Source organism: Rahnella sp. CFA14(1/10) (genome assembly GCF_004195095.1).
Classification (GTDB): Bacteria; Pseudomonadota; Gammaproteobacteria; order Enterobacterales; family Enterobacteriaceae; genus Rahnella; species Rahnella perminowiae.
Map to the genome: position 1 here is coordinate 57,672 of NZ_SEWS01000011.1, position 57,671 is coordinate 115,342.

Consider the following 57,671-nt stretch of genomic DNA (forward strand, 5'->3'; position numbering starts at 1 on the left):
TTTGTTCGAAAAATGGAACAGAAAATTGGCCTGTCAGATAAATCTTCAGGCAACAATTTTAGTGATGGAAACTGAGACGCAGGTCACTGTGTTTTATTGCGGATGCCAGCACCAGTGCCACGGCTCGTAAATAAATCCCCACGGATTACCCTGCGGAAATGACATCACGAACCCGAAGCGGGCAGCGTTATTTTGCAGCCACGTAAAAGCCGCGGTTTCGCCGAAAACACCTGTCACTTCATCGCAGCCGGGGGTATTGATGTCCACTGCGCAGCCGGTGTGATGTTCACTGCATCCTGGCGGGGCCAGTGAGGTGAAGAAAACTTCCGGTGCAATGCCTGCCTGTTGTTTGGTGCGGATTAAATCAGCCTGATAACTCAGGCTTCGGTAGGCGGAAACCAGATAAATGGCCACGCCGTCTGCGGCAGCATGTTGTTTCATGGTGTGCCAGGCGGCAGAAGCGGGGGCGGTCAGACGGTATATTCTACCAGTGTCGGCATCGGTTTCCGTCTCCACCAGTAAGTGTTCACTTACGTCTTCGAAATACGGCAGTGTGCGGTGTGCAATAACCGCCGGATCGATATGCAGACCCCGCAGTATCTGCTCCGTTTGCGCCTTAAGTTGCGCCTGTCTCATGCCGGTTCGTCCCCCGAACGACCCATCACCTCGTTCATGGCCTCCGTCATCGCTTTACCTGCTGAGCGCATCGACTGCTGATAACGTGAGGCGGCGGCCACGAATGCATTAAGAAGCTGTGTGTCCTGCTTATTTTGCTGATATTCAGGATGCCATTGCACGCCGAGGCAAAAATCATAGTCCTCGCATTCAATGCCTTCGATCACCCCGTCGGGTGCATATGCATTCACGATGCAACCGGGCCCCACGGTTTTCACCGCCTGATGGTGCGAACTGTTAACATCGTAATTATCGCGATCCACGCAGCGGCTGAGCAGCGAACCTTCAACGATTTCTACCGGATGGTGCGCACGTTTTTTTCCGCCTGCGTTTTCGGTGTCAATGGTGGTGCTGTGTTCAAGGGCATCGGGTAACGCATCGGGAATATGCTGATACAGCGTGCCGCCGGTTAACACGGCGAGCAACTGCTGACCGCCGCAAATCCCGAGCAGCGGCATGTTGCGCTGCATGGCACCTTTGACGATGGCTTTTTCAAATTCGGTACGGGCGGGTTTCAGGCGAACCTGATCACTGGTTTGTGGTTCATTAAACAGTTCAGGCGGCACGTCAAATGCCCCGCCGGTCACGACAATGGCATCGCACAGCGCCAGGTATTCATCGGCCAGCGTCGCGTGATGCGGCAAAGCCAGCGGTACCGCGCCCAGTTCCGCCAGGCTGGTCATATAGTTCTGACGCAAGGCATACCACGGATAATCGGCATAGCCACCGGCCTCCTCACTGTCGAGTGTTACCCCAATGACCGGCCTGGATTGAAATTTTGTCTGCATTCGCCTGAGTCCCTGCATGGAGATGAAAAACAATCAGAAATTTCACCATATCAAGCCGCGGCTGGCGCAAACAATATAAATTATCAATAGGTCATATTTTCAGGATTTAGCTCTGGTTTTATAACCCTATAAGGTGTGTGGGCAGAGGGAGTTTCGCGCTATTTCCGGGTTTTCCTGACAAAATTCTAAAGCAGCCTGACACTTCCTGATGCTTTTCTGTCGCCATCTTCAATATTCATTCTCATTTAGTTCTTAACATTAGCAGGCGTGAAAGGATAAATTAGCGGGTATCATTCATCCTGCTGAATGAAATAAAAATTCTTAATTGTTAGCAAAATCTTTACGTTGTCCTAAAAACAGCCATTGACGCTTTTAGAGATAATGTGTTTTTGACTGATATTGAAAATCTCTGGTTGAAGGTCATTTTTCAGCTGTTTTCTTCTCATTATTACTGCGAAACCAAGAAATTTATGCTGCCGACTGCCTCGTCTCGTCCCAAAAAACACACATTCCTGTGGATTGTTGTCGCCATTATCGTTGCCGCGATCCTGGTCTGGTTCTTTGCTTTTCACCACAGTGCGTCTGATCCTTCTGCCCAGAAAAAGCCGGGCCGTAGCGGCATGCGCGCGATGCGCGGCCAGATGATGGCGGGGATGGCAACACCGGTACAGGCCGGAAAGGCCACACAGGCGGACGTGCCGGTGTATTTGCGCGCGCTGGGTACGGTTGTGGCGAATGCCACGGTGACGGTGACCAGCCGGGTTGATGGCCAGCTAATGAAGGTGTACTTCACCGAAGGGCAGAAAGTGGCGCAGGGGCAGTTACTGGCGCAGATTGACCCGCGCAGCTATCAGGCGACGCTGGATCAATATCAGGGCTCACTGGCCCAAAATCAGGCGCTGTTGAAAAGTGCTGAACTGACGCTGGCGCGCTACCGCAAATTGTATGCGCAGGATTCCCTGGCACGTCAGGATCTGGAAAGCCAGATCGCGACCGCGGGTCAGTATGCCGGTGCCGTCAAAGCCGATCAGGCACAAATCGCCGCCGCAAAACTGAATATTGAATTTGCGAAAATTACCGCGCCGGTCAGCGGGCATGTCGGTTTACGACTGGTCGATCCGGGCAATATGGTCTCCAGTTCCTCCACTACCGGCATTGTCACCATTACCCAGACTCAGCCTATCGCCGTCACTTTCAGTGTGCCGCAAAGTAATCTGCAAACCCTGCTGAAAGCGTTGCGTGGGGGAAATCTGTTGCCAACCACGGCTTTTGATCAGAACGGCAGTGAAGTGCTCGGACAAGGGAAACTGCAATTTATCAGTAACGAAATTGATACCAGTACCGGCAGCATCAAGCTGAAAGCATTATTCGATAACGCCGATGAAAAACTTTATCCGAACCAGTTTGTGAACGCCCGCTTACAGGTGGCGACGCTGAAAGACACCACCGTGATCCCGGCGGCGGCATTGCAACTGAGCAGTGACGGGGACTTTGTTTATATTGTGAAAGCCGACAGCACCATTGAGCGTCGCAGCGTGAAATCCGGCCCGGATTTTGGTGATGACCAGGTAGCGATTTTGTCCGGCGTAGCGCCGGGAGAGCAGGTGGTGACTACCGGTATTGACCGGCTGAACAACGGCACTAAAGTCGAGATTGTGACACCAGGCTCAGACGATGCTGTCGCCGCTGGTAGTTCGTCGAAAGAACGTGAGCAACGCGGTGGTGTAGATAAGGCCACGACGGGTGCGGATAAAACGGCTGTCGCTCCGCAGGTAAACCAAAACACTGCCGGTAAAGACAGCGGGTCTAAATGAATCCTTCACGCCTCTTTATTCTCCGGCCGGTCGCGACCATCCTGCTGATGGTCGCCGTGCTGTTGTCGGGAATTTTTGCCTACAATATGCTCTCGACTTCGGCGTTGCCGCAGGTTGATTACCCGACCATTCAGGTTACCACGCTGTATCCGGGCGCCAGTCCGGATGTGATGGCTTCCGGTATTACCGCACCGCTCGAGCGTCAGCTCGGACAGATGGCGGGGCTGAGTCAGATGTATTCCACCAGCGCCAGCGGTTCATCGATTATTACGCTGAAATTCTCGCTGGACTTGTCCCTTGATGTGGCCGAGCAGGAAGTGCAGGCGGCGATTAATGCCGCTGACAGTCTGCTGCCCAGCGATTTACCGAATCCGCCGACCTATAAAAAAGTCAACCCGGCGGATGCGGCAGTGCTGACACTGGCCGCAACGTCTGAATCGCTGCCGCTGACCAAAGTGCAGGATCTGGTGAATACCCGCGTGGCGCTGAAACTGTCGCAAATTTCCGGCGTCGGTATGGTGACGCTGGCAGGAGGAAATCAGCCTGCGATCCGCGTACAGGTAGATCCGCGTAAGCTGGCGGCGCATAACCTCAGCATGGAAACTATCAACACGCTGATCGGCAACAGTAACGTCAACGGTTCCAAAGGCGGCTTTGACGGCCCGCATCATTCCATCACTATTGATGCCAACGATCAGCTGCGCACCGCAGATGAATACGGCAATCTGATCATCAATTATGAAAACGGGGCAGCGTTGCGTTTGCACGATGTTGCGACGCTCTCCGAAGCACCGGAAAATCAGTACCTTTCTGCATGGGCCAATAAGCAACCGGCGATCATTATCAGCGTTCAGCGTCAGCCGGGCGCGAACGTGATTCAGGTCGTGGATGCTATCAAAGCACAGTTGCCGAAATTGCAGGAGTCCCTGCCGGAGTCCGTCAAAATCAGCGTAATTTCGGACCGGACACAAACCATCCGTGCCTCGATCAGCGATGTTCAGTTTGAGTTATTGCTGTCTATTGCGCTGGTGGTCATGGTCACCTTCCTGTTCCTGCGCAATGTCGCGGCGACGCTTATCCCAAGCGTGGCCGTGCCGCTCTCACTGGTCGGCACCTTTGGCGTGATGTATCTGTGCGGTTTCAGCCTCAATAACCTTTCGCTGATGGCGCTGACCATCGCCACCGGTTTTGTTATTGATGACGCTATCGTGGTGGTAGAAAACATTTCACGACGACTCGAGGAGGGTGAAACACCGATGCAGGCGGCGCTGAAAGGCTCGCAGCAGATCGGCTTCACCATTATTTCCCTGACTTTCTCGCTGATTGCCGTGTTGATCCCGTTGTTATTTATGGGGGATGTGGTCGGGCGCCTGTTCCGTGAATTCGCCATTACGCTGGCGGTGTCGATTCTGGTGTCGATGATCGTGTCGCTCACCCTGACACCGATGTTATGCGCCTATTTGCTGCGTCACACGCCGGAAGAAAAACAGAGCAAGTTTTATCGTAAAGGCGGTGAGTTTTTCGACAAGCTGATCGCCGGTTACGACCGCATGCTGATCGTGGTGCTGAACCATCAGAAGATCACGCTGCTGGTGGCCGCCGCGACGTTAGTGTTCACCGCGTTACTGTATGTGATTGTGCCAAAAGGGTTCTTCCCGTCGCAGGATACCGGCATGATCCAGGGGATCACCGTGGCGTCACAGGATGTCTCCTTCAGCGAAATGGGGCGTCGTCAGCAATTACTGACCGCTGCCATCCTCAGTGATCCGGATGTGGAAAGCGTTTCCTCTACCATCGGCGTGGACGGCAATAATACCAGCCTGAACAGCGGGCGTTTGCAGATCAGCCTGAAATCCTTTGATGAACGCAGCGAACGTGCACCGGCAATCATTGAGCGCCTGAAACAGGAAACCGCAGGCGTACCGGGCATTACACTTTATATGCAGGCTTCGCAGGATCTGACCGTCGACGATCAGGTGACGCCAAGCCAGTACCAGTTCACGCTTGATGATTCCGACAGCGAAAATCTGGTGGAGTGGACACCGAAGCTGATTGAGAAACTCAGTGCATTGCCTGAGTTCAGCGAAGTCGTCAGTAACCTGCAAAATCAGGGGCAGATTGCTTACGTAGAACTGGATCGCGATGCTGCTGCACGCTACGGGATCACGGCATCTGACGTCGATACTGCACTGTACAACGCTTTCGGTCAGCGGCTGGTTTCCACCATCTTTACCCAGGCGAATCAGTACCGCGTCGTGCTGGAAGTGGCGCCGCAATTCCAGCAGTCACCGGCCTCTTTTGACGATGTCTACCTGGCGACTAACAACAGTACTTCGACGTCCGGCACGGTGGCGACCACCACCAGCAGTACATCTTCTACGTCTGACAGCGGCACCTCGACCACAACCACTAATGCCGGTGCCACCAATGGCATGGTCAAACTGACGTCGGTTGCCAAAATCCACATGCGCACCGGTGCGCTGTTGCAGGCGCGTCTCAACCAGTTACCGGCAGTAACGGTGTCGTTTAACCTCAAAGACGGTTATTCACTGGAGCAGGCGCAACAGGCGATTAAAACGACTGTGGCCGATATCGCGATGCCGGACAGTATCACCCTGCGTTATCAGGGGGCGGCGGCGTCGTTTGAAAGTGCCACCGGCAACACGCTGTGGTTGATCCTTGCCGCGCTGCTGACCATGTATGTCGTGCTCGGTATTCTGTATGAAAGTTTTATCCATCCGGTGACCATTCTGTCCACATTACCATCAGCGGCGGTGGGCGCCTTGCTGTCGCTGATCTTTGCCGGTACGGAATTCAGCCTGATCGCGCTGATCGGGGTGATCCTGCTGATCGGTATCGTGAAAAAGAATGCCATTATGATGATCGATTTTGCGCTGGATGCGGAAAATAAACAGGGGCTTTCGCCGCGTGAGGCGATTCATCAGGCGTGTTTACTGCGTTTTCGTCCGATCATGATGACGACGATGGCTGCTTTGCTCGGCGCACTGCCGCTGATGCTGGCGAGCGGATCCGGCGCGGAACTGCGTCAGCCGCTGGGGCTGGTGATCGTCGGCGGCCTGATCTTCAGTCAGATCCTGACGCTATTCTCCACGCCGGTGATCTACCTGATGTTTGACCGGCTTTCTCACCGCCTCAATCCACGTCACCGGCGTGCAGCGAAGCAGGCGGAATAAATGAACATTTCGCGTTTCTTCATCTTTCGTCCGGTCGCAACATTACTGCTGACGATGGCGATACTTCTGCTCGGTTTGCTTGGGTATCGCCTGCTGCCGGTCGCGCCGCTGCCCCAGGTGGATTTCCCGACCATTCTGGTCAGTGCCAGTCTGCCGGGTGCCAGCCCTGAAACCATGGCGGCAACGGTGGCTACGCCGCTGGAAAGGGCGCTCGGGCAAATCGCCGGTGTCACGGAAATGACCTCGCGCAGTTCGCAGAGTTCGACCAGCATTATCCTGCAATTCGATCTTGATCGCGATATCAATGGGGCGGCGCGTGACGTGCAGGCGGCGATTAATGCCTCCCGTGCGTTATTGCCGAGCAGCATGCCGTCGCTGCCAACTTACCGCAAAGCCAACCCGTCGGATGCGCCGATTATCATGCTGGCCCTGACCTCGGCTACGCGCAGTAAAGGTGAACTGTATGATATTGCCTCGAGCCAGTTGCAACAGAAAATCGCACAGGTCAACGGCGTCGGTCAGGTTTCACTGGTGGGTTCTGCACTGCCGGGCGTGCGCATTGATTTGCGTCCTGAGGCGGTCACGTCTTATGGCATCTCTCTCGATACCATTCGCACTGCGATTGCCAACAGTACCAGCAACTTGCCGAAAGGCTTGCTGCAAGGTTCGGATCAGTCATGGATGATTGAAGGTAATGGTCAGCAAAGTACTGCCGCGCAGTACAAACCGCTGATTGTCACCTACATCAATGGCTCGGCAATCCGGCTTAGTGATATCGCCTATGTTTACGATTCTGTCGAAGACAAATATAACGTCGGGTATTACAACAGTACGCCGTCGGTGATGATTGGCGTGACGCGGCAGGCTGGCGCGAACATGCTTGAAACCATTGAGGCGATTAAAGCCGCGCTGCCGCTGATGAAAGAAAGTCTGCCAGGAGATGTGCAGCTTAATCTGGCCCTTGACCGTTCGCCGAACGTTTCCGCTTCTTTGCGTGATACTGAAATGACCCTGCTGGAAGCCACGCTGCTGGTGATCGCGGTGGTGTTTGTGTTCCTGCGTAACTGGAATGCGGTGTTGATCCCCGCCGTGGCGCTGCCCGTGTCACTGATCGGCACCTGCGCGGTAATGTATCTGCTCGGCTATAGCCTGGATAACCTCTCGCTGATGGCGCTGATTATCTCCACCGGTTTCGTGGTCGATGATGCCATTGTGGTGCTGGAGAATATTACCCGGCATATCGAAGAGGGAATGGGGCCCGTGCGTGCGGCGCTGAAAGGTGCACAGGAAGTCAGTTTCACCGTACTGTCGATGACGCTGTCGCTGATCGCCGTATTCATCCCAATCCTGATGATGGGCAGCATTGTCGGGCGCTTGTTCCGTGAGTTTGCGGTGACGCTGAGTGTCTCACTGATCATCTCGATGCTGGTATCGCTGAGCCTGACGCCGATGCTGTGTGCGCGTTTCCTTAAACGCAAACCACCGGTGGAAAAACGTCAGCCGCGCATTTACCGCATGATCGAACGCGGCCTTAACAAACTGCTGGCGGCCTATTCTGCGGCGCTCGGCTGGGTGATGCGTCATCAGCTAATGACGCTGGTGGGGTTGTTTCTCACCGTGATCCTCAATTTCTATCTTTATACCGTAGTAGAAAAAGGTTTCTTCCCGGACCAGGACACCGGGATGCTGATGGGCATGTTGCGTGCGGATCAGAATACCTCCTTCCAGTCGATCCAGCCGCAGGTGCTGAAATACAGCAAGATCATTCAGGATGATCCGGCGGTCGAAGCGGTGATGAGTTCGGCGGGCAGCGGCGGTTTTGGTTCACGCAACACCGCGACCTTCTTTGTACGACTGAAAGATTTCGACAAACGTACTGCCACCGCCAACCAGGTGGCAAACCGTCTGATGATGGCGACGGGCAAAGAGCCTGGCGCGCAGTTGTTCCTGATGGCGGCGCAGGATCTGCACATCGGCGGACGCAGCGCTAACGCGCAGTATCAGTACAGTCTGCAATCCGATGATCTTTCCGTGCTGCGTGAATGGGCACCGAAGGTGCAGAAAGCCCTGGCGAAATTGCCACAACTGACCGGGGTGGATTCCGATGCACAGACCGGCGGTCAGGAGGTCATGCTCAATATTGACCGGGATCGCGCCACGCAACTGGGCGTGAACGTGAAGATGATCGACACGTTGCTCAACAACGCCTTCAGCCAGCGGCAGGTCGCGACGATCTATAAGACGCTGAACCAGTATCATGTAGTGATGAACCTGACATCGGATTACACCAGCAACCCGGATGTCCTGCATCAGTTATACGTGGTGACCGAAGCCGGTGATCAGGTGCCGCTGTCCGCGTTTGCCACCTTCAGTGGCGCCAACGCACCGCTGTCGGTTTCCCATCAGGGGCAGACAGCCACTACCACCATTGCATTCAATCTCGCTGACGGCTATGCGCTGGAGGATGCCCAGGCTGCGCTGAAAACCGCTATGGCGCAAATCGGCTTGCCGGATACCGTTCATGGCAGTTATGCGGGGACAGCGCAGGCATTTGAAGCGCTGGCCAGTTCCATGCCGTGGTTGATCCTGGCCGCGCTGGCAGCGGTATATATCGTGCTCGGCATGTTGTATGAAAGTTATATTCACCCGCTGACCATTCTTTCCACGCTGCCTTCCGCCGGACTTGGTGCGCTGCTGCTGATGCTGGTGACGGGTACGCAACTGACAGTGATCGCACTGATTGGCATCCTGCTGCTGATCGGCATCGTGAAAAAGAATGCGATCATGATGATCGACTTCGCCCTCGATGCCGAACGACGGCTCGGTCTGACGCCGCAACAGGCGATCACTCAGGCATGTCTGATGCGTTTTCGTCCGATCCTGATGACCACGCTGGCGGCATTCTTCGGCGCACTGCCTCTGGCGATGGGCAGCGGTGGTGACGCGGATCTGCGCAGCCCGCTGGGGATGGCGATTGCCGGCGGCCTGGCGTTGAGCCAGATCCTGACGTTATTCACCACGCCGGTGGTTTACCTGTATATGGATCGTACCAGCCGCGCGACGCATCGTCTGTGGCAACGTCTGCGTCCTCACACGCCAACGCCGGAGGCCCGCACACATGACTGATCACACTGAAACTCATTACCCTGAAGCGAATCTGATGACTCTGCAAAAAACACGTTCTATGGTGTTCCGTCTTGCCCCGCTGGTGCTGGCCATGCTTGTCAGCGCCTGTGCCGTCGGCCCTGATTACCAGCGGCCTGACGTGGCGATGCCGACGGCATTTAAAGAAGCCAAAGGCTGGACCGCCGCCATCCCGAAAGATAACCAGGCCAAAGGCGACTGGTGGGCGGTGTATCAGGATCCTGAATTGTCATCGCTGCTGACGCAGGTGCAGATTTCCAACCAGAACGTCGCGCAGTATGCCGCGCAATACCGTCAGGCACAGGCGCTGGTGACACAGGCGCGTTCCGATTTGTATCCTTCCGTCGATGCGACCGTCGGCAGCACGCGCAGCGGCACATCAACCTCCACCACCAACAGCCAGTCCGCACAACTGAGTGCCAGCTGGGAGCTGGATTTGTGGGGCAAACTGCGCCGCACGGCAGAAGAACAGGACGCCAGCGCGCAGGCCAGTAAGGCCGATCTGGCCGATGCCACGCTCAGTGCGCAGTCGGAACTGGCGCAGGATTATTTCCAGTTGCGGGTGATGGATCAGCAAATCGCGTTGTATAAGCAAAGCATCGATGCCTATCAGCGTTATCTGACGGTGATTGAGAACCAGTATGCCGGTGGCAGCACCTCGCGTGCCACACTGGCGCAGGCGCAAACTCAGCTGGAAAGCACCAAAGCGTCGGCGCTGGATCTACAATGGCAGCGCGCCCAGCTTGAGCACGCTATCGCCGTACTGATCGGCAAACCCCCCGCACAGTTCAGCCTCGCGGCACGTGACGTCAAACTCAACCTGCCTGCGATGCCGGATGCGATTCCGTCGCAACTGTTGCAGCGCCGTCCTGATATCGCCGCCGCCGAACGTACGATGGCCTCTTCCAACGCCGCCGTCGGTGTGGCGACTGCCGCGTACTATCCTGATCTGACCTTAAGCGCCAGCGGCGGTTTCGCCAGCTCGGCCTTCCACAATCTGTTCTCGCTGCCAAACCGTGTCTGGTCTTTAGGCCCGGAACTCAGCCAGACGGTACTGGATTTCGGTTCCACCCGTGGCAAAGTGGCACAGGCCGAAGCCGCGTATGACGCCGACGTCGCCAGTTATCGCCAGAGCGTGTTAACCGCGATGCAGGAAGTAGAAGATTATCTGGTTGAACTGCACACGCTGGACAGCGAGCTGGTCGCCCGGCAGAACGCTGCCGATGCCGCCAAAGAGTCCGCCCGCGTGACCTACAACCAGTATCAGGCTGGGATGATCGACTATCTTGACGTCGCCACCACTGAGAACACCAGCCTGACTCAGCAGCAAAGCGTCCTGTCACTGCTCAGCACCCAGATGGTCACCAGCGTTAAGCTGATCGCAGCCCTGGGCGGGGGATGGAACGGGGATGTAGGGAAATAAGAGAGTGTGAATTATCTCTGCACGAAGGACACATAAAAGTGTCTTTGGTGTAGAGATCATTATTGATTTCAGTTTCAGCGCGAATGTTGCCGTTCATCTTTAAAAATAATATTACGTGCACAATACTTCCAGGTACTCGCTTCATAACGAAGTAAGATAGTTTTCATATGCGTTTTAACTCATTTTTTTATTTGTATTTATCAAATTTTGATGTAAGTTTCGCAAAAATGAGAATCCAGATGATTACCGATGCCGCGCCTATCAACACGCCATACGAGGGAAAGATATAGATACAAAGCAGCCATGATGAAATAATAACAATAGGAAATAAAATGTCTGATAATAATAAAGATATTAAGCTTTTAAACATTATATTTGTCCCTTAACTCTTCATAAGCCTCATCTAAATTACGCAGCATTTTAGCCCTTACTTTCTTTATTACATCCTCTAATGCAGGTTCAATAAAATAATAAAAAATTTCTAATTCAGCGGTGTATAAGATTCCAGGCGTTTGGTAAGATTTAAATAGCACCACAGCCATCAGGATTATACAAGGGTAATTTCTGATTATGTGAGGCTAGTAACGGCTATAAATTTTCCTTAGTGAGTGACGGTTGATATCGACTACTTACGAGCGTAAATACTGGAGTGGCGCGCTAAATTTGGCCGTCTGAATAGAGGTGATTTAATCGCCTAATTAGTAATAAATTTCTGAAAATTCCATTTTTAAAGGTTCTCCAATAGATTGTGAAAACATATGGGCATAACGTAATGGCTCTTTTTTAAATGGACTCAGCGGGTTTCATGCGCTACATAAGCCGAACTGTTGCCCGTCAGCCACTGGATTGATTTTCCGGTAAATGAGTATCGAACCGCTTTTCTACCACGCCAGGCATCACATCCTGTACCGTGCTGCTGTCGTAACTAAAATTAGCGTTAGTGTTAGACATATACCCAAACCTATCTCTTAAGTTAAGAGACTTCTACTGTCTGGCTTTTCGTGGGGCCCACTCAATGGTAAATCGATCAGCATGGACTTAGTACCTTACGCAAGGAACGATTATGTACGGTAACGATGAAATTATTAGTCATTTACAGGCGAATAAAATTCTTGCACTAAAGCTAGATCACGCTGTAACTGCTGTCGGTCAGCAGGTCGCAAATCAAGTTGAAACATTAGGGAAGGGTGCTACCAGGCTGTTGTATTATACGTCCTGTTTTACCGATGAATATAACGATGTTTGCCAAAAACAAAAGACGGAAGATCTGCGCTTCAGGAACGGTGTCATTCGAATTATCCAGAATGGTGATGTTGTCTATAATATGCTTCATATCTACTTTGAAGAAATATTTAAATACAAAACCAATGACCAATTAGAGTATATCAAAAAACAGCTCATGGCTGTGAATGTTCATATCGCCGCCAGCTCACTTACAGGGGCAGGATATGCTTTAGCGGCCGCTACCAGCGTCCGCATTGGATTGAGTCTAAGTGTGCAACTCAGCTCTCTTACGGGGCGTGCAGCTGGTACGGTTGCCGGTGTAGTGACTACGTATGGCTTGGTTCAGAAAGCGGCGGATAGTGCCCATCGTCTATCCGTTCGATATCCCGCCTATTACGCAGCCCTTTATGCGCAAGAGCTGGAAATGATGTATTTCCTTATTGAGCCAGTGTTCGAACGCGCGGGTGCACTTGAAGTGCAATGGTCTGATTCCAACATCGCAAGTATCATTACTCGAATGATTCGATAACCATGATTAAATATCTAAAGAAATTTCTACTGTGGCAACTAGCGTTTTTATCATCACTGTACGGGCCTGTGGTTCTCACGATTATTTTCGCACTATTTCAGGGTTATTTTTTTCCTGATAGTCCCGTCTGGCCGATAGGCGTATTCGCCATAGTTATGATTGTTATTTTTATACGTTACTGTAAATGGTGACGGTCGAAAAATTAACCGCTGTTAAATTATCACTGATAAGGAAATTGAATGTCCACACCCGCTCACTTATGGCTTGAAGATGAAAATGGTTCTCCGGTTGTCGGTAGCTGCATGATGCCACTGCGTTTAGGTTCCATTGAGCTGAAATCATTCTCCCACGGTGTCACTATCCCCGTTGATTCTCAATGCGGAAAACTCACGGGTACGCGCGTTCATCGGCCTATCACGATAGTGAAAGAATTCGATCAGACTACGCCTCTCCTGTATCGAGCAGTGTGTGAAGGCCGAACCATGAAGAAGGCAATAATCAAGATGTACCGCATCTTGGAATCTGGCATCGAGGCCGAGTATTTCAATATCATCCTGGATAACGTCAAAATCACGACAATTTCACCCTACCTGGCTCCAGGCGGCATGAGCAGCACGCATCTGGAAACGCTAGAGTTACGTTATGAGGCGATCACATGGAAGTACACTGACGGAAACATTATCTACCGAGATTCATGGAATGACCGTTGTTGTGCATGACCACCGTTTTTATTTGCGGCACATTTCCCACAGGTAAAGAATAGCTAATGCCACCCGAGGTGGGTGCACCGGAAAACGGGGAGCAGAGCGACCAGCGTCGGCGAGTAGACGGCTGATAAATTACGCTGAACTTCGGACTACCTTCCCTCAGCGCTGTGTTTCACGACTCCTGTGGATGATATAGTTACCCACAGGAGTCGTGACGATTTTTGCCCGTCGTTATGTGGCTTTCTGGTGCGCTTACAGATACTCTACTTGGTCACTCCGGCCCCAGTTCAGACTCATTTTTGCATCCTTTTCAAATCGAAAATTTTCACCAAAATAATTTTTTACCAACGTTAGCTCAGCTATCTCATCAATATTACATTTCATCTTATCTATCAATAACCTGATTAGCTTCCTTCAACTTTTATCCCGTTTTGGGATAATGTTTCTGCCGGTTTACTCTTCCTGCGTAGACGTTTTATTTACTTATCACTCAGGAAAGGATCCTCCATGAACAAAGCACAGAATCATACCGACTGGCATCAGGCAGACATTATTGCGGCATTGCGTAAAAGAGGTACGACATTGGCGGCGGTATCGCGCAGCGTGGGGTTGAGTTCATCCACGTTGTCGAATGCGCTGTCACGATCATGGCCGAAAGGAGAGAAGGTGATTGCGCAGGCACTGAATGTGCATCCGAGCGTGATCTGGCCGAGCCGTTATTTTGATGCGCGGGGTGAGTTGGTGAAAAAGATTCTGCGATGAATATGTTGCGGGATAAGGTGTCTCCGGCTTAAAAACAAAAACGCCGACTCCCGTCGGCGTTTCCATTGACTCAAATACTCACTCCTTCCAGCCGCCCCCCAGAGCTTTATACAAACTGATGTCCTGATTCAGTTGGGCAAGTTGTGTGGTGATCAGCGTTTGCTGAGCAGAATAGAGGGAGCGTTGTGCGACCAGTACGCTGAGGTAATTGTCGACACCGCCTTTGAAGCGCATCTGCGACAGATCGTAGTTACGCTGGTTGGCGTCGGCGTCCTGCTGGCGGGCCAGCAGTTCGTCTTTGTAAGTCGCCTGACCGGCTAAGCCGTCGGACACTTCCTTGAACGCCGTCTGAATCGCTTTCTCATAGTTAGCGATATCAATTTTTTTGGTGTCCTTCGCGATGTCGAGATTGGCCTGATTCACGCCGCCGTCGAAGATCGGGATGTTAACCGAAGGCATAAATGACCACGCGCCGGTACCGCCATCGAACAGTTTACTCAGGCTGCCGCTTTCTGTGCCTGCCGTGCCGGTCAGCGTGATGCTCGGGAAGAACGCCGCCCGCGCCGCGCCGATATTGGCGTTAGCGGCTTTCAGCGTATGTTCAGCGGAAATAATATCCGGACGGCGGGTCAGCAGATCAGAGGGCAAACCGGCCGGTGTCTGCGGGAATTTCCAGTCCTGTTGCAGGGTGGCGTTCGCCAGCAAACTTTGGGGGATGGTGGTGCCGACCAGCAGGGTCAGCGCGTTGACGTCCTGACGCACCTGACGTGTGTACTGGGCGATATCAGCCTGTGCCGCACGCACCGTGGTTTCGGCCTGCACCAGATCCTGTGAGGTGTCGATGCCGGCATCATAACTGTGTTTGGTGAGTTCGTAAGATTTTTCCTGACTGCCGGCGGTGCTGATTGCCAGTTTCAGCAAATCGTTATCCGCCGCCAGACTCAGGTAGCCGGAAGCCACTTCAGACACCAGCGAGATTTGCGTCGCGCGCTGCGTGGCTTCTGTCGCCAGGTAAGTCTCCAGCCCCTGATCGCGCAGGCTGCGTAAGCGGCCAAACAGGTCAACCTCATAAGACGTCACGCCCAGATTGGCACTGTATTGCTGATACGTCACCGGTCCGGTGCTTTGTGTCGAATACAATCCGCCCGGCAGATGCTGGTTGGTTTCACTGGCACCGGCGTTGAGCGTCGGCAGCAGGGCGGCGCGGTCAATCCGGAAGGTAGCGCGCGCGGTATCCACGTTTAACGCCGCAACCCGCAGGTCGCGGTTGTTAGCCAGTGACATGCCAATCAGCTGATTCATCGCCGGTTGATTGAAGAACGCTTTCCAGCCGATATCCTGTGCCGCGCCAGGGGAAGCACTGTCCCAGTTGCTGGCGACCGGCAGTGCAGGGCGCTGATAATCAGGTTCCAGGGTACAGCCCGCCAGCAGGGTGAGTGAAAACGCGCTGACAAGCGAGAGCGCGAAATGCGGTTTATTCATGGTGTGTGGCCTCGGGTGCAGGAAGCGCCTTATCGTGTTTTTTCGATTTGCGGGTGAACAGATTCACCACCGTGACGTAGAACATTGGCACGAAGAAAATGGCCAGGAAGGTGGCGGTGAGCATACCGCCGACCACCGCCGTCCCGATGGAATGCTGGCTGCCCGCACCCGCACCGCTGGAAATGGTCAGCGGGAATACGCCGAGAATAAACGCCATTGAGGTCATGATGATCGGCCGGATACGCAGCTTGGCCGCTTCGATGGCCGCCTGAGTCACCGACATCCCTTCGTTCTCATGTAACTCTTTGGCGAACTCAACAATCAATATGGCATTCTTCGCCGCCAGCCCGACGGTTGTCAGCAGGCCGACCTGGAAGAAAACGTCGTTCGACAGCCCGCGCAGCAGCACGGCGCCGATGGTGCCTAAAATCCCCAGCGGTACCACCAGCATGACGGAGAACGGAATTGACCAGCTCTCGTACAGCGCCGCCAGACACAGGAACACCACGATCATTGACAGACTGTAAAGCGCCGGTGTTTGTGAGCCGGAAAGCTTCTCTTCATAGCTCAGACCGTGCCAGGCCACTTTATAACCCGGCGGCAGTTTGGCCGCGATTTCCATCACTGCCTCGTTGGCATCACCTGAGCTGTAGCCCGGTGCCGGCGAACCCATCAGTTCAACGGAAGACACGCCGTTAAAACGCTCATAACGCGGGGATCCGTACACCCATTTGCCACTGCCGAAGGCGCTCCATGGCACCATATCGCCGCTGGAATTACGGAAATACCAGTTATTCAAATCTTCAGGCGTGACGCGGGAAGCCGCCTTACCCTGGATATAAACACGCTTCACGCGGTTGTTATACATGAACTGATTCACATACGCTGAACCCCAGGCCGCAGACAGCGTGTTGTTGATGTCGTCGAGGCTCAGACCCAGCGCCTGCGCGCGCTCATCGTCAATTTCCAGCTGATATTGCGGTTCATCTTCCATCCCGTTCGGACGCACCGCCATCAGACGTTTGTCCTGCGAGGCCAGTTGCAGGAACTGGTTACGCGCGGCCATCAGCGCTTCATGCCCCTTGCCGTCAGTGTCTTGCAGGAAGAAGTCGAACCCGGTGGCATTACCCAGTTCCATAACCGCTGGCGGAACGAAAGCAAACACACGGGCATCTTTGATAGTGGCGAAATGCGCCATTGCACGACCGGCCAGCGCCTGGACTTTTTGCGCGGCACCTGGACGGTCTGCCCAGGTTTTCAACTGCACGAACGCAATGCCGACGTTCTGACCCCGCCCGGCGAAGCTGAAACCGTTGGCGGTAAACACCGAGGAGACAATACCGCTTTCCTGTTTCAACAGATATTCGCGGACATTATCCAGCACCTGCTGGGTCCGTTCTGCTGAGGCATTGGCGGGCAATGTCGCCTGAACAAACATCACAGCCTGATCTTCATCCGGCAGAAAGGTGGTCGGCACGCGTGTGAACATAAAACCGGTGGCGATGACAATCAGCAGGTAGAGACCCAAAAACAGACGACGGCGGGAGATCACCGTGCCGACGGCTGCGGTGTAGCGCATCGCACCTTTATCGAAGTTACGGTTAAACCAGCCCGCAAAACCGCTTTTGGCTTTCTCTTCGTCATTGTGCCGGATGATAGTGGCACACAGTGCCGGGGTGAAAATCAGCGCCATCAGCACCGAAAGCGCCATGGCAGACACAATGGTGATGGAGAACTGACGGTAGATGATCCCGGTCGAGCCACCGAAGAAGGCCATTGGCACCAGGACGGCAGACAGCACGAGTGCGATACCAAACAGCGCGCCCTGAATTTGTTTCATCGACTTAATCGTGGCGTCTTTTGGCGAGAGCTTTTCTTCCGTCATCACACGTTCGACGTTTTCCACCACCACGATGGCGTCATCCACCAGCAGGCCGATCGCCAGTACCATCCCGAACATGGTCAGGGTGTTAATGGAATACCCCGCAGCTGCCAGAATACCGAATGTCCCGAGCAGAACCACCGGCACCACCAGCGTGGTCACCAGTGTCGCACGCAGGTTTTGCAGGAACAGCAACATGACACAAAACACCAGCACGATGGCTTCGAGCAACGTTTTTACCACTTCCTCGATTGAGGCGCTGACTACCGGCGCGGTCTGGTACGGGAACTCGACTTTTACGTTGGCTGGCAGAGAGTCTTTCAGCCCGGCGATGGTTTGTCTTACTGCTCTGTCGGTGTCCAGCACGTTCGCGCCGCTTGCCAGACGCAGGGCGATAGCGGTTGACGGTTTGCCGTTAAAGGTGGAGGAAATCGAATAACTTTCCGGTCCCAAATCCACATTCCCGACATCGCTGAGGCGTACCTGAGAGCCGTCGGCATTCACCTTCAGCAGCACATTTTTAAACTGATTAATGCTGTCAAAACGGGTTTTACCGATGATAGTGGCACTGAGTTTGCTGTCTTTTACCGTCGGCAGGCCGCCGAGGGAGCCGGACGACACCTGCACGTTTTGCGCTTCAATCGCTGCGCTGACATCACTTGGGATCAGCTTATATTTATACAGTTTTGCCGGATCGAGCCAGATACGCATCGCGTATTCTGAACCGAGCATCAGGAAGTCACCGACGCCTTTGGTACGCACAATCGGGTCTTCGAGTTTGGTCACCAACAGGTTACTCAGATCCGAGTTACTCATTTTACCGTCAGTCGCAATCAGGCTGACCAGCAGCATGAAGTTGGCCTGGTATTTGGCAATACGGATCCCCTGATTAACCACTTCGGTTGGCAGTTGTGATTCGGCCAGAGACACTTTGTTTTGTACCTGAACCTGCGCAATATCCGGGTTAGTGCCCTGATCAAAGGTGGCAATAATGGTAGCACTGCCATCGCTGTTACTTTGCGATTCGATATAGCGCAGGTTATCCAGCCCGTTCAGTTGCTGTTCAATAACCTGAACCACCGTGTTCTGAGCCGTTTCCGCTGACGCACCCGGGTAGGTGACACTGACGGAAATCGCCGGAGGCGCGATATTCGGGTACTGGTTGATCGGCAGTTTCATGATTGACAGCGCACCGGCGATCATAATGACGATGGCGACAACCCAGGCGAATATGGGGCGGTTAATAAAGAAAGTAGACATTCAGCTCACCTATTGCGCGGAAGGATCGGTCATCGCGAGATTAGCCTGTTCGGCAGGGGCACTGGCTTTACGCTCGGTGGCGTTGACTTTGGCGCCTGGTCTGACGTTCTGTAACCCATCGGTAATGACTTTGTCGCCATCGTTGAGTCCCTGATTCACTAACCAGTTACCGTTCATCATCTGACCGGTGGTAATGGCGCGCTGCTCAACGCTGTTATCCGCTTTCACCACGTACACATACGGCGAGCCTTTTACGTCATGCATGATGGCTTCCTGTGGCACCAGAAGGCCTTTTTCATCAATACCTTGTTGCAGCTGGGCGTGTACAAACATGCCCGGCAGCAGTTCATCGTGCGGGTTCGGGAAGGAGGCACGCAAAATAACGGAACCGGTGCTTTGCGACACGGTGACTTCAGAGAATTCCAGTTTGCCCTGCAGGGGATATTTGCTGCCGTCCTCCAGCGTCAGGGTGGCCCGTGCCGCATTTTCACCGGCGCTTTGCAACTTACCGGAAGCCAGCGCGCGGCGCAGTTTCAGTAAGTCCTGCGAGGATTCGTTCACATCGACATAAATAGGATTGAGCTGATCGATGGTGGTCAGAGACGCCGTCTGGCCGCTGGTAACCAGTGCACCTTCGGTATACACCGAGCGGCCAATGTGGCCGGAGATCGGCGCGTATACTTTGGTGTATTGCAGATTGACGCGGGCGGTTTCGACATCCGCTGCGGCTTCGCGTTCAGCAGCCACGGCATCGTCATATTGCTGACGGCTGACGGCCTGCGCATCAACCAGCGGCTTGTAACGGCGGGCTGTCGCATCGGCGCTTTTCCAGGTCGCCATGGCGCGGTCAAACGCCGCCTGATAGGTTGACGGATCAATCTGATAAAGTTGCTGACCGGCTTTGACTTCACTGCCTTCCACAAACAGGCGTTTTTGGATCACACCATTCACCTGCGGCCGGACTTCTGCGCTGCGTACGGCAGTGGTGCGGCCGGGCAGGCTGGTCGTGAGGGTAACGGGCTGGCTGTGCAAAGTAATGACATTTACCGCAGGAACCTGCCCTGCCGGAGAAGCAGAGCTGGCGGTCCCGTCACATGCACAAAGCAGTAGCACTGTACTGACAGAAAGTAACTTCAGGCGCATAGAATTCACTCTTTTGGGGAAATTGAGAACAACCATTCTCAACAAGTCCTCTACTATACGAGAGCGCCTGATTTCTCTGTGTAAGCATATTGTCATCACCTATGTTTCTATATTTCAAAACATGAGGATGATGTTGCTATATAACCCCTTATTGTTATGGGGTTTTAATCTTTTCGTGCAGTGTGAAATAGCAATAAACTTGTTGCTTAGTAAACTAACTAATGGGTTGTAAGAATAATTTCCAGTTGAATATTCTAAAAGTGAATGAATTGTTAGGTGTTAAAAAAGTGTGATGCAAATCAAACAAATTTATACATTTTAACCTGCCACTTACAAGAAAAGACGCCGGGATCCGGGCAACTGCCATTATCTTAAAGGCCGAGAGCGAGCAGTTCTCACATTTGCTTGTTGCCAGCCGTTCTGAACAGCGGCCAGTTGCAACCCCTGCGCCCACAGTCCGATGTGGGCTTTTTTTTGTTTTACCTCCACACCTGCTTTCCTCCCGCAAAACTGTGATCCCTTTCATACTCCTGACTACTATGTCTATACAACTATACATTCTGTGACTTAACTCAATTAACGGTTTATTTTTAGCCAGCGAGTTGAGGGAAGACAGATGATAAAACTTGGCAGCAAGATACATGATCTGGGGAAAGCCCTGATGACGCCTATCTCGGTAATTGCCGCCGCCGGAATTTTTTTAGGTCTTGCAGCTGCATTGCAGAACCCGGCGGTCACCGGTGAAACCTTCACTCAGATGAAAACATTGCAACTGGTGATCGGCTTTATCCGCCAGGTGTCGGGGGCGCTGTTTGCCAACCTGCCGCTATTTTTTGCGGTTGCAACGGCCATGGGGCTGGCCAATGCAGAGAAGGCCACGGCGGCCTTTTCCGCAGTGATCGGCTTTGTCGGCCTGCATGTCGGGGTTAATTACAGCCTGCTTGCCCAGAATATTACCCCGGAAACCATTACCGTCGCCAAACTGACAGCGAAGGGTATGACCGAAAGCGACGCGATGATTTACGCCGCGGAATTCACCAACACACTGGGGATCTTTACCTACAACATGAGTGTGCTGGGCGGGGTGCTGGTCGGGCTGATCACGATGTGGCTGCACAACCGCTTCTATACCATCGTGCTGCCGACGGCGATCGCGTTTTTTGGCGGGCGGCGTTTTGTACCGATTGTGACCGTGCTGGTGCTGCCGGTCGTCGGCGTGCTGATGTCGCTGATCTGGCCGACGATTGCGCAGGGGATCCAGTGGATCGGCGAACTGATCGGGCGTACCGGGGAGATCGGTACCTTTATTTATGCCACGTCAGAACGTTTGCTGATCCCAACCGGCTTGCATCACATTATCAATGAAACCGTGCGCTTTACGCCAATTGGCGGCGTGACTACGGTGGATAACCAGAGCATTGTCGGGGCGCTGAATATCTTTAATGCCGCACTGGCAAATCCGGGCCTGATCCCTGATGCCGTCACGCAGCAGGCAACGCGCTTCCTGGCGCAGGGGAAAATCCCGGTAATGATGTTCGGCCTGCCGGCGGCAGCGCTGGCGATGTATCACTGCGCGCGTCCGGAACATAAAGGCCGCGTGAAAGCTCTGATGCTGGCAGGTGGGCTGGCGTCGTTTACCACCGGGATTACTGAACCCCTCGAGTTTTGCTTTATTTTCGTCTCGCCGGTTCTGTATATCCTGCACGCGGTGCTGACCGGTTTGTCGTTCGTATTAATGCAAATGCTGCATGTGATGATCGGTAACGTGCAGGGCGGGGCGATCGACTTCCTGATCTTCGGTGTGCTCGGTGGCAGCCGCACGCACTGGTGGTATCCGCTGATCCTCGGCATCATCTACGCGCCACTGTATTACTTCTCTTTCCGCTGGGTGATTCTGCGAATGCAGATAAAAACGCCGGGGCGTGAGGATGAAAATGATGCCGAAGAACGTGCAAAACCGGCGCAGGGCACGGGCGAAAAAACCAAAAATATTATCATCGGACTGGGCGGCGAGGGCAATATTACGGCGGTCGACTGCTGTTTCACCCGTCTGCGCGTGAAGGTGAAAGATATGGCTCAGATACAGGATGGAACATTAATGAAAACCGGCGCGATGGGGGTGAAACGCATCACCGACACGGACGTGCATGTGATTTATGGCCCGCAGGTTGAACAGGTGGCGAATCTGGTGAAAGCAGAGTTGTCGGGCATTGCCTGACGGCTCTTAAGCTTTAACTTTGGCATGGACGCTGAAGCCATAGTTTTTCTGGTTGTAGTAGACATCTGATACTTCAAACAGCGTGCCGTCGGTGAACGACACAATTGCGTGGGAATGCAGTACCGGCTGGTCGCGTGACAGGTTCAGTGCGAGACGTATCTCGTTAGATGGCAGTTCTGCTGAAATCAGTTTGGTGCTGCCCGCAGGCTGGAAACCTTTCGAGCGGATATAAGCATATTTTGACGAGGTCATGGCAGCGCGGGTGATATCCGGGAACCGGTCGCACAGCATCCAGCATTGTTCATACACAAACGGCTCATCACCGAGCAGACGCAGGCGGATCATAAAGTAAACTTCAGTACCTGCCGGAACATTCAGCTCGCGGGCGATGTCTTCACTGGCCGGCATACGGCGAAATTCCTGCACCTGATTTTCAATCCGCTGGTTATTTTCCCGGGCGACTTCGCTGGCAGTGAGATGCCGGTCGAGCGGCAAAATAATTTTCTGTTGTTGCGGTGGGGCAACCACAAAGGTGCCCCGACCGCGAAAACGGGCTACACGCCCCTGACGCACCAGATAATCCACCGCTTTTCGCGCGGTCATACGCGATACGCCATAGATTTCACACATAGCCGCTTCGGTCGGGATCGGATCACCGGGGCGGATTTCGCCGGTGCTTATTTTTTCGGTAAGTTGCTGCTCAATTTGCAGATAAAGTGGTGTGAACGAATTTTTATCTATCTTCATTAATTCTTACCTCCGATCATTGTAAATTTAACTTAAGAATAATTGTATGGTCAGCTATACAAATCAGCCAGCCACTCTGTTGGTTTTCTGTCCGAAATGGGTTTCAGCACACACAAAAAAGAAAGGTTGCTGACATCAGCAACCTTTGTGCATTTTGAAACCTTTTCGCCGGAATCAGGCGTTATTCAGGCAACAGCGCAGTGGAAGTGAATCCGCACGGGCCATTTTCCTGATTTTTGAAACGCCAGCAGTGTTGATGGTATTTCGCGACCGAATTCCGGTGCGCCACACTGATAACCGAAGTGTCCGGCAATTCGCTCAGCAGCAGAGCGTATACCTGTTGTTCGGTTTCGTCATCCAGTGCACTGGTGGCTTCGTCGAGGAACAGCGTATCGGGTTTAATCAACAGCGCACGGGCAAAGGAGAGCCGCTGTTGTTCCCCTGGCGAGAGGCGCTGGCTCCAGTTGGCGTAATCATCCAGAATTTCTACCGCCGCCAGATGCGACAGGCGACATTGTGTCAGTACCTGTTGCAACTGTTCATCCGTATATTCACGGCTGGCGTCAGGATAACTGAGCGCATCGCGCAATGTGCCAATTGGAATATAACTGCGCTGTGGCAGGAACAGATAACGTTTACCTTCCGCCAGTGTAATATTGCCCGAACCGTAAGGCCAGATACCGGCAATCGCGCGCAACAGCGTTGATTTACCACAGCCGGACGGCCCGGCAATCAGCACACGTTCGCCCGGTTGCATGGCAGCAGAAATATTACAAAACAGCGGATTACCGTTCGGCAGGTTTAGTGTCAGTTGATCAAGCTGTAAGGCGTGTCGGGTACTGGTGCCTACACTGATCCCGCGCGGCTGAGCGTTAACCTGATCGATTGCCGCATTGAAACCGGCAAGGCGGTTAACGGTGGCTTTCCAGTTTGCCAGATCGGTAAAGGCATCGATGAACCAGGACAGCGCGCCCTGTACCTGACCGAATGCTGAGGCAATCTGCATCAGGGCACCCATCTGGATCGCGCCGGAGAAATAGCGCGGTGACGCCACCAGTATCGGGAAGATATTGGCAAACTGGGCGTAAAAGTTGGACGCGACATTCAGGCGACGGGTGACGCGCATGATTGACCACCAGTTGGTTTTGATGGACTCAAACTTGCCCGTCAGCTGGTCGTGCTCGTTTTTCTCGCCATGATATAACGCGATAGCGTCGCTGTTTTCCCGAATACGAATCAGGCCAAAACGGAAGTTAGCCTCAAACCATTCCTGATTAAACCCGAGTTTTACCAGGGGCTTACCGATATACCAGATGATAAAGGAACCCACGGCGGCATACAGCAGGGCAAACCACAGCATATAGCCGGGGATTTCAAAATGATGGCCTGCCAGCATAAAATTCAGCGGCCCGCTGATGGACCACAAAATGAACACGAAGGAGAACAGCGTCACCACGCTCGACAGCAGACCGAGCACCAGAGAAAGAGTCCCGCTGGTCAGGGCATTCAGGTCGTCGGAAATACGCTGATCGGGGTTATCCACCTGGTGCTGATGCTCCGTGTAATAATAGGCGTGATTGGTCAGCCACTTCTCCATATACTCTTCTGTCATCCAGCGCCGCCAGCTCATTTGCAAGCCTTGCGTCAGGTAAACCCGGTAGATGGCAATGACGATAAACAGCAGCGCCAGCCAGGTAAATTTCCACAACTGGGCTTTGAAAACCGGATAGTTTCTGTTTTGCAGCGCGTCATAAAAGACACGGTTCCATTCGTTAAACTGTACGCTGAGGTACACGCCGGCCAGTGAAAGGATGATGATAGTGGTCAACATGCCCCAGGCACGCCACTTTTCTTCTGAGCGCCAGTAAGGCTTAATTAACTGCCAGACGGCGCCCCATTGCGCCGATTTCCCAGGTTTTTTAGCCATAATTGCCATGTGTAATCGATATGTTGTAAAACCAATCATCCCAGAATGAGTGGCTCAGTGCGATAGGGCAATGAGCCACTTGTAAGGATGTTTTTCCAGCACGAAGCTCTGTAGACCACAAAAGTAGAAGGATGTTTGATGAAAGTCGCAGTGAATTTACTGCTGGTGGCAGGATGTTTTGCCAGTGTTCAGGCGTTGGCTCAGATTGATGAACCGGATATCAGCGCCGATTGTGTTAAAGCCGGGATTTATGCCGCTGCCGGAAAAGTGGCTTACCAGCAGGGCGATATGGGCAAAGCCCGGGACATTTTCCGTAATCAGGTCGCCTGGAGCGAGTTTTGCCATAAGCCGCAGGATCAGATCGCCACGGCCTACAACAACATTGCGCTGACCTACATAAAGCAGGGCGATTATCTGAAAGCCAAAGCCTGGCTGTTGCTGGCGCCTGCTGACAAAAAATCACAATACAACCTGAGTCTGATACAGCCAAAACTGGATGCCTTGCCGCCAGCGGAAAGCCCGGCAGGGATTTACTGGCAATATGCGGGCTTTGGCAGCTGGAATATCGTTGAAGTGAAAGCCGAAGAGGCACAGTTCAAAATTGATTTCAGCGGCTTATATATGGGGCAAATGTCGCTCTACTATGGCCCGAACATAGGAGAGTTTTCCGTGGTGACGGCCATTAAAGATAACCACGCGGTTTATCATGAAACCGACGACGCCTCCGCTGCGGGTGACGAGTGCAGCGTTGACATGAACTTTGCGCCACAGAGCGTTAAACTTCACACCACCGGTGACTGCGGTTTTGGTCACAACGTGCAGGCCGAAGGCGAATTTGTGCGGGTGACGCAGTAAGTATCAGAAAGAGTAAACCAGGCTAATTGTAATTGGGTTTGCGCTCCTCCCCTTCGCAGGGGAGGAGCCGATCGATGTATGCCTTTAGCAGAAGAGAGCGCCGACTCAGTTTATATTCATTGCGGCCACTTCATTTCACCTTTCAATACTTTTGCGCTCAGGTCTAAAGAGGATTCTTCTTTAAGCTGCGGGTAATGTTTTTTCATTGCAGCAATAAGTGCGGCGGAATCTTTCGCTTTCGGTAATTCTTTTTCCAGCGTCAGCAGATACTGACGGGTAAATTTCACCGACTCCACGCTATCCGGCGCACCTGGCAGGAAATGGCCCGGTACCACCACTTGCGGATGCAGACCGGTCATTTCATCAAGCGTTTCTACCCACTGTTGACGGGATTTCGGCGTCTGCGTATCTGCTGTCCAGACATGCGTGTTATTACCATTGACCAGCACGCCGCCCGCTACCGCTTTCAGCGACGGGATCCACACAAATGTCCGCTCTGCGTTCACCCCCTTCACTTCAAATTTATGACCTTCCAGTTCAAACGTTTTCCCTTTCAGTGGCTCGGGAACCACGACAGATTTTGGCGCGTTGTCTTTAAGTTGCGGGCCCCAAAAAGCGACCTTGCCGTCTTTGCTGGCGTTGATCTGATTGACGGTGGCCTGCGTGGCGATGATTTTTGCTTCCGGGAAGGCGGCGTGAATGACGTCCAGCCCGAAGTAATAATCCGGATCGGACTGGCTGATGTACACGGTAGTCAGTTTTTTGCCGGTAGCTTTGATCATCTCCACCAGTTTCTCTGCATCATTGCGCTGGAACTGGGCGTCGATCAGCACCGCTTCTTTGTCCCCGGTAATAATTTCAGAGGAAACCGGGAAAGCGCTTTTTTCACCGGGGTTGTAAACGTCCATTTTCAGTGCGCTGGCGGCATGAGCAGACAGGCTGCTGCCCAGCAGGGCGGCGAGTAACGTCAGATGTTTCAGATGCATGGGATTTCCTCAGAGGTATAAATAATCACATTCAGTAAGCATCTACTGTACGTTGCATAATCCGCAGGAAAAACCGGATAATGTGCAACTGTTTGTTGCATAAACCGGACGAATCATGGACAGAATTACCGCTGCACAAGTGTTTGTTGCCATTGTTGAACGCGGAAGCATGGTCAGTGCTGCCGAATCGCTGAATATGTCGCGGGCGATGGTGACGCGTTATCTGTCGGAGATGGAAAAGTGGTCGGGCGCACGCCTGCTGCACCGTTCCACCCGCAAACTTAGTCTGACGGATGCGGGTGAAAATACGCTGGCCCGCTGCCGGAAAATGCTGTCGGTAGCGGCCGAGATGGGCAGCGTGGCGGATACAGGAAATGAAGCGTTACGCGGATTGCTGCGTCTGAGTTGTTCGCAGTCTTTCGGACAGGGTGCCGTGGTGATTGCGGTCAGCGAGTTTTTGCGGCGACATCCGCAGTTGAGCATCGATCTTCAGCTGGAAAGCCGGGCGATCAATCTGGTGGAAGACCGTATTGATATGGCGCTGCGTATCACTAACGATCTGGACCCCAATCTCATCGCCCGGCCCCTGGCACAATGTCCGTCGATCGTCTGTGCGTCCCCGGCTTATCTGGCCGCGCAGGGCACACCGCAACATCCGCAGGATCTGGCGGTTCACAATTGTCTGACATACACCTATTTCGGCAAAAGCCTGTGGCAGTTTGAGCGCCAGGGCGAAAAGGTTGCGATTCCGGTGAGCGGAAATCTGAGCGCCAACGAATCGCTGGTGCTGCTGACCGGCGCAGTGGAGGGCGCGGGGATAGTCATGCAACCTTATTATTCGGCAGCCCCGCTGATTGCCAGCGGGCAACTGGTTGCCTTACTGGGTCAGTGGCAGCCACAGGGAATGGGAATTTATGCGATTTACGCATCACGGCGACAAATGCCTGCCGCGTTGCGTGCATTGCTCGATTTTCTGGTGGCGTGGTTTAAAAGCCACCCGCGCTGGCTGTCACTGAAAGAAGAAAAATATTGATCCGCTGAATCCCTGGAATCGGTTCCTTTTTTGTCTGAATGTGTTTTGTATAATCTTTTGTTATGTAAAGAATTATGCGGATATCGGGTGCGTTTCAGGCGCTCAGGGCACAGACTGCGTCTGGTCAAAAGTGTGATCAACGTGGTATTTAAGCCCTTCCGGCGCAATGCCGGTGCCTTTAACCATAACAAAAATATCCGGAGTTTTTATGCCTGTCGCACTTCTGGCACTGGCGCTCAGCGCGTTTGCCATCGGTACCACCGAATTTGTCATCATGGGGCTGCTCCCCAACGTGGCGGGGGATCTGCATGTCAGTATTCCTTCTGCAGGCTGGTTAATCAGCGGATATGCACTGGGCGTAGCGATTGGCGCGCCGATCATGGCTGTACTGACGGCGAAACTGCCGCGCAAGAAAACCCTGCTGCTGCTGATGAGCATCTTTATCGTCGGTAACGTGATGTGCGCTCTGTCCTACAGTTACGGTTTCCTGATGCTGGCACGCGTGATCACTGCGCTGTGTCATGGCGCATTCTTCGGGATTGGCGCCGTGGTAGCGGCAAGTCTGGTGGCACCTAACCGCCGCGCCTCTGCGGTGGCCCTGATGTTCACCGGTCTGACGCTGGCTAACGTGCTGGGCGTTCCGCTCGGTACCGCGCTCGGACAGGCTTTCGGCTGGCGTTCAACGTTCTGGGTAGTGGCGGTGATTGGTGTGGCATCGCTGTTCGCGCTTTATAAGAAGCTGCCAGATAAGAAAGAAGAAGAGCCGACTGATCTGCGTAAGGAGATCCGTGCGCTGGGCAGTCTGGGGTTATGGCTGTCGCTGTCGATCACTATTTTCTTTTCGGCGGCAATGTTCGCGCTGTTCACTTATATCGCGCCGATTTTGACACAAATCACCGGCGTGTCTGAACATGGAGTCAGCTGGACGCTGCTGCTGATCGGCCTCGGTCTTACCATCGGTAACGTGCTGGGCGGACGTCTGGCGGACTGGCGTCTGGGGATTTCGCTGACCATGACATTCCTGATGATCACGATATTTTCCGTGTTGTTCAGCTACACCAGTGCTCATCTGGTGGCGGCAGAAATCACACTGTTTATCTGGGCGATGGTGAATTTCGCGGCAGTTCCGGCGTTGCAGGTCAACGTTGTGACTTACGGTAAAAACGCGCCAAATCTGGTATCGACCCTCAATATTGCAGCCTTTAATGTCGGCAATGCTCTGGGTGCCTGGGTGGGTGGCGCGGTGATTGAACGCGGAATGGGGCTGGGCACCGTGCCGCTGGCAGCGGGCGCACTCGGCGCTACCGGCTTCGTATTGTGTGTGATCACTTTCCGTCGTGCGGCGAAGAAAGTGAAAAAAGCGGCCATGTAATTTTGCCGCTGAAAACGTCAGGGCTATGCGGGATGTCTCCGGCGTGGCCCTGACGTTTGGACTCAGCGCATCAGCGCCGCCTCAAGATCCCCGGCGAAGCGTTGCGCCTGCTGATGGCAGTGCTCAATAAAGGTGCTCACCAGCGCGGAAGCGGGGCGGTGCAACGGTCTTATCAGGCTGACGGTGAACGGCACGGCGACGCTGAATTCCCGCAGGACGAGTCCGTTGTCACCATAATCGAGTGCAGTCAGCGGGTTGACGATAGAGACGCCCGCGCCTTCCCTTACCATACTGCATACCGATGCGGCGCTGTGGGTTTCCATCACCAGCCGTCGCATAACCTGTTGTTCCGTAAACAACGTATCCAGCAACTGGCGGTAACTGTCCGTTGCTGACAGACTGATAAAATTCAGGCCGCTGAAATCCTGCGGTGTGAGGCGCGGTTTGGCTGCCAGTGGATGTCTGGCTGGCAGCACACAGACTTCATTCAGCGTCAGCAGCGTTTGCCGCTCGGTCCCGGCGGGCGTCTGAGTGTTTTCCGTCAGTCCTAAATCATGGCGCTGCGCCGACAGCCACTCTTCGAGCAGCGGTGATTCTTGTGGCACGATATTGAAACTGACCTCAGGATAGCGGTCGAGAAACGGCTTGCAGACCGCAGGCAACAGCGACTGGCTGAATACCGGCAGGCAGGCGATCGACAACTGCGCCTGCTCAAACTGGCGGATGCCTTCTGCCGCGCTGATGATCCTCTCCAGCCCGTAATATGACCGCTGCACCTCCTCAAACAACCGTAAACCCTGCACGGTCGGATACAACCGCCCGCGCAGGCGTTCGAACAATTGCAAATCCAGTAACTTTTCGCAGCGTGCCAGCTCGCGGCTGACTGTTGGCTGTGACGTATTGAGCAACGCAGCGGCTTCGGTCAGATTTCCGGTGGTCATTACGGCATGGAAAATTTCGATATGGCGCAGGGAAATTGCTGGCATGGTTTTATCCGCTGGACGATGACAGTAACCCATATCATAAATGAATAGACTTGCCTGAAATAGATATTTTATCAGTGTTGCGCCACGCGGCATACTGAGGGAAATATGACTGAATTCACCTGACGGAAAATCTTATGCCACGCGCCCTGAACGACATGTCCACCGCACTTAACGCCGCGAATTTACGGGCCCTGCCGCAACAATTTGGCTGCCCTGTGTGGGCATATGACGCTGCAATTATCAAACAGCGTATAGCGCAGTTGCGCCAGTTTGACGTCATTCGTTTTGCGCAGAAAGCTTGTTCTAATATTCATATTCTGCGCCTGATGCATGAGCAGGGTGTGAAGGTCGATTCTGTTTCTCTGGGTGAAATTGAACGTGCACTGGTGGCCGGTTTTATTCCGGGCGGCGAAGACAGCGAGATTGTGTTTACCGCTGACGTGCTGGATCAACCGACGCTGGAACGTGTGACCGCGCTGAATATTCCGGTGAACGCCGGTTCCATCGACATGCTCAGCCAGATTGGTCAGCACCATGCCGGACATCCGGTGTGGCTGCGCGTTAACCCGGGCTTTGGTCACGGTCACAGCCAGAAAACCAATACCGGCGGAGAAAACAGCAAGCACGGGATCTGGTATGCCGATTTACCGCAGGCACTGGCGGAGATCGCCCGTTACGGTCTGAAACTGGTGGGCATTCATATGCATATCGGTTCCGGTGTGGATTACGGTCACCTTGAGCAGGTTTGCGATGCGATGGTGCGTCAGGTGATTGAAACCGGACAAGATATTGAAGCGATATCCGCCGGTGGCGGTCTGTCGATTCCCTATCATTTTGAAGAAGAATCCATTGATACCGGCCATTACTTTGGCCTGTGGAACCGTGCGCGTGAGCAAATCGCCGCGCATCTTGGCCATGAAATTAAACTGGAGATCGAACCGGGTCGTTTCCTGGTGGCAGAGTCCGGTGTACTGGTGGCGCAAATACGCGCGGTGAAAAATATGGGCAGCCGTCATTTCGTGCTGTGTGATGCGGGCTTTAACGACCTGATGCGTCCGGCGATGTACGGCAGTTATCACCATATTTCGCTGTTACCGGCCGATGGCCGCGATGTCAGCGGGCAGCCGCTGACTGAATCGGTGATTGCGGGGCCGCTGTGTGAGTCCGGCGATGTCTTTACCCAACAGGCAGGCGGCGGCGTTGAAACCTTCCCGCTGCCACCGGTAAATATTGGCGATTATCTGGTGTTCCATGACACGGGGGCTTATGGCGCATCCATGTCATCGAACTACAACACCCGACCGCTGCTGCCGGAAGTGTTGTTTGAGAATGGCGTGCCGAGATTGATTCGTCGCAGGCAGACGGTGGAAGAGTTAATTGCTCTGGAGCTTTAGTCTTTGCTCCTCCCCCTGCGAAGGGGGAGGGGGTTTTAAATACAAAGCAACGGGTTAAAGCACACTTTGAATTTAGTTTTTGACCTTAATACCCCACCCCAGCCCTCCCCTTCGCAGGAGAGGGAGCTAATCGCGTTGCTTTTACTTCTTCGCAAAGCAGGGAGCTTACTTATCAAACATCTCTTTTCTCAGTAACACGATCTCTTCTGCCAGATCACGGCACAGCATGGCGGTCATCAGATGATCCTGCGAATGCACCATGATTAAATTCACCGGAATTTTGCCTACGCCTTCATCCAGGCTAATCAGTTGTGTCTGCACTTTATGCGCGACACGGGCCGCATCGTCAGAGGCTTTCAGCATCGCATCGGCCTGCGCCCATTCTTTTTTACGTGCGTGCTGAATGGCCATCATGGCGTTAGATCGTGCTTCGCCGGCGTTGATCAATAATTCCATTACTGTTTGTTCCAGATCGAATTCCATCGAAAACTCCAAATTGGTATACCAGATGAGTGTGAATTCATGATATTGGAATTCCAATATTCACATGTGAGAACGCTGTCACAGAAATTAATTCGTATTACGCTATTTTTTGGCATGCCACATTACGTAAGTAATCCCGAAATATGGCCGACAGGATGATATACAGAACCGGACTCTGACCCTGCTTCGTACGACACCTTTATTCCTCATGCCATGTAAAAGGTGAAGACGAAACCAACACCTGTGAAGTATAGAAAAAAGAAAATGAGGTGCTGTCATGTCATTGAAAGATCGCTTTATCGATTCGCTGGGGGGGTTCGCCAATACCTTTAATAGCTTCAGATACATCATGGCTATTAAGGCGTCTTTTATCACGTTAATGCCCGTCATTATTGTGGGGGCATTCTCAGTTTTAATTTCAAACATGGTGATGGATCCGAAAAACGGACTAGCACATTTTGAAATGTTCTCCTGGCTGGCAACACTCAAACCCATCATGAGCAGTATTAACTATGCCACGCTGAGTTTTCTGACCATTGGCGCGGTGTTTTTAATTGGTATTGAACTGGGAAAAATTAACGGTTCGCGTTCGTTATTTCCCGGCCTGCTGGCGGTGATTTGTTTTATCGCCGTTACGCCAACCACTGTCGATATGATGGTTAACGGCCAGATGCAGGAAGTGAAAGATGTGCTGGCAAAACAATTCTCCGATACGAAAAGTCTGTTCCTCGGCATGTTTATTGCCATTTTGTCGGTTGAGATTTATTCCCGTCTGGAGCGGGTTAACAGCCTGCGCATAAAAATGCCGGAGAGCGTGCCACCCAATGTGTCGGCATCCTTCTCGGCTCTGATCCCCGCCATTATTACCGTGGTTCTCGTTGCCACCTTCGGCTTTGTTTTCCATCGCGTTACCGGCATGTATTTGTACGACGCGGTGTATCAGGTGATCCAGCGTCCTCTGGAATCGGTAATGCAAAGCCTGCCGGGTATTTTGCTGCTGATGTTTGTCGCGCAGCTGTTCTGGGTGATTGGTATTCACGGCAACCAGATGATTAAACCGATCCGTGAACCGCTGTTGCTCGGCGCCATCATGGTTAACATGACCGCATTTGAGCAGGGCCATGAAGTGCCGAACATCATCACCATGCCGTTCTGGGATGTCTATATGAGTATCGGTGGTTCAGGGTGCACTATCGGTCTGCTGCTGGCGGTGATGATTGCTACCCGCCGTAAAGAAATGCGCGAAATTGCCAAACTGTCGCTTGGGCCAAGCTTCTTTAACATCAATGAGCCGGTAATTTTTGGTATGCCGATCATGCTCAACCCGATCCTCGCCATTCCGTTCATCATCACGCCGCTGATTACCGGCACCATCGGCTACTTTGCCACCAGCCTCGGATTCGCCGGACGTGCGGTGGTGATGGTGCCGTGGACCACACCGCCGGTGATCAATGCCTGGTTGTCGACTGCCGGGTCGATGGGGGCGGTGATCACCCAAATTGGCTGCATTCTGGTGGCGGTACTGATCTATCTGCCGTTCGTGAAAGTGGCCGCGCGTCGTGCCGATCAGGCGCAGCTGGAAGCCGCGCAGCAGAGCCAAAAACAGGCCGCCACGGCGTAAAACTATTCGGACAAAGAGGAACGTTATGAGTCAGGTTTCAATCGCCATTCCCGAGGGATTTATTCTCGGTGCAGCAGCCTCTGCATGGCAGACCGAAGGCTGGAGCGGCAAAAAAGACGGGCAGGATTCGTATCTGGATCTCTGGTACAAAAATAATCGCCACGTCTGGCACAACGGCTACGGTCCGGCGAAAGCCACCGATTTTATCAATCGTTATCAGGAAGATGTGGCGCTGATGAAAGCCAGCGGACTGAGCCACTACCGCACGTCCGTCAACTGGTCACGCTTTCTGACAGATTACGAACTGGGTACCGTCGATGAAGAGTATGCCGCATATATTGACGACCTGCTCGATGAAATGAAACGTCACGGCATCGAACCGATGTTGTGCCTGGAACACTATGAATTACCGGCGTTTCTGATCGAGAAATACGACGGCTGGAGTTCGAAAAAAGTTGTCGAATTATTTGTGTTGTACGCAGAAAAAGTCTTTGAGCGCTATGCCGGAAAAGTCAGTCGCTGGTTTACCTTCAACGAACCGGTGGTGGTACAAACCCGTGTCTATCTGGATGCAATTCGCTGGCCGTTTGAACAAAATACCGCCAAATGGATGCAGTGGAATCATCACAAAGTGCTGGCGACCGCCAGCGTTGTCGAACTGTTCTACCGTAAAGGCTATAACGCCTCGGGCACGGTGGGGGTCATTTTAAATCCGGAAGTGACTTACGCCCGCTCAACAGCAGCACATGATCAGCAGGCGGCACATTTATACGATTTATTCTATAACCGCGTATTTTTAGATCCGATGATTAACGGCGAATATCCGCAGGAGTTGTTGGAATTACTGCAAAAGCATGGCGTGCATTTTGATTATTCCGCAGAGGAACTGGCCGTTATTCGGAACAATACTGTGGATGAAGTGGGTATTAATCTCTATTACCCGCACCGGGTGAAAGCACCTTCCCGCGAATGGAATAAAAACACGCCATTCCATCCGGCGTATTACTACGAACACTTTGAATTACCCGGTCGCCGGATGAATAAATCGCGTGGCTGGGAAATATACCCGAAAATTATTTACGACATGGCGATGCGCATTAAAACCGAATACGGAAATATTGCGTGGTTTGTGGCGGAAAACGGCATGGGTATCGAAAATGAAGATCAGTTCCGCGATGCCATCAGCGGGGAAATTCAGGACGACTATCGTATTGAATTTATTGCCGAGCATCTTTACTGGACGTTAAAAGCGCGGGAGGACGGCGCCAATTGTCAGGGATATATGCTCTGGGCCTTTACCGATAATGTCTCGCCAATGAACGCCTTTAAAAACCGTTACGGACTGATCGAGATTGATCTGGAGAACAACCGTGATCGCCGTCAGAAGAAATCATCTCACTGGTTTAAATCGCTCAGTGAAAGTGGTGTGTTGTCTTTAACGCTGGATGACCAGGAAAAATAACCTAAGGAAATACCATGAAACGAATTGTTTTAGCTTGTTCGGCAGGAATGTCCACGTCACTGGTGGTCACTAAAATGGAAAAAGAAGCCGCTGCCCGGGGTATGGAATATCAGATCTACGCGATCCCGGAAAACAATCTGCGCGATGAGCTTGAGGCGTATGGACGCGATATCGTCGCCGTGCTGCTCGGGCCGCAGGTGCGTTTTAAGCTGACGGAGAATAAAAAGCTGACCGATGAACACGGTATTCCGATCGCAGTGATCGACATGGTGGCTTACGGCACGTTAAACGGTGCAAAAGTGCTGGATCAGGCACTATCTCTGATACAGTAACATCCGGTCTTTCTTGTTTCGTGTATCAGGGTGATTGTGTGGAAAAAGGTGTGGTTTCGCAGGACAAAAAGCAGTATCAGGAAATCGGGCACGACCTGCGTGAGCAAATCAAGCAAGGGCATTTTGCCGTGGGATCCCGCCTGCCGCCCGAACGCAATATGGCGGAAAACTACGGCGTCAGCCGGACGATAGTGCGTGAAGCCTTACTGATGCTGGAACTTGAGGGCACAGTCGATATCCGTCAGGGTTCCGGCGTGTATGTGATCCGCATTCCTTCTCAGGAAGAAGGGGAAGACGAGCTGATGTATCAGGGGCAGATCGGGCCCTTTGAAATCTTACAGGCGCGGCAGTTGCTCGAAAGTAATATTGCCGCGTTTGCCGCCAAAATGGCGACCAAAGCGGATATCGAAAATCTGCGTCGCACGCTTGAGCAGGAACAAACCGCTATCGTGGCTAACGATGAAAGCGGTGACAACGACAAGTTGTTCCACCTGCTGATTGCCGGTGCGACACAAAACCAGATGCTGCTCGATTCGGTGAAAAATATCTGGATGCACCGGGATTCCAGTCCGCTGTGGAAACAGTTACACAGCCATATTGCTACCCGGGGTTACCGCCTGAAATGGCTGGCTGATCATCAGAATATTTTGGCTGCCCTGCGCCGCCGCGACGTCATGGGCTCGTACCAGGCGATGTGGCAGCATATGGAAAATGTAAAAAATACACTGATGGAATTGTCAGATGTTGATGCGCCGGAGTTTGACGGGTATCTGTTTGAATCTGTACCAATTTTTCAGGGAAAGCTGGTCTGAACACCATGAAGATTATTAATCTGAGTGAACGTCCTGAATTTCAGGACGCGGTGACAGACTGGCTTTGGCGGGCGTTTGGCAGCGAAAATAGTCGCGAATTTTTTGCCAGTGTGGTGCGAAGCAGCCTGTCCGGCGCGGACTTACCGCAAACTTTTATTGCACTCGATGAAGGTAGACTGGCAGGCACCGTGGGGTTATGGCGCTGCGATTTAATCAGTCGTCAGGATCTTACCCCGTGGCTGGCGGCGTTATACGTGGATAAGCATTTCCGCTCGCGCGGACTGGGGCAGCAGTTACAGCAGTTTGTGCTGGAACAGAGCCGCCGCAGCGGCTTCGGGGAGTTATATCTGTACGCCGACTTCACCGGTTATTACGAACGTTTTGGCTGGAAATACATCGGCGATGCCCTGGATTATCCGGATAAGCCGGTGCATCTTTTTCATCAACTTCTTTAGCTGTTGGCCGGGCTGCTCACCGAGTGACGCCGCACCAGCGTCGGGCTGAACATGTGAGTGGTTTCCGGTAACGGCTGACCATTTGCCAGCGCTAATGCCAGTTGCGCTGCCTGACTTGCCATGGCCACGACCGGATAACGTACGGTGGTCAGACGCGGGCGCAGGTAGCGCGAAATCAGCACATCATCAAAGCCAATCAGCGAAATTTCGCCCGGTACATCAATACTGTTATCGCTTAAGACTGATAATGCACCGGCGGCCATCGGGTCGTTGTAGCAGGTCACTGCCGTAAAACCTTTGCCCAATCCTAATAAGTCCGCCATGGCTTTTTCGCCTCCGATTTCATCGGGTTCCGCGTATGCAATCAGCTTGTCATCGACCGGGATGTTATGTTCGTTAAGGGCGTCGATATAGCCCTGAAGGCGGTCGCTGGCATCGGAAATGCCATGGTTAGAACACAAAATCGCGATGCGCTGATGCCCGGCCTGGATCAGATGACGCGTCGCCAGCCAGGAACCGTAGCGGTCATCGAGTGCAATACAGCGCTGTTCGAAGCCCGGTAACGTGCGGTTAATCAGCACCATTCCGGGGATTTGCTGCATCAGGCTGGTCAGCTCATCTTGCGGGAGCATTTTGGCATGCACGACTAATGCCGCACAGCGGTGGCGGATCAATTGCTCAATGGCCTGACGCTCTTTTTCAACGTTGTGATAACCGTTACCAATCAGCAGAAAATTACCGGTGGCATAGGCGACTTGTTCAACCGCTTTCACCATCGCACCGAAAAAGGGATCGGATACATCAGCCACGATCAGCCCCAGTGTTTCGGTCGCCTGCTGGGCGAGGGCACGGGCGTTGGCATTGGGATGATATTGCAGATGTTGCATGGCGTTCTGTACGGCTTCCCGCGAGCTGTCGCTGGCTTTCGGGGAATGGTTAATCACGCGTGATACGGTCGCAACCGATACGCCTGCCAGTTTTGCTACATCCTTAATCGTTGCCATAACACTTCTGTTTCCGTGAGGGTAATCGTTTACACGGACCAGTTTTGCGGAAAAGACCGCTGGCTGCAAGGATGCTGATCGCAACTTTAGGATGTAAGCGGGATGTAACGGGAAAAATACCTGAAGGTTTTGCGCCTCCCCTGCGCAGGCGGCGGCGGGGAGAGCGATTTTGCTGGGAAACGATTTCCGGCGTAAACGTCAATCTGGTTTCATTCTGACTACACCCTTCCTTCCTCCTTAATCCACTGCATAAAATCATCGATAAACACTCTTGTTTTAAGTGGCAGCAGTTTATTGGGAAGGGTGATTGCGTAGGTGTTACGCGGCAGGGGATTCTCCACTCGCCATTCAGGCAACACGCGATGCAATTTACCATTAGCGATATATCGGTTGGCGATGAAAGTGGGGATCAGCGCAATGCCGACACCCTGCAAGATGGCATCAATCATGGCGTCGCTGTTATTGATCATCAACCGTGGAACCAGCGTCACAGTCTCCACTATATCATTGTGCCAAAAACGCCAGGCACCGCGAAATTGCCGTTCATCGGGGAAAAAAATGTTGTGTTTGGTGAGTGCAGCCGGGAAATCGGGCAGTACTTCGTCGTAATCCGCAGCACAAACCAATACATAATCGATAGGCATCAGGGCACGGGCTACCATATTCTCCGGTGGACTTTCGGTTACGCGCAGTGCCAGATCGTAGGCGTCCTGCGTCAAATTAGTGACGCGATCGGTCAGCGAAAGCTCGACGTTTATTTCCGGATAGCGGCGTAAAAATGCGGGCAGAAAAGGGGTGAGCAGAATCTTACCGAGTGTGTTTGGCGCGGTGATACGCAAAACACCCTGAGGGGTATCGCTGAAGCTATCCGCCCGGGAGAAAAGTGTCTGCGTAGCGGACAGTACCGTCAGCGCCTGCTGGTAAATTTCCAGTCCGATCTCGGTTATGGCGACAGAGCGGGTCGAGCGGGTAAATAACACCACATTGAGGCGTTTCTCCAGACGGTCAATCATCCGGCTCACAGAAGAGGGGGCCAGCGAAGTCTCCCGTCCTGCTGAAGAAAAACTTCCTTTTTCAACCACCTGAATAAAAACGGACAAACTGGGAAGGAGTTCGGCTAACTCATTTGTGCTTTTCACGCATAGCTCTTTTGTTTCTGGAATATCTATCCAAATTATCATCAAGCCGTATGATGTTCAACAGAGGCAACCTCTGGTGAGAATTAGTCATAATAATCAATTTAATTAACAGGTTAGCTATGTTGAACCAAACGGTTATTGAACGGATCCGCCAGCACGATGTGCTGAATGTTGGCGTTAGTCTGGGTTTTAAAGGATTGTCGTTTCGCAATGTATTACACAATTGCTGGGAAGGGTTCGACATTGATTTAGCCCGGGCGGTAGCAGTGGCGGTGTTAGGTGATGTCGGAAAAATTCATTATATGCCATTGCAGTCCGGTGACCGGTTTCGGGCGCTGCGTGACGGAGTGATTGACCTGGGGTCATTTAATTCCAGCATAACTTTCCAGCGTGAAACCGAGTCAGAAGTCAGTTTTGTTCATCCGATGCTGTTTGATGGCGAAGTGCTGATGACGCCGGCGGGTAATTTGCTCGAACCCGTTGAACAGGTAAAGTATACCCGCGAGCGCCGGATAGCGGCCATGCGGGGATCCACCACCGAAGAGAATCTGAAGCGTTACTTTGGAAATTTAAATCTCTCTTGCGAGATCCGACTGTTTGATTCGCCGACTCAGGCCCGTCAGGCTTATCAGCTAGGCGAATGCAATATCTACTGTCTCGATTCCTATTTGCTGGCCGGCGAACGTGCTCAGCTGAAAGATAAAGAAGCGCATATTATCTTGCAGGATCGTATCTCGCTGGAAGCCATGTCACCGGCAGTGTCCTCGCATGACACGCAGTGGCTGAAAGCGGTAACCTGGATCATGCGTACGCTGATAGAAGCGGAAAACTTACAGGTCACCAGCAAAAACATTCTTGAAATGAGTCAGGAGGCGACGGGCTACCTGCGCACTTTCCTTTACCCGTCAGAGCAGCATTGTAAAAATCTGGGGCTGCGTCCGGATTTTATCCGCGCGATCATTCATCAGGTCGGAAATTACGGTGAAATATTCCAGCGTAATTTAGGTAAATACTCAGAGCTTAATCAGGAACGTCGGGATAATAATTTATGGTCTCAGGGGGGAATGCTGTATTCGCCTTTATTTATCTGACATCTTATTTCACCCAAGTTAATTTAATAACACATTTTTTTTACGATTATCATTTTAATATTCTTTGGCAGGAACGTCATGAGTGAGTTATTGGCTGAAAAACAGCAAAAGATGGTATTGTCCGGTTCAGTAAAAAAAGGTTTTAGTTATTTAGAAACAGAGCCTGATAATGTAGATTTCAGCATTATCAAAAATATTATTCTGCACGGTCATCATCAGGGTAATGTTCTGTATATTATCCGTAATTTTGCGGATAAAGAAATCTGCCAGGATGTAGCAGAAAAGTTTAATCAGATGGTGAATCGCAACGGTGGCGGAAACCGCGCCGATGACGGTTTTGTTCTGACCAATCAGATTGGCGCCACGCAGTTTTCACGTAACGGTGAAAACTATATGGCGGAAGTGAACCGGGTAAACGCCAGTGTTGCAGAACTGATGTCCGTCGCGGACAGTTATGCCACCGAATCCCTGTTCCTCAACCGTACGCTGGAAGATTTATTCCTTGACGAAGGGATCCATTTTGGTCCGGCGCGTTATAAGAATTCTTACGCCTGTTTTGCCACGTTCCGTCGCTGGCTGGATAACGGTGTCATGTCGCTGATGCCGCATGAAGACCGCGCCCAGCTTAAGTTTGCGCAACAGGATGATTTTGAAATTGCCGATGCCATGACGGTGACTGCGTTTAATGTGTGCCTGGAAGCGGCGCAGGGCGGTGGCGAATTGAAAATGTGGAATCTCGATCCGGATGAGCCTTGCCGCGCCCGCTTTGGCGTGACGGACACCGGTTATCCCTATCCTCCGCACCAGTTGCAGGGCGTGGAATCCCTCTCAGTGCGACTGAATGCCGGGGATATTTACTTCATGAACGCCTGTCATCTGCACGGTGTCAGCAGCGTCAGTCAGGGAAGCCGTCTTACGGCCGGGCGCTTTATTGGCAGACTCAATAATAGCAAAGTGGTGTATTGGACATAACCGGAGCGAATTAATCATGGTGGTTCCTTATCTCTTTGTCCTGAATTAATAACGAGTCTTATATGGAATATGTTAATCATCTTGCGGCCGGGGGATATGCATTTATCCCCGGAAGTTATTATCAAACGTTGCCTGATATCAATTGCGATAATAAAGATATTTTTCTTTCTGAACTTGAGCAATTAAAACTGGCATATGAAAAACTGACGCTGGATCCTTATTCTGCTGGGAATCGCTGGCGCGGTTATGCGCAATGCCGGCGTAATGAGCAGGGTGAGCTCAGTTTTGGTCATTTTACGGAATATAAGCAAACTAAAAAATACAATCCGGACACCGGCGGTATTGTTCGCCATTATCCTTTGCTGCCCGAAAATATTACTGCTAACCGCCTGATGCAGACGATTTTGCAGGACGACATCGCTTTTGTTGAAGCTTATAAGCGTATCGGACCGCTGGAAGAGTTGTCCGTCGGCATTCATTTATTCCGCTATGAGGCGCAGTGTGATGCGCCCGCGTACAGCTCGCCCGTCTGGCTGCATAAAGATGATGAGGATGTGGTGTTTGTTCACCTGATCCATGCCTCCGCCAACATGCTGGGTGGCGATAATTTGATTGCCCCAACCCCTAAAAATATTGAGCGGGTGCTGCGTCTGGAGGCGTTATTCGACACGCTGGTGGTAAATCACGACAAATACCATGCGGTGACACCCATAGGCTGTCGCCAGCCGGGGGAGACGGCACTGCGTGACATCATTCTGGTGACGTTCCAGCGCACGATGAAGGAAGCGGCATGAGCCTGAAATATAAAGCGTTTATCACGGGCGCATCCAGTGGTATCGGTCAATCGATGGTGGCGGCCTATCTGGCCGCCGGCTATGCGGTAGAGGGTATCGACTGTTCCCCGTCCGTTTTCGCCAATGAACCTGAGTATGTTCACCACCAGCTGGATATTACCGATTCAGTGCATCTGAATGGCGTATTTGAAGCGGCAGAATACGCCAGCGATAACAATGTCTTAATAAATTGCGCCGGTACGCGTGAAATCTGCCGGATCGATGAATTATCACTGTCACTGTGGGAACGTGTTTTTGCCGTTAACGTGACCGCCAGTTTTGTTGCCGGACGTGCATTCTGTCAGCAGCTGGTTCGCCATAACCTGCCGGGCAATGCCGTCAATATCGCTTCGGTCTCCGGCCTGATGGGCGAGCCTGATCGCACCGCCTATGTCTCATCAAAGCACGCCGTTATCGGCCTGACGAAACAGCTGGCGCTGGAATACGGCAAGCATCGAATCCGGGTGAATGCCATTGCGCCCGGCGTTATCCGCACGCCGCTTACCGAACCTTACTACGACAATCCGGCACAGATGGAGAAGATCCAACGTGGTCAGTTCCTGCCTGTGCTGGGCGAAACGCAGGATGTGGCAAAAGCGGCAATGTATCTCACTTCTTCCGATGCGCGATTTGTGACCGGTTCCACCCTGGTTATTGATGGCGGCTGGACGATTGGTAAAGACCTTTAATCCGATGGCCGGCATAACGGCCACTACTGACTTGCAGGAGTTTTATTATGAACAACACCTATATTTTGATTCTGGGCGGTGAGTTTGCTTTGCGTGAGCGTGTGCTGGCGGGGGCTTTACGTGCTTCAGGCGGAATGCGGGTACTGACGATGGCAAAAAATCGCACCTCGCCGACAATCAAATTTTTCGACGGCTTTATACCGGGAGATGTGGCCGATGCAGAGGCTGTGCTACGTGCCGTACAGGCCCATCAACAGGAAACCGGTGAAACTCCTGCGGCGGTTATCCCGATGAATGATTTTACCGTGCGCGCCGCCAGCCTTCTGACTGAGCATTACCAGCTTTACGGAAATGATTGCCAAACGATCACCCACTGCCGTGACAAATTTGTGATGAAGCAGATCCTGCAAGCCGCTGGCCTGCCGGTGCCTCGCTTCGCTGCGTTCCGTACGCTCAACGAACTGAAAACATTGATTGCAGAGTTCGGTCTGCCGGTGGTGATTAAACCGCGTGAACTGGCGGGGAGTCTGGGTGTATTGAAAATCACTCACGAACAGGAAATCGAAGAAGTGTTCGCCCGTTGCGTTACCGATGTGATTTCACTCAATGGTGAATCCTTTGCGCCGGAAGACTTGTTCCAGATCGAGGAATATATTCCGGCGTGGCAGGAAGTCAGCGTTGAGGTGATCAATCAGGGCGACTATCACCGGGCAATAGCAGTTACGGACAAATATCTGGGTGAAGAGCCGAATTTTGTTGAAGTCGGCCACAGCATGCCGTCGCTGCACAGTGACAATCAATCACTGCGTGACATAGCTGAACGGGCCTGTCATGCACTGGGGATCCGTTACGGGGTGGCGCACTTTGAAGCACGTATTACGCCTGCCGGTGAAATCAAAATCATCGAAGTGGGCGCGCGCACAGGGGGCGACACCATAATGGATTTGGTGGAAAGAACCTACGGTATCAACCCGTATGAACTGCACGTACTCAGCCATCTGAACAAACTTAAACCGCTGCCGGATACTCTCAAACCTCGCGGCCTGAGCGCCGTTGCTTTTATTAAAGCCGACGTGGGTGTGATTGAGAAAATCACATTGCCCGCCAGCCTGCCGGCTCATGTGGTGAATATGCAGGTTACCGCTAAGCCGCTGGATCTGTCGAAAAAGCTGGTGTCGTGGAAAACCCGTGAAGGTTCTATCGAGTATTTCTGGCCACAGCGTGCCGCAGAACAGGGTTTTGACGAGCACTTAACGATTGCCGATCAATACGCCCGATCGCTGTTTACCCTTCGTCAGGTCTGATATCCCCCGAGCCACCTCATTTGTGGTGGCTCCTGAACTCCTTTAAGGAAAGCAATGATATGAACAGTGATCGTTTTGGATTAAAACGTTTCGTCTTTTCCCGCTTTGCCGGGTCACTGTGCGATCAGTTTTTGCTGTTTGCCGTGCCGCTGGCGATTTTAAAAGCGACCGGTTCTCTCACCTTTTCCTCGCTGGCATTCGTGATTGAGTGGTTGCCGCGCATTCTGTTTTTCCCGCTGTCAGGTTTTCTGGCTGACCGTATCAAGCCCCGCTTTATCTTCTTTAACGTGGAAGCCGGACGCTGTGTGTTAATGGTGGTCGCTTTCCTGACCCTGACCTTTCATCCCGGCGCCACATTCCCGGTGCTGGCGGTCATGATGGCGCTGCTGTCGGTGGCCTATGTGCTGAACTTTGTCGCCACTGAGGCGCTGTTACCGCGCCATATCCCCGCAGAGGCTCTGCCGAAAGCCCATTCAATGTTACAGGGTGTCGACCAGACCACGCAGGTTCTCGGCCCGGCGCTGGCAGTGGCAATTTCCGTTTATGGTGGCGTCGGGGCGATTTTAGCCTGTGCAGCCGTGCTGTTTGCTGTCTCTGCTATTAACTATCTGTTCCTCGAAACTCATGACGTGGAAATTGCAGAAAAGATGAGTCTGCGGTCCATTGTGCAATCCAACATTACGGCGATTCAGGTGCTTAAGCAGAATAAAATCCTGCTGCATCTGTGTGCGCTGACCTGGGTAGTGAATCTGGTATACGGTGCGGCGCTGGTGGTGAGTGCTGCGGTGATCCTCAAAGAGTTTCATCTGCCTGAGAGTTACTTCGGGGTATTACAGACCTCGGCAGCGCTGGTCACCATCATTACGTTTTTCTTTGTGCCGCGAATTGCCAAACGTTTTGGGCTTTCCACGCTGGGGACCCTGTCATTTTGCGGCATGATATTGTCAGGTGCCCTGATGTCGCTTTCACTCGATTATGCGATGTATCTGGCCGGTTACGCATTACTGATGGCTTTTGATGGTGCATTCAGCGTCTACCTGCGCACCTTACGCAGCCAGATTATCCCGCAGAAACATCTGGGGAAAACCATGGGGCTTATTGGCCTGATGAATATGTGTTCGGTACCCGTTAGCGGTCTGGCGGTGACAGCGTTGGCAGGCAGCTTTATGCCGTTGCAAATTATCGCCATCATTCTGATTTTTGCACTGATATTAGGATTGATGTTGATCGTCATCGGCCGCCGTGCTTTCGGCTACAACAGCTGGCTACCGCCTGTGATCGCTCAGCCACAGGCCTGAAACGGTCATCCCGTCTCAAACGATGAATAATGGGGAGCACATCCCCTTTTCTGTTTATCCACATTTGTGCTTTGAGTTATCAGCGCAGTGAATGGTATTTTAAAGTCACTTATCTGCGCTGAGAAAAATAGAAAATATGTCGATAAAACGCTATCCGCAACTGGCCCACTGGGGCGCATATACTGCCGTGGTAGAAGATGGCCGGTTGATCCGTTGTGAACCTTATCAGGCGGATGCCGATCCTTCCCCTTTACTGGATTCCATTGCGCCGCTGGTTTATTCCGACAAGCGTATCCGTAAACCGGCAGTGCGCCGTTCGTGGCTGAAACACCGCGAAAACAGCGATCGCTCGCTGCGTGGCCGTGAGGATTTTGTCGAAGTGGACTGGGATCTGGCGCTGGATCTGGTGGCCGAAGAGAATAAACGCGTGCGTGACCGTTACGGCGCTGCCGGTATCTTTAACGGTTCTTATGGCTGGTCATCCGCAGGGCGTTTACACCACGCCCGTTCTCTGGTGCGTCGTTTTTATTTCACCGGCGGCGGCGGGGTTGATCAGCAGGGCAATTACAGCTGGGGCTCGGCGCAATTTTTCCTGCCGTATGTTATCGGTACTTTTACGCCGCTGACCGGACGCGTTACTTCATGGCCAAGTGTGGTCGAACATGCTGACATTCTGGTCGCGTTTGGCGGCCTGGCGCTGAAAAATGCGCAGGTCGCTTCCGGCGGTGCAGTGGAACATACCCTGAAACCGGCGCTGGAACAGCTGGCGAAAAAAGGCACCCGCGTCATCAATATCAGCCCGATGCGCGACGATTGTCCGGAATTCGTTAATGCCGAGTGGATCCCGATCCGCCCGAACACCGATGCGGCGCTGATGATGGCCGTTGCGTATGAAATTCAGCGTAAAGAAGCGCAGGATGAGGCGTTCCTTGCCAGCCATTGCGTGGGTTATCCGCAACTTGCCGCGTATCTGCGCGGCGACACGGACGGCACACCCAAAACGCCTGACTGGGCGAGCGCTATAACCGGCGTGCCGGCTGAACGTATTGCGCGTCTGGCGGATGACCTGATCGGTGTGCGCAGCTTTATTACCTGTTCGTACTCCGTACAGCGTGCTCACCGTGGCGAGCAGCCTTACTGGATGATGATCGCCCTCTCTGCCATGCTCGGGCAGGTCGGTTTGCCGGGCGGTGGTTTCTCCTTCGGTCACGGCTCGATGAACAGCGTGGGTAATCCGCGTTATGACACGCCGGGGCCTGCCGTCAGTGCCGGGCCGAATCCGTCTGGTTTGTCGATCCCGGTGGCGCGCATCAGCGATATGTTGCTCAATCCGGGCCAGCCGTATGAATTTCAGGGCGAGACGCTGCATTATCCCGATATTCATCTGGTGCACTGGGCGGGGGGTAATCCGTTCCACCATCATCAGCAGCTTAACCGTCTGGTCGAAGGCTGGCAGAAGCCGGATACCGTGATTGTGCAGGATAACGTCTGGACGCCGGCCGCGCAGATGGCCGATATCGTGCTGCCTGCGACAACATCGCTGGAACGTAACGATATCGGCGGTTCATCGCGTGACCGCTTCGTGCTGGCGATGCATCAGGCCGTTGCGCCGCAACATCAGGCGCGCAATGATTTTGATATTTTCGCGGATATTGCCGACCGTCTCGGTTACCGCGAGCAGTTCACTCAGGGGCGTAATGAGGATCAGTGGCTGCGCCATATTTACCGTCAGTGCGGCGAAGCGCAAAAAGGCACGGGTGTGGAATGGCCTGATTTTGAAACCTTCTGGGAGCGCGGTTTTGTTGAACTGCCGGTACCGGAAAAAGATTACGTATTCTTCGAGGAATTCCGCAAAAGTCCGCGCGCTAATCCGCTGGGGACACACAGTGGCAAAATCGAACTGTTCTCCGAAACCATCGCCGGTTACGGCTATGAAGATTTCGCACCGCACCCGGAATGGCAGCCGCCGGTAGAATGGCTGGGCGCGGAAAGTGCCAGACAGTGGCCATTGCACCTGATTTCCATTCAGCCCAAAGATCGTCTGCACAGCCAGCTTGATCAGTCGCCGCTGGCGCAGTCGAACAAAACCGCCGGTAAGGAAACCCTGTTCATGCATCCGGAAGATGCCCTCAGCCGTCAGCTTAAGGACGGCGACCGGGTGAAAGTGCACAACGCGCGCGGCAGTTGTCTGGCGGGTGTTTCGCTTAACGACGGCATTACGCGTGGCGTGGTGCTGATGTCCACCGGCGCCTGGTTTGATCCGGGCTTTGGCGGCCAGTGGCAGGAAACCGAGCAGGCGGGGAATCCGAATGTGCTGACGCTGGATATCGGTACGTCGCGCCTGACGCAGGGGCCAAATGCCATGAGTTGTTTAGTCGAGGTCCAAAGTATTTAAGGTGGTTTTTAAACAGTTAGCCTGATTTATGATAAATCGGGCCTATTTTCACCACTGGTTACATTTTGCGGGATTATGTTTCGATTGCCTGCTGGCGGTGATTCTCCTAAACCAGCTAAATTGAACGTCCCAGAGGTATTGATTGGTGAATCATCAACGTGCTCTGCATGTTGATACCGATTAAATTTGCACCAACCTACGCGGATGCGTAGGTTTTTTTTTGCCTCAGCTCCGGCACGCCGATCAGTTCCCTCCTAAACTCTCTCTGACTGTCGTCATTTTTCAGCGGCTTATAGTATGCTGTTTCCCCAACCTTTTCTTCAAGATCAGGGATGACACATAAGGAGATGGCCAACATGTATCACTTTCTTTTCGCTACTTTCAGGTGGCTTTTCCGCCTGATGTTCAGAGTCAGCGTGACCCCGGCGAACAATAAATATGATTACCCGCGTTTAATCCTCACGCCGAATCATGTCTCGTTTATTGATGGCATGCTGCTGGCGCTTTTCCTGCCGATAAAACCGGTCTTTGCGGTGTATTCCGACATCACCGACAGCTGGTTTATGCGCTGGCTGAAACCGTACGTGGATTTTATGCCGCTGGATCCGACCAAACCGATGGCGATTAAGCATCTGATCCGCGAAGTGGAAAAAGGGCGTCCGGTGGTTGTATTTCCGGAAGGGCGTATTACGGTTACCGGTTCTTTAATGAAGATTTACGACGGTGCGGCCTTTGTGGCGGCGAAGTCACAGGCGACCGTCATGCCGGTGCGCATTGATGGCGCGGAATACACGCCGTTTGGCCGCTTGTTCGGCAGCTTTAAAATCCGCTGGTTCCCGAAAATTACCATCAGCCTCTTACCGCCGACCACCATTGCGATGCCGGACGCGCCGCGCTCGCGCGACCGCCGTGTTCTCGCCGGTGAGCAACTGCATAAAATTATGATGCAGGCGCGTATGGATACCCGCAAGCCGGAAACCTTGTATCAGGCATTATTATCCGCACAAACCCGTTATGGCCGTCGCAAACCCTGTATCGCTGATATCGCATTCAAAGAAGATACCTATCAGGGCCTGCTGAAAAAATGCCTGGGCGTGAGTCGCATTTTGCAACGTTTTACCCGCGAAGGTGAACATGTGGGGATGCTGTTACCCAATGCGACGATCATGGCGGCTGCGCTGTTTGGCGCGTCAATGCGTAACCGTATTCCGGCGCTGCTCAACTACACAGCGGGTGCAAAAGGGTTGCAAAGCGCCATGAAAGCGGCGCAGATCAATACCATTATTACCTCCCGCCAGTTCCTTGAAAAAGGCAAGCTGACGCATCTGCCGGAGAATGTACCTGAGGCGAACTGGGTTTATCTGGAAGATTTGAAAGACACGGTGACCACGCAGGATAAGCTGTGGATCCTGTTCCATCTGATCTTTCCTCGCCGCGCGATGTTGCCGCAAAAGCCCGATGACGCAGCACTGGTACTGTTCACCTCCGGTTCCGAAGGTAACCCGAAAGGTGTGGTGCATTCGCACGCCAGCCTGCTGGCTAACGTCGAGCAAATCCGCACTGTTGCTGACTTCACGCCGCGCGACCGGTTTATGTCGTCGCTGCCGCTGTTCCACGCCTTTGGCCTGACGGTCGGATTGCTGACGCCGCTGATCACCGGCGCGCGGGTTTTCCTGTATCCGAGCCCGCTGCATTACCGCATTGTGCCGGAACTGGTGTATGACCAGAACTGTACCGTATTGTTTGGCACCTCAACGTTCCTCGGCAATTACGCCCGCTTTGCGCATCCGTATGATTTTGCACGGTTGCGGTATGTGGTCGCCGGAGCGGAGAAACTGGCGGAAGGCACCAAAGAAATCTGGCAGAACAAATTCGGTATCCGCATTCTGGAAGGCTACGGCGTGACCGAGTGCGCACCGGTGGTTGCAATCAACGTACCGATGGCGACCAAAGTGAATACCGTCGGTAAGATTTTGCCGGGCATGGAGTCACGTCTGATTACCGTGCCGGGCATTGAAGAGGGCGGTCGTCTGCAACTGCGCGGGCCTAACATCATGAAGGGTTACCTGCGCGTTGAAAATCCGGGTGTGCTGGAAACACCGCAGGCTGAAAATGCCGCAGGTGAAATGCAGGCGGGCTGGTATGACACCGGCGATATCGTCACGCTGGATGAAAAAGGTTTCTGCACCATCCGGGGCCGCGTGAAACGTTTTGCCAAACTGGCGGGGGAAATGGTCTCGCTGGAAAGCGTCGAACAACTGGCGATCAGCGCTTCACCGGATAAACAGCATGCGGCGACGTCCCGCAGCGATGCCAGCAAAGGCGAGGCCCTGGTGCTGTTTACCACCGATCCTGAATTACGTCGTGATGCACTGAGCCAGGCCGCCCGTGAACTCGGGCTGCCGGAACTGGCGGTGCCGCGTGATATTCGTGTCGTTAAAGCGTTACCGTTGCTCGGCAGCGGTAAACCCGATTTTGTCACCCTGCGTCAGATGGCAGAAAACCCGGAGACTGAGGCATGATCCAGCCAGTAAAGGCGGCATCGCCGCTGATGTCAAAAAGTATGATTGCGGTGATCGTGGCGCAGTTCCTGTCGGCTTTCGGTGACAATGCGCTGCTGTTCGCCGCGCTGGCGCTGATCAAACAGCAACTTTACCCCGACTGGAGTCAGCCTGTTTTACAAATGGCGTTTGTGGCGACCTATATTATCCTCGCGCCGTTTGTCGGGCAGTTTGCCGACAGTTTCTCCAAAGGCCGCGTGATGATGGTCGCCAACCTGCTCAAACTGGCAGGCGCGGCGGTGATTTGTGCCGGACTGAATCCGTTCCTCGGTTATACATTGGTCGGTATTGGCGCAGCGGCGTATTCGCCAGCCAAATACGGCATTCTGGGCGAGATCGCCAGTGGTGAACAGTTGGTGAAAGCCAATGGCCTGATGGAAGCCTCTACCATTGCCGCGATTCTGCTGGGTTCTGTGGCCGGTGGCGCGCTGGCTGACTGGAGCATTCTGGCGGCGTTGGGTATCTGCGTGCTGGCGTATGGTGCGGCGGTGGTCGCAAACTGGTTTATTCCGAAGCTGAGTCCTGCGCGTCCGGGACAGTCATGGAATCCGGCAAAAATGAGCCGGACTTTTTTCTCTGCCTGCAAAACATTATGGCAGGATGGCGAAACCCGCTTCTCGCTGGTCGGTACCAGCCTGTTCTGGGGCGCGGGCGTGACGCTGCGTTTCCTGCTGGTGCTGTGGGTGCCAGTGGCGCTGGGCATCACCGATAACAAAACCCCTACGTTGCTGAATGCGATGGTGGCGGTCGGGATTGTGTTGGGTGCGGGCGCGGCGGCGAAATTAATCCGTCTGGATACCGTGAAACGCTGCCTGCCTGCAGGCGTCGCTATCGGTATCGCCGTGGTGGTCTTCGCACTGCAAACCAGCATGTTGAGTGCTTACATTGTGCTGGTGGTGGTGGGGATTCTGGGCGGCTTCTTTGTGGTGCCGCTGAATGCACTCTTGCAGCATCGCGGTAAAATTTCCGTTGGTGCCGGTAATGCGATTGCAGTGCAGAACCTGGGTGAAAACACCGCCATGCTGCTGATGCTCGGTTTGTATTCGCTGGTGGTGATGGTTGGCGCGCCAGTGGTGGCGATTGGCATCGGGTTCGGTGTGGTATTCGCACTGGCGATAGCCGGGTTGTGGATCTGGAAGAATATGCAGAAACGCCGCCTGGCGTGACCGGGCAGGTGAAAAAAGAAAAGGGCGCTGAGCGCCCTTTTTTACTGCCTGCGACCAGGGTTTACGGCGCAGGAATAGTGAAGCGTTTGTGGATATTTTCCAGATCAGCAAGGATCTCCTCATCGAGCGTCAGATCCTGACTGTCGATGTTGATCTTCAGCTGTTCGAGCGTGGTTGCGCCCAGCAGTGTGCTGGCCACAAACGGTTGCTGGCGCACAAAGGCCAGCGCCATCTGCGAAGGATCCAGGTTACGTTTCTTCGCCAGCGCGACATATTCGGCAATCGCCGCTTCAGCCTGCGGTGAAGAGTAACGGGTGAAACGGCTGAACAGCGTATTACGTGCCCCGGCCGGTTTCGCACCGTTAAGGTATTTGCCACTCAGTGTGCCAAACGCCAGGCTGGAGTAGGCCAGCAGTTCAACCCCTTCGTGCTGACTGATTTCGGATAAACCGATTTCAAAGCTGCGGTTCAGCAAACTGTACGGGTTTTGAATCGACACAATACGCGGCAGATCGTGTTTCTCAGCCAGTTGCAGGTAACGCATCACGCCCCACGGCGTTTCGTTAGAAACACCGATATAGCGGATTTTACCGGCGCGAACCTGTTCATTCAGCGCTTCCAGCGTTTCCAGCAAAGTCACCGGAGATTGTTCTTCGGTGTACTGATAGCTCAGTTTGCCAAAGAAATTGGTCTGGCGCTGAGGCCAGTGAATTTGATAAAGATCGAGATAATCGGTGTTCAGACGTTTCAGACTGGCATCCAGTGCCGCGCGGATATTTTTGCGATCCAGCATCTGATCCGGGCGAATGGCGTTGTCACTACCCCGGGAAGGGCCGGAGACTTTACTCGCCAGAATGATCTTTTCACGATTGCCACGGGCTTTCAGCCAGCTACCGATATAGGTTTCCGTCAGCCCCTGAGTTTCAGGACGCGGCGGAACGGGATACATCTCTGCGGTATCAATCAGGTTGATACCCGCCGCAACGGCGTAATCGAGTTGCTGGTGGGCGTCGGCTTCGCTGTTTTGTTCACCAAAAGTCATGGTGCCAAGTCCCAGTAAGCTCACTTCTAAAGAACTGTGGGGTATACGGTGATATTGCATTGCCGGTCTTCCTTTATATCTGAGAATGTCAGCCTGTTAGAAAAAGCGCCTTAACTGACTATATACAAGGCTGGCAGATGGGGGAAGTGGCAGTGTGTGCGGGAAGAACGATGCGGGCGGTGGATAAAATAACAAAGAGCCAGTCCTGATAACTGGCTCTTTAACGGGTTAAGAGGCGTTTTGCTTAACGCTTCATCACCTGGCTGACGTTGTCATTATTGATCTGGCGATCGTTACCTTGTTCATCGGTGTAACTCAGCAGTCCGGTAGATTTATCCAGCTTAGGTTTACCATCAGTGAGGATCATATTGCCGTCTTTGGTTGAGATCACATAGTCGCTGGCACAACCTGCGAGGCTCAGCACCACAAGCGCAGCACCGGCTGCCATTAAAGTTTTTTTCATCATCGTTAACGTTCCTTTTTGTTGTACCGAAGATAGTGATATTTAGCGTAGCAAACTATCCCGCAGACCGCGTGGAATGGTATCGGTTAAAGCTGAAAATGACGGGCCAGAAGCGCTGCGGTAAAACGCTTTTTCAAATAGAAGCCGCGCGGCAGTGTCAAAATGGGTTGCCCTAATTCCCCGATCGCTTCCGTCAGCGCTTTGCTGTTGGCGGCTTTGGGGCGAATTTGCAGATATTCGCCATGGCGTGCTGTGATGCTTTCGACTTTACCCAGCACGATCAAATCCATCAGTTCCTCCCAGTCCTGACGCAGTTGCTCATCTTCTTCCTCAGAGGGTTGCCATAATAAAGGTGCTCCGATGTGGCGCCCGGCCAGGGGGATCTGGCGCTCACCTTCGACCGGTATCCACAAAACCCGGGCCAGTTTATGGCGCACGTGGCTGTTTTCCCAGGTCACGCCGCTGTTGCCGGTTAACGGGGCAACGCACACAAAGGTGGTTTCCAGCGGCCTGCCCCGGGAATCAACCGGGATTGTTTTGAGCTCAATGCCAATATCAGCAAAATCCTGCTCGGCTTTGCTTCCTGCTACCGCACCGAGATACACCTCAACCAACATACCAACCCAGCCTTTCTCCCGTTTAAGATTCTCAGGGATGGGCAATCCGGCCCGGGCGGCGAGTTCACCCAATGTATGACCCGCCAGCGATTGCGCGCGCAACAACAGTTCCTGTTCATTGAGCGGGGGCCGGGCGGCAGGGAAAGGAATAGACATAAAAAACAATGCTCACTCGATAGATTAAATTTCGTACTGCTTTTGTCATGCACAGTGAATAAAAAGTTGTTCCTGTGGATCAATGAAATAATAGCATGATTTGCCTTAGTTTTTTTTGAGGTTTCTGGCGTATTGAGTGCATCGCCGCTGAGGTTGATCACCTGTTGAAGGCGACAATGAACAGGATCTTCCACCTACTTATCCACAGATTTCTTGGATAACCCTGTCCGAATGAGAGCACTGGTTCGATTTACAGGCTTGACGGCCCGGGTTTTATCCATTTTTTGGCGGGATAGCGTCAACTTTTAGACGATCGCTGTGGATAAAAACGACATTGGTGGATCTTTCACCAGATCACTTTCAGGTGTGAGATAACTCTCATTTTTAAGCATGGGATAACTCCATTTATTATTGGTAATATTCTGTTTTAAAATGATTTAATAAGGATATATTTTCCCGCTAAAAATAAGTTAAGAAGAGTTTTACCCCGCTTACTCTGAAGTTCTTCACATACCTATCCACAGAAAAAGTGCATAAAATCGCGGGTGATTCCAAAAATCTGTTTATAACTTTGCGTATAACTGTGAGTTATCCCATTTTTATTCATGCGGATCGGCATTAACCAGTGGTTTACCGCCTGTTGGTAGTATGAAACAATCAGAACATCTATGAGTTTAAGCGATTGAGGTAGTCCGGTGATCGATGATGATGGCTACCGCCCGAATGTTGGTATTGTAATTTGTGACAAGCAGGGTCAGGTATTGTGGGCCAGACGATACGGCCAGCACTCCTGGCAGTTTCCACAAGGGGGGATAAACCCTGGTGAAACCGCTGAGCAGGCCATGTACCGCGAGCTGTTTGAGGAAGTGGGGCTTGGCCGTAAAGATGTACGTATTCTGGCTTCAACCCGTAACTGGTTACGTTATAAATTGCCGAAACGTTTGGTGCGTTGGGACACAAAGCCGGTTTGTATCGGCCAAAAGCAAAAATGGTTCTTGCTGCAACTGATGTGTAACGATGCTGATATCAATATGCAGCGCAGCAGTACGCCTGAATTTGATGGCTGGCGTTGGGTCAGTTTCTGGTATCCGGTTCGTCAGGTGGTGTCATTTAAACGCGATGTTTATCGTCGCGTAATGAAAGAGTTTTCCACTACTATTATGCCGATGCAGGAAGTCTCCCTTCCCAGGATATCGCCCGCTTATCGTCGTAAAAGAGGCTAAGTCACGAAGAGATGCTCACGCGTTTGCGAGAAATTGTTGAAAAGGTAGCAATGGCGTCCAGCCTCAATGATGCGCTGGACGTACTGGTCAACGAAACCTGCCTGGCGATGGACACGGAAGTGTGTTCCGTCTATCTCGCTGACAATGACCGTCGTTGTTATTATCTGATGGCGACGCGAGGTTTGAAAAAACCTCGTGGTCGGACTATTACGCTGGCTTTTGATCAGGGTATTGTCGGTCTGGTAGGGCGTCTGGCCGAGCCCATCAACCTTGCCGATGCGCAGAGCCATCCAAGCTTCAAATATATTCCTGCCGTAAAAGAAGATCTTTTCCGATCCTTCCTGGGTGTGCCGATCATTCATCGTCGTCAGTTGCTGGGTGTGCTGGTTATCCAGCAACGTGAACACCGGCAGTTCGACGAAAGTGAAGAGTCGTTTATGGTCACGCTTGCCACCCAACTGGCGGCGATCCTTTCTCAGGCACAGCTTAATGTGCTTTATGGACGCTTTCGCCAGACGCGCGTTCGTGCGCTTGCCGCATCTCCAGGCGTGGCCATCGGTGTTGGCTGGCAGGACAGCTCTCAGCCTTCGCTCGACCACGTTTATATGGCGTCTACGCTTGATACTGTGCGTGAACGCGAGCGCCTGACCCGCGCTCTGGAAGATGCCGGTGCAGAGTTCCGTCGCTTCAGTAAACGTTTCGCGGCGAGTGCGCAGAAAGAAAGCGCAGCGATTTTTGACCTCTATTCTCACCTTCTTAATGATGCCCGTCTCAAACGCGAACTGTTCGCCCAGATAGATCAGGGTGCAGTGGCGGAGTGGGCCGTCAAAAAGGTTGTCGAAGAATTTGCGGCGCAGTTTTCCAGCTTGCAGGATACCTATCTGCGTGAGCGTGGCAGTGACTTACGGGCGCTGGGGCAGCGGCTGGTGTTTCATCTTGATGATACGATCCAGGGCAACACGCAGTGGCCAGAACGTTTTATTCTGGTTGCAGATGAACTGACAGCCACTTTGCTGGCTGAAATGCCGCAAGACCGTCTGGCAGGCGTTGTGGTTCGCGATGGTGCAGCTAACTCACATGCGGCGATTTTGGTTCGCGCAATGGGCGTGCCGACCATTATGGGCGCTGATATACAGCCTGCACTGCTCAGCCAGAGACAACTGATCGTTGACGGCTACCGTGGTGAGTTGCTCATTGATCCGGAAGCCGTACTGGTCACAGAATACAAGCGTCTGATTAGCGAAGAAATGGAGCTGAGTCAGAAGGCTGAAGATGACGTTGAGCAACCCGCAGCGCTGAAAAGCGGCGAACGGGTGAAAGTGATGCTGAATGCCGGTCTGAGCGCAGATCATGAAAAATTGTTTGGCAGTCGCGTTGACGGCGTTGGGCTTTATCGCACCGAAATTCCGTTCATGTTGCAAAGCGGTTTCCCTTCTGAGGAAGAGCAGGTCGCGCAATATCAGGGCATGTTACAGCTGTTTCCGCAAAAACCCGTGACCCTGCGAACGCTGGATATCGGCTCTGATAAGCAATTGCCTTATATGCCGATCAGCGAGGAAAATCCTTGTCTGGGTTGGCGCGGGATTCGAATTACCCTCGATCAGCCTGAAATTTTCCTGATCCAGGTCCGTGCGATGTTGCGTGCGAATGCCGCAACCGGAAATCTTGGCATTCTTCTGCCAATGGTCACCAGCCTGGAAGAAATTGATGAGGCCCGTCGCTTAATCGATCGCGCCGGACGTGAAGTGGAAGAACAACTGGGTTATGAACTGCCGCGCGCGCGTTTGGGCGTGATGATAGAAGTGCCGTCGATGGTCTTTATGCTGCCTGCACTGGCCGGGAGAGTGGAGTTTATTTCCGTCGGCACCAACGACCTGACGCAATATCTGCTGGCTGTTGATCGTAACAATACCCGTGTTGCAGGGCTTTATGACAGCCTGCATCCGGCGATGCTGCGGGTGCTCAAACAAATTGTCACCACCGCTGAGGCTGCCGGGCTGGATGTCAGCTTATGTGGCGAGATGGCGGGTGACCCGATGGGCGCATTACTGCTTACCGGTATGGGTTTTCGCAATCTCAGCATGAACGGACGCAGCGTTGCCCGTGTAAAATATCTGCTTCGCCGTATTGAACTCCATGATGCCCAGGAACTGGCCAGCCGGGTGTTACAGGCGCATTTCACGACGGACGTGCGTCATATGACGGCTGCTTTTATGGAAAGACGCGGTCTGGGCGGCCTGATCCGCGGGGGTAAATAAGCGCCGGATACCACGCTTTGCCCCAGGTTACCCTCATCCTGCTCGCCTCACGGCGCTGGATGAGATGATTTTTTACAGAACTTTTCCAGCAGCTTAGCCCCGGAAAACCTTCCGGCTATGCTACTATTCGCTCCCTGCTGGCCCCTGAACGGGCAATAATGATAAACAATTTGTGGTGATAGATGAGCAACAGCTATCTGGCGTTTCCCCAGTTTGATCCGGTAATTTTCTCAATCGGACCGGTATCTCTCCACTGGTACGGACTGATGTACCTGGTCGGTTTTGTCTTCGCGATGTGGCTGGCGGTACGCCGTGCCAATAAGCCAGGCAGCGGCTGGACAAAAGATGAAGTCGAAAACTTGCTGTACGCCGGTTTCCTGGGGGTATTCCTCGGTGGCCGTATCGGGTACGTTTTCTTCTATAACCTGCCTTTATTCCTCGATAATCCGCTTTATCTTTTCAAAGTCTGGGATGGCGGCATGTCTTTCCACGGCGGCCTGATTGGCGTGATCGTGGTCATGCTGATTTTTGCCCGTCGTACCAAACGCAACTTCTTCCAGGTTTCCGACTTTATCGCTCCGCTGATCCCGTTTGGACTTGGCGCAGGTCGTTTGGGTAACTTCATCAATGGCGAACTGTGGGGGCGTGTGACCACAGATGTACCCTGGGCGATGCTGTTCCCGGGCTCACGTCAGGAAGACATCGCGATTGCTGCGGCTGACCCTAAATGGCAGCCATTGCTGAATCAGT

The 57,671-nt window shown here is 52.9% G+C and carries 45 protein-coding genes and 1 pseudogene (1 of these 46 only partly in view); 29 read left to right on the top strand and 17 right to left on the bottom strand.

Annotated elements, in window-relative coordinates:
* Positions 1-93: 93 nt before the first annotated feature.
* On the bottom strand, positions 94-636 hold the full coding sequence (locus tag EVX52_RS20735; RefSeq protein WP_129992028.1) for a M15 family metallopeptidase: 543 nt from the start codon (positions 634-636) through the stop codon (positions 94-96).
* A complete protein-coding gene (locus EVX52_RS20740) occupies positions 633-1,463 on the bottom strand; it encodes a gamma-glutamyl-gamma-aminobutyrate hydrolase family protein (protein ID WP_129992029.1) in 831 nt (276 codons plus the stop codon). The genes EVX52_RS20735 and EVX52_RS20740 overlap by 4 nt, the downstream gene beginning before the upstream one ends.
* Before the next feature lie 470 nt (positions 1,464-1,933).
* Between EVX52_RS20740 and EVX52_RS20745 the strand changes: the two genes are divergently transcribed.
* From EVX52_RS20745 to EVX52_RS20760, 4 genes are read left to right on the top strand one after another with little or no spacing between them, the layout of a single operon-like run.
* Entirely contained in the window at positions 1,934-3,277 is a 1,344-nt protein-coding gene (locus tag EVX52_RS20745; RefSeq protein ID WP_129992030.1) for an MdtA/MuxA family multidrug efflux RND transporter periplasmic adaptor subunit, read from the top strand.
* Positions 3,274-6,471: an efflux RND transporter permease subunit gene (locus EVX52_RS20750; protein WP_129954911.1), complete on the top strand. Its 3,198-nt coding sequence runs from the start codon at positions 3,274-3,276 to the stop codon at positions 6,469-6,471. Before EVX52_RS20745 ends, EVX52_RS20750 begins: the two co-directional genes overlap by 4 nt.
* The gene (locus EVX52_RS20755) at positions 6,472-9,597 is read left to right on the top strand and encodes an efflux RND transporter permease subunit (RefSeq protein ID WP_129992031.1); all 3,126 of its coding nucleotides are present in this window, start codon (positions 6,472-6,474) and stop codon (positions 9,595-9,597) included.
* Positions 9,590-11,038, top strand: a complete 1,449-nt coding sequence (locus EVX52_RS20760) for an efflux transporter outer membrane subunit (RefSeq protein ID WP_129992032.1) — start codon at positions 9,590-9,592, stop codon at positions 11,036-11,038. Before EVX52_RS20755 ends, EVX52_RS20760 begins: the two co-directional genes overlap by 8 nt.
* 362 nt (positions 11,039-11,400) lie before the next feature.
* On the opposite strand, the gene EVX52_RS20765 is transcribed toward EVX52_RS20760, so the two are convergent.
* On the bottom strand, positions 11,401-11,580 hold the full coding sequence (locus EVX52_RS20765; RefSeq protein ID WP_015696029.1) for a hypothetical protein: 180 nt from the start codon (positions 11,578-11,580) through the stop codon (positions 11,401-11,403).
* Between the two features lie 521 nt (positions 11,581-12,101).
* Between EVX52_RS20765 and EVX52_RS20770 the strand changes: the two genes are divergently transcribed.
* Together EVX52_RS20770 and EVX52_RS20780 are read left to right on the top strand one after the other, a co-directional pair.
* Positions 12,102-12,791 (top strand): hypothetical protein, encoded by a 690-nt coding sequence (locus tag EVX52_RS20770; RefSeq protein ID WP_129954914.1) that lies wholly within the window; start codon positions 12,102-12,104, stop codon positions 12,789-12,791.
* A gap of 239 nt (positions 12,792-13,030) precedes the next feature.
* A complete protein-coding gene (locus EVX52_RS20780) occupies positions 13,031-13,510 on the top strand; it encodes a type VI secretion system tube protein TssD (protein WP_015696031.1) in 480 nt (159 codons plus the stop codon).
* 109 nt (positions 13,511-13,619) lie between these two features.
* Here the strand turns inward: EVX52_RS20780 and EVX52_RS25615 are convergent.
* Positions 13,620-13,729: pseudogene (locus tag EVX52_RS25615) on the bottom strand (IS630 family transposase); the annotation flags it as partial.
* 276 nt (positions 13,730-14,005) lie between these two features.
* On the opposite strand from EVX52_RS25615, the gene EVX52_RS20785 reads away from it, so the two are divergent.
* Positions 14,006-14,260, top strand: a complete 255-nt coding sequence (locus EVX52_RS20785) for a helix-turn-helix transcriptional regulator (RefSeq protein ID WP_129992033.1) — start codon at positions 14,006-14,008, stop codon at positions 14,258-14,260.
* Between the two features lie 78 nt (positions 14,261-14,338).
* Here EVX52_RS20785 and EVX52_RS20790 read toward each other — a convergent pair whose 3' ends face one another.
* Genes EVX52_RS20790 through EVX52_RS20800 form a run of 3 tightly spaced genes read right to left on the bottom strand, consistent with a single transcriptional unit; the run spans position 14,339 to position 20,027 of the window.
* A complete protein-coding gene (locus EVX52_RS20790; RefSeq protein WP_129954916.1) occupies positions 14,339-15,742 on the bottom strand; it encodes an efflux transporter outer membrane subunit in 1,404 nt (467 codons plus the stop codon).
* On the bottom strand, positions 15,735-18,884 hold the full coding sequence (locus EVX52_RS20795) for an efflux RND transporter permease subunit (RefSeq protein WP_129954917.1): 3,150 nt from the start codon (positions 18,882-18,884) through the stop codon (positions 15,735-15,737). Before EVX52_RS20795 ends, EVX52_RS20790 begins: the two co-directional genes overlap by 8 nt.
* A 9-nt stretch (positions 18,885-18,893) precedes the next feature.
* Positions 18,894-20,027, bottom strand: coding sequence for an efflux RND transporter periplasmic adaptor subunit (locus EVX52_RS20800; RefSeq protein ID WP_129992034.1), 1,134 nt, complete (start codon positions 20,025-20,027; stop codon positions 18,894-18,896).
* A 616-nt stretch (positions 20,028-20,643) separates the two neighbouring features.
* Between EVX52_RS20800 and EVX52_RS20805 the strand changes: the two genes are divergently transcribed.
* Positions 20,644-22,245, top strand: coding sequence for a PTS transporter subunit EIIC (locus EVX52_RS20805; RefSeq protein WP_129954919.1), 1,602 nt, complete (start codon positions 20,644-20,646; stop codon positions 22,243-22,245).
* A 6-nt stretch (positions 22,246-22,251) separates the two neighbouring features.
* Here the strand turns inward: EVX52_RS20805 and EVX52_RS20810 are convergent, their stop codons facing one another.
* Together EVX52_RS20810 and EVX52_RS20815 are read right to left on the bottom strand one after the other, a co-directional pair.
* On the bottom strand, positions 22,252-22,992 hold the full coding sequence (locus EVX52_RS20810) for a GntR family transcriptional regulator (protein WP_129954920.1): 741 nt from the start codon (positions 22,990-22,992) through the stop codon (positions 22,252-22,254).
* Positions 22,993-23,173: 181 nt separating this feature from the next.
* On the bottom strand, positions 23,174-24,928 hold the full coding sequence (locus tag EVX52_RS20815) for an ABC transporter ATP-binding protein/permease (protein ID WP_129992035.1): 1,755 nt from the start codon (positions 24,926-24,928) through the stop codon (positions 23,174-23,176).
* Between the two features lie 129 nt (positions 24,929-25,057).
* Here EVX52_RS20815 and EVX52_RS20820 point away from each other — a divergent pair, with 129 nt between their 5' ends.
* Positions 25,058-25,774, top strand: coding sequence for a tetratricopeptide repeat protein (locus EVX52_RS20820; RefSeq protein WP_129992036.1), 717 nt, complete (start codon positions 25,058-25,060; stop codon positions 25,772-25,774).
* 116 nt (positions 25,775-25,890) lie between these two features.
* Here the strand turns inward: EVX52_RS20820 and EVX52_RS20825 are convergent, their stop codons facing one another.
* On the bottom strand, positions 25,891-26,760 hold the full coding sequence (locus EVX52_RS20825; RefSeq protein ID WP_129992037.1) for an MBL fold metallo-hydrolase: 870 nt from the start codon (positions 26,758-26,760) through the stop codon (positions 25,891-25,893).
* 115 nt (positions 26,761-26,875) lie between these two features.
* Between EVX52_RS20825 and EVX52_RS20830 the strand changes: the two genes are divergently transcribed.
* Together EVX52_RS20830 and EVX52_RS20835 are read left to right on the top strand one after the other, a co-directional pair.
* On the top strand, positions 26,876-27,793 hold the full coding sequence (locus EVX52_RS20830) for a LysR family transcriptional regulator (protein WP_129992038.1): 918 nt from the start codon (positions 26,876-26,878) through the stop codon (positions 27,791-27,793).
* Between the two features lie 208 nt (positions 27,794-28,001).
* Entirely contained in the window at positions 28,002-29,165 is a 1,164-nt protein-coding gene (locus EVX52_RS20835) for an MFS transporter (RefSeq protein WP_129992039.1), read from the top strand.
* Positions 29,166-29,227: 62 nt separating this feature from the next.
* Here EVX52_RS20835 and EVX52_RS20840 read toward each other — a convergent pair whose 3' ends face one another.
* Positions 29,228-30,151 carry a LysR family transcriptional regulator gene (locus EVX52_RS20840; RefSeq protein ID WP_129992040.1) on the bottom strand — a complete coding sequence of 308 codons (924 nt, stop codon included), beginning with the start codon at positions 30,149-30,151 and terminating at the stop codon, positions 29,228-29,230.
* A gap of 134 nt (positions 30,152-30,285) precedes the next feature.
* Here EVX52_RS20840 and lysA point away from each other — a divergent pair, with 134 nt between their 5' ends.
* Positions 30,286-31,545 carry a diaminopimelate decarboxylase gene (lysA, locus tag EVX52_RS20845; protein ID WP_129992041.1) on the top strand — a complete coding sequence of 420 codons (1,260 nt, stop codon included), beginning with the start codon at positions 30,286-30,288 and terminating at the stop codon, positions 31,543-31,545.
* A gap of 165 nt (positions 31,546-31,710) precedes the next feature.
* On the opposite strand, the gene EVX52_RS20850 is transcribed toward lysA, so the two are convergent.
* Entirely contained in the window at positions 31,711-32,028 is a 318-nt protein-coding gene (locus tag EVX52_RS20850) for a PTS lactose/cellobiose transporter subunit IIA (protein ID WP_129954928.1), read from the bottom strand.
* Positions 32,029-32,305: 277 nt separating this feature from the next.
* Here EVX52_RS20850 and EVX52_RS20855 point away from each other — a divergent pair, with 277 nt between their 5' ends.
* From EVX52_RS20855 to EVX52_RS20875, 5 genes are read left to right on the top strand one after another with little or no spacing between them, the layout of a single operon-like run.
* Entirely contained in the window at positions 32,306-33,649 is a 1,344-nt protein-coding gene (locus EVX52_RS20855) for a PTS sugar transporter subunit IIC (RefSeq protein ID WP_129954929.1), read from the top strand.
* A 25-nt stretch (positions 33,650-33,674) separates the two neighbouring features.
* A complete protein-coding gene (locus tag EVX52_RS20860) occupies positions 33,675-35,111 on the top strand; it encodes a glycoside hydrolase family 1 protein (RefSeq protein ID WP_129992042.1) in 1,437 nt (478 codons plus the stop codon).
* A gap of 14 nt (positions 35,112-35,125) precedes the next feature.
* Positions 35,126-35,443 carry a PTS sugar transporter subunit IIB gene (locus EVX52_RS20865; protein ID WP_129954931.1) on the top strand — a complete coding sequence of 106 codons (318 nt, stop codon included), beginning with the start codon at positions 35,126-35,128 and terminating at the stop codon, positions 35,441-35,443.
* Between the two features lie 38 nt (positions 35,444-35,481).
* Positions 35,482-36,255, top strand: a complete 774-nt coding sequence (locus tag EVX52_RS20870) for an FCD domain-containing protein (protein WP_129954932.1) — start codon at positions 35,482-35,484, stop codon at positions 36,253-36,255.
* Positions 36,256-36,260: 5 nt separating this feature from the next.
* Positions 36,261-36,710 carry a GNAT family N-acetyltransferase gene (locus EVX52_RS20875; protein ID WP_129954933.1) on the top strand — a complete coding sequence of 150 codons (450 nt, stop codon included), beginning with the start codon at positions 36,261-36,263 and terminating at the stop codon, positions 36,708-36,710.
* On the opposite strand, the gene galR is transcribed toward EVX52_RS20875, so the two are convergent.
* Together galR and EVX52_RS20885 are read right to left on the bottom strand one after the other, a co-directional pair.
* Entirely contained in the window at positions 36,707-37,714 is a 1,008-nt protein-coding gene (gene galR, locus EVX52_RS20880) for an HTH-type transcriptional regulator GalR (RefSeq protein ID WP_129954934.1), read from the bottom strand. The genes EVX52_RS20875 and galR overlap by 4 nt on opposite strands.
* Positions 37,715-37,932: 218 nt before the next feature.
* Positions 37,933-38,853 carry a LysR family transcriptional regulator gene (locus EVX52_RS20885; protein ID WP_129954935.1) on the bottom strand — a complete coding sequence of 307 codons (921 nt, stop codon included), beginning with the start codon at positions 38,851-38,853 and terminating at the stop codon, positions 37,933-37,935.
* Positions 38,854-38,972: 119 nt separating this feature from the next.
* On the opposite strand from EVX52_RS20885, the gene EVX52_RS20890 reads away from it, so the two are divergent.
* From EVX52_RS20890 to lplT, 9 genes are all read left to right on the top strand, one after another.
* Positions 38,973-39,944 (top strand): transporter substrate-binding domain-containing protein, encoded by a 972-nt coding sequence (locus EVX52_RS20890; protein ID WP_129992043.1) that lies wholly within the window; start codon positions 38,973-38,975, stop codon positions 39,942-39,944.
* Positions 39,945-40,022: 78 nt separating this feature from the next.
* Positions 40,023-40,916, top strand: coding sequence for an L-isoleucine 3(1)-dioxygenase (gene hilA / locus EVX52_RS20895; protein WP_129954937.1), 894 nt, complete (start codon positions 40,023-40,025; stop codon positions 40,914-40,916).
* A gap of 62 nt (positions 40,917-40,978) precedes the next feature.
* Positions 40,979-41,710, top strand: coding sequence for a 3(1)-hydroxy-L-isoleucine 4-dioxygenase HilB (gene hilB, locus EVX52_RS20900; RefSeq protein ID WP_129992044.1), 732 nt, complete (start codon positions 40,979-40,981; stop codon positions 41,708-41,710).
* Positions 41,707-42,438, top strand: a complete 732-nt coding sequence (locus EVX52_RS20905; RefSeq protein ID WP_129954939.1) for an SDR family NAD(P)-dependent oxidoreductase — start codon at positions 41,707-41,709, stop codon at positions 42,436-42,438. Before hilB ends, EVX52_RS20905 begins: the two co-directional genes overlap by 4 nt.
* Positions 42,439-42,485: 47 nt before the next feature.
* Complete coding sequence (locus EVX52_RS20910; RefSeq protein ID WP_129954940.1) at positions 42,486-43,742, top strand: acetyl-CoA carboxylase biotin carboxylase subunit family protein; 1,257 nt, start codon at positions 42,486-42,488, stop codon at positions 43,740-43,742.
* Positions 43,743-43,801: 59 nt separating this feature from the next.
* The gene (locus EVX52_RS20915) at positions 43,802-45,040 is read left to right on the top strand and encodes an MFS transporter (RefSeq protein WP_129954941.1); all 1,239 of its coding nucleotides are present in this window, start codon (positions 43,802-43,804) and stop codon (positions 45,038-45,040) included.
* 136 nt (positions 45,041-45,176) lie between these two features.
* Entirely contained in the window at positions 45,177-47,435 is a 2,259-nt protein-coding gene (locus tag EVX52_RS20920) for a molybdopterin guanine dinucleotide-containing S/N-oxide reductase (protein WP_129992045.1), read from the top strand.
* 356 nt (positions 47,436-47,791) lie between these two features.
* A complete protein-coding gene (aas, locus tag EVX52_RS20925; RefSeq protein WP_129992046.1) occupies positions 47,792-49,957 on the top strand; it encodes a bifunctional acyl-ACP--phospholipid O-acyltransferase/long-chain-fatty-acid--ACP ligase in 2,166 nt (721 codons plus the stop codon).
* A complete protein-coding gene (lplT, locus tag EVX52_RS20930; protein WP_129954945.1) occupies positions 49,954-51,162 on the top strand; it encodes a lysophospholipid transporter LplT in 1,209 nt (402 codons plus the stop codon). Before aas ends, lplT begins: the two co-directional genes overlap by 4 nt.
* 61 nt (positions 51,163-51,223) lie before the next feature.
* Here the strand turns inward: lplT and EVX52_RS20935 are convergent, their stop codons facing one another.
* The 3 genes from EVX52_RS20935 to mutH form a co-directional block, all read right to left on the bottom strand.
* Positions 51,224-52,264, bottom strand: coding sequence for an NADP(H)-dependent aldo-keto reductase (locus EVX52_RS20935; RefSeq protein ID WP_129992047.1), 1,041 nt, complete (start codon positions 52,262-52,264; stop codon positions 51,224-51,226).
* 184 nt (positions 52,265-52,448) lie between these two features.
* Entirely contained in the window at positions 52,449-52,667 is a 219-nt protein-coding gene (locus tag EVX52_RS20940) for a YgdI/YgdR family lipoprotein (RefSeq protein WP_015689428.1), read from the bottom strand.
* An 86-nt stretch (positions 52,668-52,753) separates the two neighbouring features.
* Positions 52,754-53,440 (bottom strand): DNA mismatch repair endonuclease MutH, encoded by a 687-nt coding sequence (gene mutH, locus EVX52_RS20945; RefSeq protein WP_129954947.1) that lies wholly within the window; start codon positions 53,438-53,440, stop codon positions 52,754-52,756.
* A gap of 695 nt (positions 53,441-54,135) precedes the next feature.
* Between mutH and rppH the strand changes: the two genes are divergently transcribed.
* From rppH to lgt, 3 genes are all read left to right on the top strand, one after another.
* Entirely contained in the window at positions 54,136-54,663 is a 528-nt protein-coding gene (rppH, locus tag EVX52_RS20950; protein WP_129954948.1) for an RNA pyrophosphohydrolase, read from the top strand.
* A gap of 11 nt (positions 54,664-54,674) precedes the next feature.
* Positions 54,675-56,921, top strand: a complete 2,247-nt coding sequence (ptsP, locus tag EVX52_RS20955; RefSeq protein ID WP_129954949.1) for a phosphoenolpyruvate--protein phosphotransferase — start codon at positions 54,675-54,677, stop codon at positions 56,919-56,921.
* Between the two features lie 182 nt (positions 56,922-57,103).
* Positions 57,104-57,671: the 5' portion of a prolipoprotein diacylglyceryl transferase gene (lgt, locus tag EVX52_RS20960; RefSeq protein WP_129954950.1), read on the top strand. 302 nt of this gene lie beyond the right edge of the window; 568 of the gene's 870 nt are visible here — the first part of the coding sequence; its start codon is at positions 57,104-57,106; its stop codon lies beyond the right edge, outside the window.

Coding starts and splice junctions, on each gene's coding strand:
- EVX52_RS20735 (WP_129992028.1), bottom strand. CDS start 636: ATGAGACAGGCGCAACTTAAGGCGCAAACGGAGCAGATACTGCGGGGT.
- EVX52_RS20740 (WP_129992029.1), bottom strand. CDS start 1,463: ATGCAGACAAAATTTCAATCCAGGCCGGTCATTGGGGTAACACTCGAC.
- EVX52_RS20745 (WP_129992030.1), top strand. CDS start 1,934: ATGCTGCCGACTGCCTCGTCTCGTCCCAAAAAACACACATTCCTGTGG.
- EVX52_RS20750 (WP_129954911.1), top strand. CDS start 3,274: ATGAATCCTTCACGCCTCTTTATTCTCCGGCCGGTCGCGACCATCCTG.
- EVX52_RS20755 (WP_129992031.1), top strand. CDS start 6,472: ATGAACATTTCGCGTTTCTTCATCTTTCGTCCGGTCGCAACATTACTG.
- EVX52_RS20760 (WP_129992032.1), top strand. CDS start 9,590: ATGACTGATCACACTGAAACTCATTACCCTGAAGCGAATCTGATGACT.
- EVX52_RS20765 (WP_015696029.1), bottom strand. CDS start 11,580: ATGGCTGTGGTGCTATTTAAATCTTACCAAACGCCTGGAATCTTATAC.
- EVX52_RS20770 (WP_129954914.1), top strand. CDS start 12,102: ATGTACGGTAACGATGAAATTATTAGTCATTTACAGGCGAATAAAATT.
- EVX52_RS20780 (WP_015696031.1), top strand. CDS start 13,031: ATGTCCACACCCGCTCACTTATGGCTTGAAGATGAAAATGGTTCTCCG.
- EVX52_RS20785 (WP_129992033.1), top strand. CDS start 14,006: ATGAACAAAGCACAGAATCATACCGACTGGCATCAGGCAGACATTATT.
- EVX52_RS20790 (WP_129954916.1), bottom strand. CDS start 15,742: ATGAATAAACCGCATTTCGCGCTCTCGCTTGTCAGCGCGTTTTCACTC.
- EVX52_RS20795 (WP_129954917.1), bottom strand. CDS start 18,884: ATGTCTACTTTCTTTATTAACCGCCCCATATTCGCCTGGGTTGTCGCC.
- EVX52_RS20800 (WP_129992034.1), bottom strand. CDS start 20,027: ATGCGCCTGAAGTTACTTTCTGTCAGTACAGTGCTACTGCTTTGTGCA.
- EVX52_RS20805 (WP_129954919.1), top strand. CDS start 20,644: ATGATAAAACTTGGCAGCAAGATACATGATCTGGGGAAAGCCCTGATG.
- EVX52_RS20810 (WP_129954920.1), bottom strand. CDS start 22,992: ATGAAGATAGATAAAAATTCGTTCACACCACTTTATCTGCAAATTGAG.
- EVX52_RS20815 (WP_129992035.1), bottom strand. CDS start 24,928: ATGGCAATTATGGCTAAAAAACCTGGGAAATCGGCGCAATGGGGCGCC.
- EVX52_RS20820 (WP_129992036.1), top strand. CDS start 25,058: ATGAAAGTCGCAGTGAATTTACTGCTGGTGGCAGGATGTTTTGCCAGT.
- EVX52_RS20825 (WP_129992037.1), bottom strand. CDS start 26,760: ATGCATCTGAAACATCTGACGTTACTCGCCGCCCTGCTGGGCAGCAGC.
- EVX52_RS20830 (WP_129992038.1), top strand. CDS start 26,876: ATGGACAGAATTACCGCTGCACAAGTGTTTGTTGCCATTGTTGAACGC.
- EVX52_RS20835 (WP_129992039.1), top strand. CDS start 28,002: ATGCCTGTCGCACTTCTGGCACTGGCGCTCAGCGCGTTTGCCATCGGT.
- EVX52_RS20840 (WP_129992040.1), bottom strand. CDS start 30,151: ATGCCAGCAATTTCCCTGCGCCATATCGAAATTTTCCATGCCGTAATG.
- lysA (WP_129992041.1), top strand. CDS start 30,286: ATGCCACGCGCCCTGAACGACATGTCCACCGCACTTAACGCCGCGAAT.
- EVX52_RS20850 (WP_129954928.1), bottom strand. CDS start 32,028: ATGGAATTCGATCTGGAACAAACAGTAATGGAATTATTGATCAACGCC.
- EVX52_RS20855 (WP_129954929.1), top strand. CDS start 32,306: ATGTCATTGAAAGATCGCTTTATCGATTCGCTGGGGGGGTTCGCCAAT.
- EVX52_RS20860 (WP_129992042.1), top strand. CDS start 33,675: ATGAGTCAGGTTTCAATCGCCATTCCCGAGGGATTTATTCTCGGTGCA.
- EVX52_RS20865 (WP_129954931.1), top strand. CDS start 35,126: ATGAAACGAATTGTTTTAGCTTGTTCGGCAGGAATGTCCACGTCACTG.
- EVX52_RS20875 (WP_129954933.1), top strand. CDS start 36,261: ATGAAGATTATTAATCTGAGTGAACGTCCTGAATTTCAGGACGCGGTG.
- galR (WP_129954934.1), bottom strand. CDS start 37,714: ATGGCAACGATTAAGGATGTAGCAAAACTGGCAGGCGTATCGGTTGCG.
- EVX52_RS20890 (WP_129992043.1), top strand. CDS start 38,973: ATGTTGAACCAAACGGTTATTGAACGGATCCGCCAGCACGATGTGCTG.
- hilA (WP_129954937.1), top strand. CDS start 40,023: ATGAGTGAGTTATTGGCTGAAAAACAGCAAAAGATGGTATTGTCCGGT.
- hilB (WP_129992044.1), top strand. CDS start 40,979: ATGGAATATGTTAATCATCTTGCGGCCGGGGGATATGCATTTATCCCC.
- EVX52_RS20905 (WP_129954939.1), top strand. CDS start 41,707: ATGAGCCTGAAATATAAAGCGTTTATCACGGGCGCATCCAGTGGTATC.
- EVX52_RS20910 (WP_129954940.1), top strand. CDS start 42,486: ATGAACAACACCTATATTTTGATTCTGGGCGGTGAGTTTGCTTTGCGT.
- EVX52_RS20915 (WP_129954941.1), top strand. CDS start 43,802: ATGAACAGTGATCGTTTTGGATTAAAACGTTTCGTCTTTTCCCGCTTT.
- EVX52_RS20920 (WP_129992045.1), top strand. CDS start 45,177: ATGTCGATAAAACGCTATCCGCAACTGGCCCACTGGGGCGCATATACT.
- aas (WP_129992046.1), top strand. CDS start 47,792: ATGTATCACTTTCTTTTCGCTACTTTCAGGTGGCTTTTCCGCCTGATG.
- lplT (WP_129954945.1), top strand. CDS start 49,954: ATGATCCAGCCAGTAAAGGCGGCATCGCCGCTGATGTCAAAAAGTATG.
- EVX52_RS20935 (WP_129992047.1), bottom strand. CDS start 52,264: ATGCAATATCACCGTATACCCCACAGTTCTTTAGAAGTGAGCTTACTG.
- EVX52_RS20940 (WP_015689428.1), bottom strand. CDS start 52,667: ATGAAAAAAACTTTAATGGCAGCCGGTGCTGCGCTTGTGGTGCTGAGC.
- mutH (WP_129954947.1), bottom strand. CDS start 53,440: ATGTCTATTCCTTTCCCTGCCGCCCGGCCCCCGCTCAATGAACAGGAA.
- ptsP (WP_129954949.1), top strand. CDS start 54,675: ATGCTCACGCGTTTGCGAGAAATTGTTGAAAAGGTAGCAATGGCGTCC.